This window comes from Bradyrhizobium sp. WSM1743, from assembly GCF_000473065.1.
Taxonomy (GTDB): Bacteria; Pseudomonadota; Alphaproteobacteria; order Rhizobiales; family Xanthobacteraceae; genus Bradyrhizobium.
The window spans coordinates 115,344-172,006 of sequence record NZ_AXAZ01000002.1 but is presented as its reverse complement, the minus strand read 5'-3'; the positions used below and the strand labels follow the sequence as shown (position 1 = coordinate 172,006).

The window sequence follows — 56,663 nt, the reverse complement described above, 5'->3', positions numbered from 1 at the left end:
CAAGCACCTCAACGTTCACCAAGCCGGCAAGTCAGACTGCGGGGTCAAGTCCAACGTTAAATCCATACCTGGCGTGATGACGATCAGAGGCTGCGCCTATGCAGGGTCAAAGGGAGTGGTCTGGGGACCGATCAAGGACATGGTCCATATCAGCCATGGCCCGGTCGGCTGCGGTCAGTATTCGTGGGGCTCGCGACGCAACTACTATGTAGGCACGACGGGCATCGATAGTTTCGTGACCCTACAGTTCACCTCCGACTTCCAGGAAAAGGATATCGTATTCGGTGGCGACAAAAAGCTGGCCAAAATTCTTGACGAAATCCAGGAGCTGTTTCCACTTAACAACGGCATCACGATCCAATCGGAATGCCCGATAGGATTGATCGGTGACGACATCGAAGCCGTGTCAAGAGCAAAATCCAAGGAATATGGCGGCAAGACCATCGTGCCGGTCCGTTGTGAGGGCTTTCGGGGGGTGTCGCAGTCACTAGGCCACCACATTGCCAACGACGCGGTGCGCGATTGGATTTTCGACCAGCCCGAGTCGGATAGCAAACCAAGGTTTGAGCCGACGCCGTACGATGTTGCGATCATCGGAGACTACAATATCGGCGGCGACGCCTGGTCATCGCGAATTCTGCTGGAGGAGATGGGCCTGCGGGTGATCGCGCAGTGGTCCGGCGACGGTTCACTGGCTGAGCTCGAGGCAACGCCGAAGGCAAAGCTCAACATTCTGCATTGCTACCGTTCAATGAACTACATCTCACGCCACATGGAAGAGAAGTTCGGTATCCCGTGGTGCGAGTACAACTTCTTCGGGCCTTCGAAGATCGCCGAGTCTCTGCGCAAGATTGCGGGCTATTTCGACGATAAGATTAAGGAAGGCGCCGAGCGGGTGATTGAAAAGTACCAGCCGCTGGTGAACGCCGTGATCGCAAAGTATCGCCCGCGCCTGGAGGGCAAGACGGTGATGCTGTACGTCGGTGGGCTCCGTCCGCGTCATGTGATTGGTGCATACGAGGACCTCGGGATGGAAGTCATTGGCACCGGATACGAGTTCGGTCACAACGACGACTATCAGCGCACAGCTCAGCATTACGTAAAGGACGGCACGCTCATCTACGATGACGTCAATGGCTATGAGTTCGAACGCTTCGTCGAAAAGCTCCAGCCTGACCTCGTCGGCTCGGGTATCAAGGAAAAGTACGTCTTCCAAAAGATGGGTGTGCCGTTCCGGCAGATGCACTCCTGGGACTATTCGGGCCCATATCACGGCTATGACGGCTTTGCGATCTTTGCGCGCGATATGGACATGGCGATCAACTCGCCGGTGTGGAAGAAAACGAAGGCCCCCTGGAAGGAAGCTTCGAGGACCAAGCTCCTGGCTGCAGAATAAACCAACTCATCTCGCTCTCTGGGAAAGCCGGGGCGACACCAGTCTCGATAGTGAAGGATTTCAACAATGGCGCAGAGTGCCGAACACGTGCTCGATCATCTCGATCTGTTCCGCGGTCCAGAATACCAGCAGATGCTGGCCAAGAAAAAGATATTCGAGAATCCTCGCGATCCCGCCGAGGTAGAACTTATCAAGGAATGGACGAAAACGTCCGAATATCGCGAAAAGAACTTTGCGCGGGAAGCGCTAGCGGTAAATCCGGCCAAGGCATGCCAGCCGCTTGGCGCCGTATTCGCCTCTGTTGGCTTTGAGGGCACGCTGCCCTTCGTCCACGGCTCGCAAGGTTGCGTGGCTTATTACCGCAGCCATCTGTCGCGGCACTTCAAGGAGCCTAGCTCCTGCGTCTCCTCGTCGATGACGGAAGACGCTGCCGTATTCGGCGGCCTGAATAACATGATCGACGGGCTGGCGAACAGCTACAACATGTACAAACCCAAAATGATTGCGGTCTCGACGACCTGCATGGCCGAGGTCATCGGCGACGACCTCAACGCCTTCATCAAGACGTCGAAAGAAAAAGGCTCGGTTCCGGCAGACTTCGACGTGCCATTCGCCCACACGCCGGCGTTCGTCGGCAGCCACGTTACCGGTTATGACAATGCGCTCAAGGGCATTCTAGAGCATTTTTGGGACGGTAAGGCCGGAACAGCGCCGAAGCTGGAGCGCAAGCAGAACGGGGCGATCAACATCATTGGTGGGTTCGATGGCTATACCGTCGGAAACCTTCGCGAGATCAAGCGCATCTTGGCGTTAATGGACATCCAGCACACGATTCTAGCGGACAATTCTGAAGTTTTCGATACTCCGACAGACGGCGAATTCCGGATGTATGACGGAGGCACGACCCTGGAAGATGCGGCCAACGCGGTTCACGCCAAGGCGACAATCTCCATGCAGCAGTGGTGCACCGAAAAAACGCTGCCATTCGTGGCTGAGCATGGACAGGACGTCGTATCCTTCAACTACCCCGTGGGCTTATCCGCAACGGATGATTTTATCCTGGCGCTGTCACGCATCAGCGGCAAGGAGATTCCCGAGCAACTCGCGCGAGAACGTGGCCGCCTGGTCGACGCGATCGCTGACTCCAGCGCGCATATCCATGGCAAGAAGTTCGCGATCTATGGCGATCCGGATCTTTGCTATGGGTTGGCTGCGTTTCTGCTCGAACTCGGCGCCGAACCGACCCATGTGCTATCCACCAACGGCAACAAGGCGTGGCACGAAAAAATGCAGGTACTGCTTGCAAGCTCGCCATTTGGGCAGGGCTGCCAAGCCTATCCGGGCCGAGATCTCTGGCACATGCGCTCACTCCTGTTCACCGAGCCAGTCGATTTTCTGATTGGCAACACCTATGGCAAGTATCTGGAGCGCGATACTGGAACGCCACTGATCCGCATCGGCTTTCCGGTTTTTGATCGGCATCATCATCACCGCTCCCCCCTATGGGGCTATCAGGGCGGCTTGAATGTGCTGGTGAAGATCCTGGACAAGATCTTCGATGAGATCGACAAGAAGACAAACGTTCTTGGCAAAACTGACTACAGTTTCGACATCATTCGTTGATGAGCGACCGTGCGCGTGCCATCGCCCAAGCATTCGACGATGGCACAAGCACGCGAGGGTTGACCACGCAATTTGTTTGCGCTGAGAGGAAAATGGATGAGTTCACTAGCGGCCACGCTCCAGAATATTTTCGATGAGCCGGGCTGTGCCAAGAACGGCAGTAAGTCGGAGGCTGAACGCAAGAACGGCTGCACCAAACAGCTGCAGCCGGGTAGCGCTGCCGGCGGCTGCGCTTTCGATGGCGCCAAGATTGCGTTGCAGCCGTTCACCGACGTCGCTCACTTGGTGCATGGTCCGATAGCGTGCGAAGGCAATTCCTGGGACAATCGCGGCGCGGCGTCGTCCGGCGCGAATCTGTGGCGTACCGCATTCACAACCGATTTGAGCGAAACCGATATTGTATTCGGAGGCGAGAAGCGGCTCTGCAAAGCGATCAAGGAGATCATCGATAAGTGCGACCCGCCCGCCATCTTCGTCTATCAAACCTGCATCCCGGCGATGATTGGCGACGACATCAACGCAGTCTGTAAGGCAGCATCTCAAAGGTTCGCAAAGCCGGTGATCCCGATCAATTCGCCGGGCTTCGTCGGCTCGAAGAACCTCGGTAACAAGCTCGCCGGCGAGGCCTTGCTCGATTATGTGATCGGGACGCAAGAGCCGGACTATACCACGCCGTACGACATCAACCTAATCGGGGAATACAACCTTTCGGGAGAGCTCTGGCAAGTGAAGCCATTGCTAGACGAGCTTGGAGTACGGATTCTCTCCTGCATCTCCGGGGACGGCAAATATCGCGAAGTCGCGTCATCTCATCGCGCGCGGGCGGCGATGTTGGTGTGCTCAAAGTCCATGATCAACGTCGCACGCAAGATGGAGCAACGCTACGGGATCCCGTTCTTCGAGGGGTCGTTCTACGGTATTCAAGATTCGAGCGAATCGCTGCGTCAGCTTGCCCGCTTATTGGTTGAGCGCGGCGCCCCGACAGATCTGCTCGGCCGCACTGAAGCGGTGATCGCGCGCGAGGAAGCGTGGGCATGGGCTGCGATAGAGCCGTACAAGCCACGATTCGAAGGCAAGAAGGCCTTGTTGATTACAGGCGGCGTCAAGTCATGGTCGGTCGTCGCGGCACTCCAAGAAGCGGGGCTTGAGTTAGTCGGAACCAGCGTCAAGAAATCAACCAGGAAGGACAAGGAGCGCATCAAGGAGCTCATGGGGCAGGATGCCCACATGATCGAGGACATGACGCCGCGCGAAATGTATAAGATGTTGAAGGACGCAAAAGCGGACATCATGCTATCGGGCGGCAAGTCGCAGTTCGTCGCGCTGAAAGCGTCGATGCCCTGGCTCGATATCAACCAGGAGCGTTGCCACGCCTATATGGGCTATGTCGGAATGGTCAAGCTGGTGGAGGAGATAGATAAGTCGCTCTCCAGTCCGATGTGGGAGCAGCTACGTCGACCGGCACCATGGGAGGCATTGGCCAAGGCGATGGAGCAGATGCGATCGCCGATGGCCACGATCGCCGACAATCCGGCGCTCGCCGAAACTGAGCGCCGCGCGACGAAGATCTGCGTGTGTAACACGGTCGATCTGGGCACGATTGAGGATGCAATCTACGCGCACGGCCTGAAGAGCGTCGCAGCGGTCAGAGAGCATACCAATGCGGTCGGTGGCTGCTGCCAAAGACGCATCGAAGATATTTTGGTTTCCGAGCCGTCTGCCCTGCGACAGGCCGCAGAATAGCGAGGCGTCATGGCAATCGTCACGGCGCCGACAAAAGCCTGCGCTGTCAACCCGCTGAAGATGAGTCAGCCCATCGGCGGCGCATTCGCCTTCATGGGGCTGCGCGGGGCGATGCCGCTTCTGCACGGCTCCCAGGGGTGCACATCCTTCGGTCTCACGCTCTTTGTCCGGCATTTCAAAGAGGCAGTACCGCTGCAGACCACCGCGATGAGCGAAGTCGCGACCGTACTCGGCGGCTATGACAATCTCGAGCAGGCGATACTGAACATCTATAACCGTACCAAGCCAAAGATCATCGGAATCTGCTCGACCGGCGTCACCGAGACCAACGGCGACGATGTGGATGCCTACCTCAAGCTAATTCGGAGCAGTCATCCGCAACTCGCAAAGTTGCCACTGGTGTATGTCTCGACGCCTGATTTCAAGGGCGCGTTCCAGGACGGCTGGGAGAGGGCTGTGGCGCGCATTGTGGAGGTGCTGGTGGAGCCCAACGCCAACGGCCTGCGGGATCCATCGAAGGTGAATGTTCTGCCGGGATGTCACCTCACGCCCGGCGACCTTGATGAACTCCGTGTAATACTGGAGGATTTCGGGTTGTGCCCGTCGTTCCTCCCTGATCTCGCGGGATCGCTCGATGGACATATCCCCGATGAGTTTACGCCAACGACCATCGGCGGCATCGGCGTCGACGAAATTGCGAGCATGGGCCGCGCCGGGTGGACAATTGCAATCGGTGCGCAGATGCAGCGCGCGGCAGAGGTGATGCAGGGCAAGACCGGCGCGCCTTTTCGTGTCTTCGAGCGGCTGTGTGGTCTGTGTCCGAACGACGAATTCATGACGTTCTTGAGCGAGATCAGCGGCCGCCCCATACCGCTGAAGTATCGGCGCCAGCGCGGTCAGCTCGCCGACGCAATGCTGGACGCGCATTTCCATATTGGTGGTCGCAAAGTTGCGATCGGCGCTGAGCCAGACCTCCTGTTCGATCTGTCCGGCATGCTGCACGACATGGGCGCGCAGGTGACCGCGGCCGTGACGACCACTCAGTCGGGGGTGATCGAGCGGATCAAGACCAAGGAGGTACTCATTGGCGATCTTGAGGATCTGGAAGGGCTTGCCAAAACAAGGCATTGCGACCTGCTGATCACGCATTCGCATGGCAGGCAAGCGGCGGCTCGGCTGAAAGTCCCGTTCTATCGTACGGGTTTTCCGATGTTCGATCGACTTGGTGCGGGACACCAACTATCCGTGGGCTATCGTGGTACCCGCAATCTGATCTTCGACATCGCCAATCTCGTGATCGCGCACCGCGAGGAGAACGATCAGCCTACGCCCGACAAATGGCGGACTGCGGCCGGGCTGCCACCATACTCGGGGTATCGCGGTCCGATCGGCGCAGATGAGGGGGCGATTGCATGAAGGTCGCGTTTGCCACTCAGGACCTGAAACGCGTCGATGCCCATTTTGGTTGGGCAAAGAATATCGCAATCTACGATGTCACGCCTGGCGGTCACGTGTTTCTCAAGGCGATTGAGTTTGAGGGCGATCTTAAGGAGGACGGCAACGATGACAAGTTGGCGCCGAAGATCGAGGCGATCAAGGATTGCGCGATTCTTTATGTCGCCGCCATTGGCGGTGCCGGGGCTGCGCGAGTGGTGGCCAACAAGATCCATCCTATCAAGGTGAACAAGCCAGAAAGTATTCTGCTGTTGCTCGAGAAACTCGAGCGCGTACTGAAGGGCACGCCACCTCCTTGGCTACGCAAGGCTATGGCAAAAGACCGACGCCGAACCTTCGAGTTCGACGAATGAGGTGATATGATTGCAAAAATAGAGCGGCAGGGGAACGCCGTCGACGCGCCGTTCCTCATGGAGTTGATCAAGGTTTGGCGTGCTCAGGACACCAACGGAGCCTGGAAGGCGAAGAGCGATCTCGATCTGCTCGAACTCTATATTCTAGACGAGGAGAAACGGCGCGCATTGCCGATTATCGGTGATCCCGATCCCGATACGCTGTGGCGGCTTAAGCTGTTCTTCGATGCGGTCGCGCTCTCGATCGAGAGGGAGACCGGCGTGATGACCCAGCCGATTCTGGATCTGCATCATGAAGGCTTCGCCCGCATGGTGCTCATCTCAGGCCGTCTGATCGCCGTGAACAAGCAGCTGCGCGATGTGTATCGCTTCGGATTCGATAATTTGGTAAAGCTCGCGCAGCAGGGCGATAAATGTGTCAGCGATGGAATCGAACTGATTCGGAAATTTCCCGACGTGGCGAACTATTGGGGATACTCATGAGCGATCGTGAAGAACTGAAGGTAGAACTAAAGAAACTGTCCGTCAAGGCGACACAAGCCAAGATGGATCTGCACGACCTTTCGGAAGAATTGCCCGTCAACTGGACCTCGATCATGGTAGTGGCGCAGAAGGCGTACAATGCCTATGCCGAACTGGAGCGCAAGAGCCGTGATCTGAAGGCGATGGAAATTACCTGAAGGAGGCCCCGACCCATGTCATTTGCTACGCGAGATGGGCGCGAATGGACGCCAGAATATCTGATCTCGATCAATAGCAAGAAGTGCATCGGCTGCGGCCGATGTTTTAAGGTGTGCGGTCGAGATGTCATGACTTTGAAAGGAGTCAACGAGGAAGGCGAACTTGTCGACCTCGACAATGACGAGGACGATGAGATCGAAAAGAAGGTCATGGTTCTGAATGATCAGGGTGCCTGCATCGGCTGCGGTGCGTGCGCCAGGGTTTGCCCGGCCGACTGCCAGACCCACGTTTCGGCCGCAGCGGCAGCTGCATGAGCCAAAGTGATCTTTCGAAAGCAGCTGACGGCAGTGGTATCGATACCGAGCGAAGGTTCGGGTCGGATTCCTCAGACGATAACGCTTCATTTTACTTGGAGCGCGCCCTTAGTAGGGGGCTGCGCATGGAATAAGGTGGCTGTAACAGAAGCAGCGGGCCAGAAATAACGGACATTTCGCCGTTCCTAGCGCGGGCGTAAAGGTCTTCCCTAAAAGGGGCGCACGCTCGCCGCGTGCGCCCCTCGCTTTAAAGCGATCGTTCATCTTTCGGCGACGGCACCTGCGATGTCGCGATGCGGATACGTCATCGCAGGGCATGTACCGGGCCCTCCGCAGCGTGCGATGAGCGAGCAGGAAAGATCAGCCACCGAGGTTAACCCTCCGGCAAATGGTCCAGAAAGGCTGGAGCGCGAAAGCCAGCCAAGCATCGAAAGGGCAGCAAGGCTCAATGCTCGTGCGAATTGGTCTAACTGTGCACCCCCGCCAATGAGGTGCGCTCCAAAAGTGAAGCTTGCGCGTTGTATTCCGGAAACACGAGCCGTTCCGGCACTTGTACGGTTCTTGCACGGTTGATTGCACGGCGACAATGAAGAACGTCTTGCAATGTACGAGCGATGAATGCAGCCAGATGCGATCTATGCGGTTTGCGGCTTTAACGACATTCCGAGCCGCCAGGCCATGGGATTCCATCTCATGGTCGTCGATGATGGCGGCAATCACCGCCCGTGGTCCATCATTGTGGTGCGCTGGGGAAAAAGGGTGCTTGGCTATGTCAATGAATGCCCCCATAACAGCGTCAATTTGGACTGGGAGCGGAACCAATTCCTCGATCCATACGGTATCCGACTGATGTGCGGCAAACACGGTTCTACCTTCGAACTGGGCACTGGGCGGTGCGTCGAAGGTCCGTGTAAGGGTAGAGCGCTCACGCCGATTGCGTTGACAGTTCTGGATGGTGATATCTGTGTCGTCGGGGTGCGCCTTGTTGAAGACGATGCGGCTCAGAACGAATGAACCGCGCTTAGACTGGCCGGTTCTCGTTACGATTTCTGACCGGTTCCATCCTCTTCAGCCCGTCCTCGTAGGAGATCTCGTTGTAGGCCAGATCGAGTTTCTTTGCCTCATCGAGCAGGTAATCGAGCTTGCCGCCCGCATCCAGCTTCTTGATGTCATTCTTATTGATCCCGACCAGGTCCATCATCTCCTTCCAAACCGTGGATTCATCGCACGGTAGGACGCGGAAGGTAATACCATCGAGCTTGGTTTGGTATTTCGCCAGCAAGTCTATGTTGTTACAGAACATGAAGTAACTGCCATCTGGGCTCAACGCGCCATCGAGCACGGTTGCGACGTCAGCAAGATAGGCGAATGAGTGCAGGTAGCCGGCCAGCACCGGAATGGTGCCTTCTCCCTCCTGCGCGATCGTCAAAACCTGCTCAATCGAATAGTCCGGCGGCCGTTTCTCGTCCGCAACTTGAGCCTGGAATTTTAATGCGATGTCGCCGCGAAAACCGAACCGGCCCGTCTTGGTCGTCCCGCCTTTGAGTACGGCATTGAGCAGGCGGCCCTCGCTCTCAAGTCTGCCGAGTGCGGTGTTCTCGATTGCAGTCATTAATTCGTCCTCGATCTAAGCTCTTCACCGACGCGTTGGCCGGTGCCCGATGCGATGCAAATTGCTTGCCGTCGCATGCGTCGCTGCCCCGAGCGTAGCTTAGAAAGAAAACGCGTTGAGGGGCTGCACCTAGTTCTGTCAGGAACCCAACACCGGTTCCAAAGCCAACAGGCGCGATTCGAAAAAGTGCGCATCATCAAGCGTCTGCGCGCTGGCACGTGACTTGCCCTTAGCAGCTAGATCCAAGCTGATGAGGGAAAGCCGTGATCAACCTGACGGACAGCGCAGTGAATGCAATCAAGAGCGCGATTTCGTCGTCGGCGCGCCCGACCAGCGGTCTGCGCGTCATGATCGAAGCAGGCGGCTGCAACGGATTCAAATACAAGATGGGCCTGGCCGAGGAACCGAAGCCTGACGACACCGTGATCGAATGCGACGGGCTGAAGGTGTTCGTCGATAAAAAGAGCCGTGAGCATCTGGTAGGCACGACCATCGATTTCGTGATGGCACTGGAGAGTTCTGGCTTTACCTTTCACAACCCGAACGCCACCGCGAACTGCTCCTGCGGAAAATCTTTCAGCTGATAAAAAAATCGTTCAGCTGATGAGGATGAGACATCGAAGCATGCCGGCCGAACCAGAACAACTGAGGCAATCGTTATCCACTGCGACAGACCGAAAGCGTCGCATTAGCGGCGTAATCGAAGAGATCCGATCCAATCTGCAACGCGACGGTGTCGACTGCCACCTGATCGGGATCGATGACAGCAGGGTCATGGTTAGGTGGACCGTTGCCTGCACGTTGTGTAAGCTTTCGAGGATAACGCTGAAAGGCATTCAGGCGCGGCTGGTCGATAAACTCGGCGAATTGGTTCGCCTGATCCCCGTTGCTGCTGTAGGCGAGGCAGTGGAGTGAGCGGAAATCGAGTGCCGATTTACCTCGATAACAATGCAACGACGCGGACCGATCCATCCATCGTGCAAGCCATGTTGCCGTTCTTCACCGAGCGATTCGGCAATGCCTCGTCCACGCATGCCTTTGGCAGCGAGGTCGCGGTCGCTGTGAGGCAGGCCCGGCGTAGCTTGCGGGGCCTGCTAGGGAACGCACATGATCATGAAATCGTTTTTACCTCGGGGGGAACCGAGGCCAATAATGCCGCGGTCCTCTCTGCGCTTGCGACGCAGGAAGACCGGGACGAGATCGTCACCACCTCGGTAGAGCACCCTGCCGTTCTTGCGCTAACCGAGCAATTGGCGACAAGAGGAGTCAAGACGCACATCGTACCTGTAGATTCCCGCGGCCGGCTCGACATCGAGGCGTTTCGCCGCGCGCTCGGGCCACGCACAGCGATTGCCTCGGTTATGTGGGCGAACAACGAGACCGGAACGATGTTTCCTGTGGAGTTTCTGGCAGGGTTGAGCCGTGAGGCGGGCGCGCTGTTTCACACAGATGCAGTCCAGGCCATCGGTAAGGTGCGAGTGAACCTAAAGGACAGTGCGATCGACATGCTGTCGCTGTCCGGGCACAAACTGCACGGCCCCAAGGGGATTGGCGCGCTATATTTGCGCAAAGGGACAAAATTCCAGCCGCTGATCTGCGGCGGATCACAGGAACGAGGGCGCCGCGGCGGGACCGAGAATATTCCCGGCATTGTCGGCCTGGGAAAGGCTGCCGAGCTTGCGGCGGAGCGGCTCGAACCGGAGCGCGTTCGCATTGGCGGGTTGCGCGATCGGCTTGAGCAGGGAATTTTACACAATGGCGAGTGCGTTGCGCTCGGCGATATCGGCAATCGATTAGCGAACACGGCCCTCATTGCCTTCGATCATCTTGAAGGCGAAGCCATCGCGCACCATCTCAATTTGGCGGGTATTGCCGTGTCCCTCGGATCAGCCTGCAATTCCGGCTCAATGCAGCCATCGCATGTTCTGCGTGCCATGGACGTGCCGGCGTGCCGGATCCGTGGCGCGGTGCGCTTTTCTCTGTCGCGTGAAACCTCCTTCGCGGAGGTCGATGAGGTCGTGTGCGCAGTGTCCGAAATCGTGGCTCGCCTGCGCGCCACCTCCTGCGTCACAGCCAGGGAGCTGACCTCGTGAAAATCATGATCCGCCGGTCTCCGGACGCGGGCCTGTCGATCTACGTGCCAAAAAAGGATCTCGAAGAGCCAATCGTGGAATCCGAGCACGAAACGCTATGGGGCGGCTGGATCAAAGTAGCTAATGGCTGGGTACTCGATTTGCCCGAGATGGCGAGCGACACACGGCTACCGATTACAATCAACGCTAAAAAACGGGGCGAGAACGGGGACGATCCGTGAAAGGCGCCCCCGCAGATCGACTTTGTCGATGCGGCCGACACAAAGCCACGCTCGTGGAACCGCTGCCGCGCTGAAGGCCGCGAGCATTGTTCCCCACCTCGGTCCTGGCCTCGCCGAATTGTGCAGATCCGATATGCCGACCACACCGGAGGCGTTGGCCGGATTCTTCGAGCGAGGTTGCGCTGCCGCGGCGGGCTAGGGCAATGCGTGGGCGTCGGCGCAACATGTCGAGATCAACAAAGATCGCTCCACCGTGACGGCATTGATGACGCAGGCTTTCGCTCGGCCAGTCGAGCCGACGCTTTTGCACCACTATCTTGGGTCCCTATCGCTGCCAGTCATGGTCGACGTCTGGTATTATGCCGCCACGCTCGCGGCGCTCGGTAGCGCGATCGATGGGGCGAAGTGCAAGGTATCACCGTATCACCCGCGTCGGCATTGGCGAAAATCGCTGGTATCGCTTTTACGATCTACTTGGCCGAGAGGTCGGCAGTGCCGTGACCGTCAGCTGGGCGACGGGGGGTGCTGTACAAGTCGCATGGCAGCGTGCAGCCGGCCAACAACTTCCTTATCTCCAACGCGGACTACGTCGAGGGCGTTGACCGAAATCGACATTCATCATCAAGGAAAGGTGAACCGGAGAGACCTTTCTCTTGATCGGCTGTCGCTTAACGAACAGCTGTTGCCTAGCTATGCGAGGCAGATCATCAAGCGCTCGGCCCACACCCACTATGCCATCGTTGATCCGGACGCGCTCTCTCGCAACGAGCTCCGCTTTTTACTCGAGCAAGGCCTGACACCGCTTGCGATCTGGCTCCGTTGCGCGGTTGAGATACTGCTCACCCATTGGTGGCCTTGCGAAACCGGGATCCCCCAACTCGTATTGGCATGTTGTGAGAGCCGCAACGCGAGAAAACCAGTTCAGATGGGGCCGGGTTCCGGCGAGCTTAGCGCGAGAATGAATACGCAAGCCATGGAGCTCTGCGTGAGAATGACGACGTATCTGTCGCATCGTCGACAAGTGCATCATTGCTGTTCTTTCATGCGCCAGCGACGATCGTTTCCGCTAACTCTTTGGCGTATGGTTGCAATTTCGTCGTCTCCGCCATGGCATGCAAGTTGCTACTCAGCTCCTTGAGGCTCGCTCACGGATGGTCCTCGGTGGCCGATGATGCCTGCAGGGAAAAATTTAAGATGAATGCGGTCGTGGAACGCGGAAAGCATGTCAAAGCTGCAGTGGATAACGGCAGGATGATGCAGTCCGCCGCCTGCCGCGCTTCGGCCAAGTCCGCGCAGGCGAGCTGCGGCTCGGAGGCAGGCCAAGGCGATCTGCCGACCGAAATCTGGGAAAAGGTCAAGAACCATCCCTGCTACAGCGAAGAAGCGCATCATCATTACGCCCGCATGCATGTCGCGGTCGCGCCTGCCTGCAACATCCAGTGCAACTACTGCAACCGAAAATACGACTGCGCCAACGAATCGCGTCCAGGTGTGGTGAGCGAGAAGCTCACCCCTGAGCAGGCGGTTAGAAAAGTGCTTGCGGTCGCGACCACCATTCCGCAGATGACAGTGCTTGGCATCGCTGGTCCCGGCGATCCCTTGGCCAATCCAGCAAAGACGTTCAAGACGTTCGAGCTGGTTGCCGAGGCGGCTCCCGACATCAAGCTGTGTCTGTCAACCAACGGACTGGCCCTGCCGGACCATATTGATACCATCGCCAAGTCGAAAATTGACCACGTCACCATCACCATTAACATGATCGATCCCGAAATCGGCGCCAAGATCTATCCATGGATCTTCTTCAACCACAAGCGCTACACCGGCATTGACGCGGCAAGGATACTCACCGATCGCCAGCTGCAAGGTCTCGAGATGCTTAGCGAACGAGGTATCCTGTGCAAGGTCAACTCGGTGCTGATCCCAAACATCAACGATGACCACCTGATCGAGGTCAATAAGGCGGTGAAGTCGCGCGGTGCCTTCCTTCACAATATCATGCCGCTGATCTCCGCGCCCGAGCACGGCACAGTATTTGGCCTCAACGGTCAGCGCGGACCGACGGCGCAAGAATTGAAGGCGCTGCAAGATGCTTGTGAAGGAGAGATAAAAATGATGCGGCATTGTCGCCAGTGCCGCGCCGATGCGGTCGGGCTACTCGGGGAGGACCGCAGGGCAGAGTTCACCACCGATCAGGTCATGAAAATGGACGTCCAATATGACCTAGAGATGCGCAGGGCATATCAGGTCAGAGTAGAGCATGAGCGCGCCGCTAAAGTCGCGGCCGCCCAAAATGAGCGTGCGGAATTTGCCGGAGAGATGAGCGCGATCACTCTTTTAGTTGCCGTCGCAACCAAGGGCTCGGGGTTGATCAACGAACACTTTGGGCATGCAAAGGAATTCCAGGTCTACGAACTTTCTACATCCGGCGCCAAATTCGTCGGCCACCGCCGCGTGGACGTTTACTGCCAGGGCGGTTATGGCGAGGAGGACAGGCTTTCCGCCATCATGCGCGGCATCCGTGACTGCCATGCGGTCTTCGTCTCCAAGATCGGCGGCTGCCCGAAAAGTAATCTGATCAAGGCGGGAATCGAGCCGGTCGATCAATACGCCCATGAGTTCATTGAGAAGTCCGCGATCGCCTGGTTCAGATCCTATCTGGACAAGGTGAAACGCGGGGAGATCCAGCACGTGCAGCGTGGTGACGCCGCGATCCGGCAAGGATCTCTGATCTCTGCAGGGTAAGGGGGAATATGTGCCATTCAAGATCATCGCCTCGCAGTGTACGAGCTGCTCGGCCTGCGAACCCTTATGCCCGAACGTTGCTATCTCGGAGAAGGGGGGCAGCTTTGTCATTGAAGCTGCGAAATGCACTGAATGTGTTGGTCATTTCGACGAGCCGCAATGTGCCGCCGCCTGTCCGGTCGACAATACCTGCGTGGTTGACACGTCCTTGCCTCGCTACCAGCCGCAGCCTAAAGCGTGCGCCCCATGAACGGCCTCCCAAGAGCTGGTGCTGAGAACGTCGCAGGCGTCGTGCTGCGCGTTGGCGGCGACGGCAGCACGGCCCTGGCGGCATTTCATCCTGCGCGGCTGCCCAAAGGCGCTTCGCGAGTCCGAGAGTGGCCTTCCCACCCAGCGCTGCTATCGTCGATGAGACTGACCACGCTGCTGTGGGCGAGGCGACTCTCTACATCTCTACGAAGAAGCGATGCAGGAGGAGCGGTACATGAACAGCATTGTTCGCGACAGCGACGTCGTCGAGCTCAGCGACCCGCCTGCCTTCAGCTTTGGCCAAAAGCTGCGAGCCAATCGCACCATCCGCAATGATGGCACCTATCGCGGCAAAGAGATTGGCGAGGTCTTAGTCAAGAAGGGGGAGGTGGGTTACGTCGTCTCGATCGGCACGTTCCTGCAGCAATTCTACATCTACGGCGTTGAGTTTCTGGAAAGCGGCTACCGCGTTGGCATGAAGCGCAAGGAACTAGAGCCGGTGCACGCCTGCGAGGAGATTGATGATCTGCCTTTACCGGAGGAGTCATGACTCAGCCCGGCGTTCCGAAATATCGGCGGGGCCAGCGGGTCAAAACCGCAGTCGACCTCATCAACGACAACTCATATCCCGATGCGGAGCCCGAGGGAGTCTTACTTGCTGCAGGAGCGACCGGCGAGATCATCAATGTCGCGATCCATACCGAAGCGAACGTGCCGATCTATATTGTCGATTTTGGTGAGCAGATGCTCATCGGCTGTCTTGAAGAAGAAATCACAGTGCTCTGAACGGAGGCTTCGCCATGAATGCCGCGCTGATGAGAACGGTAAGGGCCGGGCTGGTGCCTCACCCCAACGAGCTCGATCGCAAACGGATCGAGCGCGGCTTGAGCTCACGCAAGCGCTATCTCTACGTCTCGCCGAACGTGACGCCGGTGAGGGGCGGCTACCTCGTCGAGAGCCCCTGTTGCTCGCGCAACATCGACAAGGATGGCGCTCTCATCGATGTCGCACTGATCCATTATGATGCCGTGAGCGGGATATGGAAGCTATTTCGCAAGAACCACGCGCGAGGAATCTGGGAATTCTACAGCCTTTACCATCGGTTGACTTCTGCAATCGACGAATTGAATGCGGATCCGGAGCGTCTGTTCTGGCAATGACACCCGCCTTTGATGAGTCATAGAGGAGCCACGATGGCGCTCACCCCTGAGGAACTGATCGAAATCGAGCGGCTGCTTGCAGCCGATGGCGCCGAGATGCGTCCGTTTGTCGAGCTGCGGCGCCGCTTTCCGCAGCTTGCTTGGGTGCGCTGTGATGCGTCGGACGTGCCGGATCCGCCGTTCCGGCAGTTTCCGCGTTTCGACCTTCATCTGATCGATGGATCGGATCATTGCGTGCAGATTACCGCCGATCCGACGCGGGCGACCGGCATCGTATTGGCCAAAAGGAATGTTGGGTGGTGAGCACTGAACGAGCAGAGTATCCGCTTGATGGCGCGCACACTGTGGAGGAGAATACATCATTTATTCCACTGTCCGATCCCGATATCACCTTCGCCGAGCTCTCTGCCGTGGAAACGCTGCTGTGTTCGCCGCAAATCTCCAACGGACGGATCACTGAGGCGTTTGAGCAAGCTTTCGCCGCCCATCTTGGCCGCAAATATGCTGTTGCGGTCTCGAGTGGTACCAGGCGCGACGCCATTATCGATGATCTGCGCGGCGCAAAGGTTGAATCCGCCGCCTATACCCAACCGCCGCACCTGCAACACCACTACTTTGACTTCGGCTATCGGCGTGGCGATTTCCTGGTTACGGAAAAAATAGCCGATCGTGCTCTGGCGCTTCCGTTTCACCCCCATCTCACGAACAAGCAGATCGAGTTTATCGTCGAGACCGTGAAAGATGCGTCGATCAACGTAGGAGCGGGTGCAGCGAGTTACTGAGATGCTCGTCATCCACGACACGGAAGAACGAGGATTGAATGGCGAATCGTAATTGTTGTCATCGCTACACATGAGCAAACGGACCGAGCATACGTCGTTTGTGGCAGCTTTGCCTGGCGCGATCGTGATCCACACAACTGCGGGAGCACGCCGGATGCCCTGGAGGCATGCACTCGTCTTAAGTCCGCAAGAGAAATGTTCCAAGCGAGCGCGAAGAAGACCTGCTCGATGGTAAAAAAGCCGCCGCGTCTAAGGCGCGGCTTGAGGCCCACGCGCCAAGGTGCCCGAGTCGAGATCGTCTGGTGTCAGCTCGGGATCTTTGGAGTTACCAAAACAGGGGAGCGGTATGAACTCGCAAGAAGTCATCATCCACGTCCGCTTCGGTACGAACGGGAGGGTGATCCAGATCAGTGAGCGTCCGGCGAAGCTCACGCCGAACCAATGGTTTGATGTTCTCAACGTCCGTGCCAGCTCGGCTTATCGGCCGCTCGCTTGTGGCCGCGGGATTTTTCGGCTGAGCCGGACTGCAATCGAAGCCTTCAAGCAGGAAACTGCGACGCCGGGATTAGCGAACCGAGAATCGGCGACCTGATGAGCGATCAGATCGAGGTTTTTGTCGTCTGTCCGGCCGATGCCATCGAGCGGAGTGGGGCCATGGGCTTTAGCCTGTCGCGGATCGACGAAAGGGGCGAGAGCCGGCCGTTTCCAATTATTGTGGTGCGAACCTTCGGCAACGACTATTTTGGTTACGTCAATCGTTGTCCGCATGAGAGCGTCTGGCTCAACATCGGCTCCGGTGTGTTTTTCTCGGCGGACCGCTCCTTTCTCAGATGCGGCCGGCACGGTGAAAAATTCGAGATCGACACTGGGATGTGCATCGACGGTCCCTGCGATGGACAATCCCTTGCGCCTGTAGCGCTCGCCGTGATCGAAGATGGCGTCTGCCTGTGCGGCGTCAAGCTGCTCGAGGACGATCCGTTTGCCGACCCCTTTGGGGACAGCGACGAAACCATGGATATCACGATCCATCCGGACTAACGGTCCTATCGCATTGTTGTGCTCCAGTTCCTGAGGCGCTTTGCCCTCGGATGAGGCCATTGTACTCGTGAGCGTTGGCAGATGCGTGTCACAGCTTTTGATTTGTGAGACAGAACGGGCACCTCGTCGCATTGCGGCCTTGCACTCCGCGACCTCCGCAGCACCAACAAGCTGCTCTTGCGCTGGCTCATCAAGCGAGCCGGCAGGCGGGGCATGCTTCCTACGACCGGCGGCATGTTTTAGCGGGAAATGCCCTCGGCGGCTGGAAATTCGCCGAGGGCATCGTCTGGGCTTGAGGGATGGAGGGACCCAGACTGACAGGATCGTTTGGGGAGGAGGAATGACGATCCTGTGTCAGAAGTCTCTGGCCGGCCGCCGCAGCTGGCGTTAATGCCTGCGTAGCAACTGCCATGCCAAGCCTCCGTTCGTGCGACGCCCTTAGCTGATTGCGCCACTATCGTCAGCTGGGCTTAGGAGCAAATGCATATGAGCAGGTGCTCGTTGTTCCTCCCCTAGTTGCCGCTGCAAGCGCGTCTTGTATCGTGTGAAGCGTGGGCCCATTCTGGGACCGCTGTGTTGTCGGTTTACCTTCCTGCGAATCGGGGTTGCGGCCGGCTTGGTCTGCAGCCTCAAAACTGGCTTAGCGATCATCGCTGGCTCGTTGGGCTCTTGCGACAGGCGCTATCTGTTGAGCAAATGATAGATCGGCAGCGACGGAACGCTGCGTCCGCTTCAGCGCTAACAAAATGCTGTGGGCTCGGCGCGGTCAATGCGCCCAGCCCTCGCCCCCTTGGCAGAACAGAGCGCCCGATTCACTGCGCGTTCGTCGAGCCCTCGCTAGGCGGCTTGAGGGGTATGAAGATCGCTGCTCATTCCAAGATATGCCATGCGAGGTTTGTCGTGTCCGAAACAGAAGCGAACGACGTTGTCGTAACCTCGGCAATAATTGTGAGTCGCGCCGGGCAAAGCAAGAGATCGTTGCACAAACGAACGTTACGCATCTGGTGTGCAACTTGCTTTAGAGAATTTGGATGGTGAGCAAGTGATGCAGGAATAGAAAGATCGCCATGAGGGCAGAAGAGGTTGGAATTGATCAAGGAGGCTGCTCCGGACGTGAAAGTATCTATCGCTGATCTTCAGCGACGACAATCACTATGGCGCCCGCTCATTTCATCTGCTTTGGCAAGCGCGAGTGGGAATCAGTAGCATCAATTGTTCGATGCGGCGTTTAATCGTAAGAGATTGTGGGGGGATGTGCTCGCACCTTGTCTCTTCTCAGATGAAGCCCATTGATCACAGGATAGGCGCATGAACCTAGAAACCAAATCCGAGCTTCCTCAACTTTATAGGCATCATGTCTTTGCCTGCAACACGCAGCGTCCGCCAACTCATCCGCACGGCAGCTGTGGAGCCTCCGGCGCGCAAGCCCTGTGGGATCGAATGGGCAAGGCAGTCGAAGCGCAAGGCCTCAACGATATTGGCTTGACGATGGCAGGCTGCCTTGGCTTTTGTAACTCTGGTCCCTTGATGGTCGTCTATCCCGATGGAGTGTGGTATCGCGCGACCACGCCTGAGGACGTTGAGGAAATCGTAAACTCCCACCTCAAGCGGGGCAAACGTGTCGAGCGCCTTGTGATGGTGCTAAAGCGAAGCTAGAGAGTTCGCTTACGGGCCACGTGCACGGGCTAGCAAGCATTGATGGCTTGTCCGCCCATGAGCTGGCCGCTCGGAGCTCGGATCGTCTGAGGGGAGCGGATGCCTCATGCTCAGGGTCTGCGAACAGCAGTCATTGACCTTGGCGCGGCGTCCCGCCTTTTTCTCCGGCTCAATCGACAATGGCGCCTTTTTCAAAGCGGACTAAACAAAATGTGAACACATGCTGGGTCGGTCTGTTTGTGTACCGTCACTCCGTGCCGCGCGATCCGTAGCTCACAACGAGAGCAATGCTGCGAATGTCTCTCCGCGTCTCGTGAGATGACGCGTCCTTCGCGTCATCTCGCTCCCTGCTTGCACTGCGGAGGTTAAGGGAAGCGCTCGATGAACTCGCCGCGTCCGGAATGATCAAACGGATTCCCCTCTCTGGTCCTGTTCTCGTGTCAGAACTTGTAAGTGACGCCGCCGCTGACGAGCCATGGATCGATATTGGCGCGCCCGGTGACGGCAATTGCATTGTTTACGGTCGCGGAGTACTCCGGCCGCAGCCACAGCTTCTTCACGTCAAAGTTGAGGCCCCAGTGGCGATCAAGCATGTAATCGAATCCGAATTGGACCGCCGCGCCGAATTGGTTACTGATGTGCAAATCCGTCACGGCAAGACCGGCGAGCGACGTATTGGCTGCCGATTGGTTGAAGAATGCGGTGTAGTTGATGCCCGCGCCGATATACGGCTTGAGCGCGCCGAAATCGGTGAAGTGATATTGCAGGGTCAGTGTTGGCGGCAACAGCCAGGCTTTGCCGATATCGAGCCCAGTGAGCGCGCCATTGCCGCTGATATGATGGCGGGTCACGCCGAGAATGAGTTCGGCGGCAACGTTTTTTGTAAAGAAATAGGTGATGTCGAGCTCGGGTACGGCTTGATCGCTGATCGAAAGCCCAGAACTTGGTGACGACAGCGAGGGTGCCCCAGCGACGCTGACTGAGCTGCCTGCGGTATCCGGCAAAACGCCAAGCACGCGCAGGCGGATCATCCATGGATTGAAGGGTTCGATCGGAGGCGCTTTATAGTAGACCGGCGCCCGACCCAGATCCGCAGCCTGTACCGAGATGCTGGCCAACGAGGTCGCGAGCGCGAGGAGCGATGCGCTCGTCAGAACTGTCCTTTGTCTCATCGAATTCTCCATTCCAAAATTCGCGCGAAGAGCCGCGAGATCTTTGTCACACACTGGGTATGGCGGAGGATTTGATGCCGATCAAAATGGGAGCGGTCAGAACGCAATTATGCCGCTAAGTTGCATAAGGATCACGGTCGTGAATCCTGGTGTCTGTTCTGATCGTTATTCAATTCAAGAGAGCCGTGTCTCTTCAAGAAACCGCCTCTCGGCCTGGTGCTCTCTGATCGAAATCTAGGCCGCGGATGTCATGCGCGATAAAGGCGGCAGCTGTCGCGGCCTCTCGCAAGCGCGACAAGCGCGGCATTCGAGCGCAATATAGGCGATGCCCCTCACATCCGGAGCAGCCACTCGCGCGGGCCATTTCACCGGAGGTACGTATTGCCCGTTGAAGGAAGCCGGAAGTAGGAAACGTCATCTTTGGCTTTTTTGATGGAGTGGGGGACGCTCCTTCGGTTCCTCACGTCTGCGGACAACGCGTGCGGTTTGCTTCGTGCAAGCATCCATCGAGATCGTCTTGCGTGTTGCCGCCAAGCAGCGACAGCACGGGCTCATGATCGAATCCGGAACATCGTGCCCCGTCTACGTCGAGCAGCGGTCGTCGTATCAGGAGCGGATCGCTCACCATCAATGCGAGTGCGCTTGCCGCGTCGATAGTATCGGCATTGACTTCGCCTGACTTGATACGCGCCGCAGCTCGGTTGAACCAGGTGGCGACGGGCATATTGCCGAAGAAGCCGCGTAATTCCTCCGCATCCCATGGCTCCTTCAAGATGTCTTGGGCGATCACGTCGTGGCCGGCGGACTGCAGCGCTTGAATCTGACGCGCGTTAGTGGCGCAGCCGGGCTTCTGATAGAAGATGATTGTCGCCACCACATACCTATGTAGGCGCGCTGAGCTGAACGATTGGCACGGCGCGGATGCTTCGGGAGCCTGTTCAATTTCTTGCCGATCATCTCGCCGCTGGTGCGCCAGGTTTCGGGCCCGACCGGCATATTCACTGTAGTCACATCGGAGCAAGTTCCGTTCCGCACCTCAAGGCATCGGAACAGGTCCCGCCGAATCGGCTTTTCGCGTTGATGGGTGTGCCCCTTGTCGGTTTTCTGACAGCCACGCCGATCCTGTTAGATCCAAAACAGCCAGGGTTTTACTCACCGGCTAGTTGGTTTTCAGAAACGTAATCAGAAGCTTAAGGAGCGCGGTCAAGCGTTGGCACGGCGGTTGCTAATAAGCGACAGCAACACTGAGTGAGGGCTGAGTGCACGCCGACGCGTAAGACGAGCGATGTGCTCCTTCCCTTGAACCCGTGTGCCCCCGTTTCTGAGAAAGAAACAAGCTCGCGCGCAAGAAGCGCAACTTTTGGCAAATCGGTTGATGGAGAGCAACATGTCTTCACTGAGACAAATCGCGTTCTACGGGAAGGGCGGCATCGGCAAGTCGACCACTTCGCAGAACACGCTGGCGGCGCTGGCCGAGATGGGTCAGAAAATTCTGATTGTAGGGTGCGACCCGAAAGCGGACTCGACCCGCTTGATTCTGCACGCCAAGGCACAAGACACGATTTTGAGCCTTGCAGCGAGCGCCGGCAGCGTTGAAGACCTCGAGCTCGAGGACGTAATGAAGGTGGGCTACAAGGACATTCGCTGCGTGGAGTCCGGTGGTCCTGAGCCGGGTGTCGGCTGCGCCGGCCGCGGCGTCATCACCTCGATCAATTTCCTGGAGGAGAACGGCGCCTACGAGAACATTGACTATGTCTCATACGACGTGCTCGGCGACGTCGTTTGCGGTGGCTTTGCGATGCCAATCCGCGAGAACAAGGCGCAGGAAATCTATATCGTGATGTCCGGTGAGATGATGGCGATGTATGCCGCGAACAACATTTCCAAGGGCATCTTGAAATACGCGAACTCTGGCGGCGTACGGCTGGGCGGTCTGATCTGCAACGAGCGGCAGACCGACAAGGAGCTGGAACTGGCGGAAGCGCTGGCCAAAAAGCTAGGCACTCAGCTGATCTACTTCGTGCCCCGCGACAACGTGGTGCAGCATGCCGAGTTGCGCCGCATGACGGTGCTCGAATATGCACCCGATTCCAAGCAGGCCGATCACTATCGCAATCTTGCGACCAAGGTGCACAACAATGGCGGCAAAGGCATCATCCCGACCCCGATCTCCATGGACGAGCTCGAGGACATGCTGATGGAGCATGGCATTATGAAGCCTGTGGACGAATCCATCATCGGCAAGACCGCCGCCGAACTCGCGGCCTCGTAAGGGTCGCGAGTCGCGGCCTTGTGAAGGCGCGCGACGGATGCCGGTCTCCCTCACCGCCCATCCCGGGGAGGCCGGCATTCTGATAATCGACCCTGACCAAAACCCGGATGTGGCGGGGGCAAACCTGACTATTGTGGAAACCCGCAGAATTATGTCCGAAGCGAACTTCCTTCAGTTGATGGCTGCTTGTGCCGATGATGCCAACAGCCGCATGCATAGGGGAATTGCAACCTACCGTCTACTCACCGGTGTGTCTCCTGCAGATGCCGATATTACCATTGACAGCAATCTGGATCGCCATGTCCTGGCGTCTATCCTGGCGGCTGCAACAATGGATGGTGGCTCCCTTCCCGAAAAGGCCGGCCTATCCGCCCTTGAACTGGCGGCCTTGCTGGAGCAGTACTTTCCCTCGCTTGAGATCAAGCTCGCGGAGCAGCTCTCGGTTTTCAAGTGCGAAGAGGACGAAGAGATTGCAATGCTGCGCGATCTCTTGCTCAAGCAGCGCTCGACGGAAGGGGATATCGGCCACTGGCTGGCTGCGATGATAGCGCGGCGCGCCATGGAGCCGGGCCATCTGTGGGAAGCTCTCGGCTTGCGCAATCGCGGCGAACTCTCTCGGCTGCTGAGCCGCCATTTCGCTCCGCTCGCCGCGCGCAATTTCAACAATATGCGCTGGAAGCGCTTCTTCTACCGCATGCTTTGTGAGAATGAAGGCCTCGTGATGTGCACAACACCCGTGTGCACGCAATGTGTCGACTTCAACCTCTGCTTCGGCGAAGAAAGCGGTGAGAGCCGGATGGCCGAGCGCCGGCGCGATTTTCTGTTGCAGGCGGCTCGGCCGCTCGTTGCTGGCGACTGGCCATCTGAACCGCCACATGGGTCCGCGATCGCCCCGTCATCCGAGAAAGCCTCGCCGGATTTGGTAAGCCGCGCGGGAGGTTGCGGGCGCGGCTGACGCCGTTTCGATGCGAGCGAGTGACCATGTGTGCAAGGCGGCGGCGGGCCCCAAGTGTTCCGCGACAATTCTCGATATCCCGGCGCGCCGCAATGGCATTTGCGTTCGAACTCGGCGTGGCAACAGGCAAGGCGTCCGCTTCATGAGCCTGTCGCATTTGCGACAATCCATTTGCTGAAGAAGGTCGAGGACCGAAGCGTTAGCTTCGTCAGTGGGTTGCCTGGGACGACGGGCTGGCATGCTGGTTGCTGAAGCTTAGCTACGTTAAACAATGAGGAGCTCTCGCGTGATTGCCGCCAGCACCGCCAAATCGTCTTGGTCCGACCAGGTGCGCGCCAAGCCTATCGTGCTCAACGACACGACATTACGCGACGGCGAGCAGGCACCTGGCGTTGCGTTCACCACAGAGGAAAAGCTGGCGATCGCGCAGGCGCTGGCGCTGGCCGGAGTCACGGAGATCGAGGCGGGAACGCCGGCGATGGGCAGCGAGGAGATCGCCGCCATCCGCGCCATTGTCGAAGCAGATCTTCCGCTGACCACCATAGGCTGGTGCCGGATGCGGGAATCGGATGTCGACGCGGCGATCGAAGCAAAGGTGTCCATGATCAATATGTCGATCCCGACCTCCGACGTTCAGATCGCGGCCAAGCTAGGTGGACATCGCGACCTGGCGCTGGAACGGGTGAAGCGAGAGGTAGGCTATGCCTGTGAGCACGGACTTGAGGTCGCCGTCGGTGGTGAGGACTCCTCCCGCGCCGACATCGATTTTCTCATCAGACTGATGGCAACCGCAAAAGCCGCGGGCGCGCGTCGCTTTCGTATTGCAGATACGCTCAGCGTGCTCGATCCCGACGCAACCTACGCGCTGGTCAGGAGTTTGCGTGCGACCACCGATCTCGAACTCGAATTTCACGGTCACAATGATCTCGGACTCGCAACCGCCAACACGCTCTCCGCCATCAAGGCTGGCGCGAGCCACGCCTCAGTGACCGTCATCGGGCTGGGCGAGCGGGCCGGGAACGCACCCCTAGAGGAAATCGCGGTCGCACTCAAGCAGCTCTATGGGCGCGAAACCGGCGTCATACTCCCGCAGCTCGAGAACGTCGCCGCGGTGGTAGCAGCCGCGGCCGCACGTGCGATTCCTATGAACAAGGCGATCGTCGGAGAGCATGTATTTACGCACGAATCCGGCATTCATGTCGATGGCCTTTTGAAGGATCAACGCACCTATCAATCGCTTGATCCCATTTTGCTTGGCCGCTGCAACCGCTTTGTGATCGGCAAGCATTCCGGACTTGCGGCGATCACCGCGTTACTCGATGAACTGAAGCTCGTCGCCAGCGCCGATCAAGCCAGACAGATCCTGTCGCAAGTCCGCAAATATGCCATCGAGCACAAGCTGCCGGTCGAGCGCGAAACGGTGGCGGCGATCTGGCGCGACGTGTGCGGATGCCTGGCAACCCACCCCGCGTGAAAAAGCCGTGTCGAGCAGCGTCTGGGTCGGCCAGTCGCAACAGACGCGCCGCAAGGACGGCGTCCGAGGTCGCTGATGGGTACGAACGGCGTCCAGCTTTCGCACGTCAGATTCCCTGGCGCGAACTCACCTCCAGATCTTACTTCCCATTCCGCCATACATGCTGTGATCTCCTACCCAATGGCGAGCCGTCTCCGGACTGCCAATCGGCGTCTTCTCGCGCGGCTGATCTCCGGTCCGGCGACCGTCCTGACGAGCGTCAACCTCGATCGTGGTTTGGCCATTGTTCCCGGATCTTCATCGGGGCTGACGTCGTCACCGGTGGACCTGTCGATCTGGGCTCTAGGCAGCGAAGTTGAGGGTACCGCTTTCCTGGGTCTGGCTTTGGCGATGCGCACCCGCTGTGCGAGGCGTGACGGCGGCAGTCAACAGGCGCCACCCCATCTCATTGTCCGAAGGAGAATTTTCGATGATCAACCCATCCCCGGCAGCCGGTATCCTGGATCGGCTCAGCAAGGCCTCGTCGGCAGAGGAGTTTTTTTCGCTGCTTGGCGTCGATTACGACCCTAAAATCGTGAATGTCGCGCGCCTTCACATCTTAAAGCGCATGGGACAATATTTTGCCAAAGAGCAATTTACTGGTGCCGCAGAGCCGGAAATCAGAGCTCGATGCAAGGCGATGCTGGAGCAGGCCTATGCCGATTTCGTGGCATCGTCACCGATCGACCAGCGAGTGTTCAAGGTTTTGAAGGATGCCGTCGCAGACTCTAACAAGGCCGCGGCCTTTGTCCCGTTGAGCGAGCTGAAGTGATCTCGCGCTCCACTGCAAGCAAGGTTTGCCCGACGGGGCGCGGTGGCAACCCGATGTGGTGCCGTCGTCGTTATCAGGGTCAACTCTCTGCAGCGATCACCCGAGCGGCGCCTGTCGTATTCCCGACCCATGTCTGGACTGGTCGTGTCCGCGGTATCAGCGGCTATTTCAAGTGTCTGCCAAACCATTACTTTCGACAGACTTTCAATGGTTTTTGCAACTGGTACGACACTTGCTGTTGTCCTGCCGATCCGATCATCGATGCCGACCGATGGTAGTCGTCCAGTGATGAGAGTGAAGGAAGACCCATGATGCTGCTTTTAGTGCCTGCCGAGCGCTGCGCCATCATCTCGTGGCCTACGATCGCGCCAAGTCCGTTCGAAACGGTCTTTGACGCGATCGAAGCTCCGTATCGACGGTGAGATGGTGGTCAATGGATAAGTCGTCCGTTCGCGCTACACCTGGAGAGGGTATGCACAGCACTGTCCACATCAAACCGACTCCCGATTCCGCTCAGAGTTGTATCCATCTCATGGCGGATAGCAACATGCGTCAGGAAGAGGGCCAGCGTCGGCCCATACGGGTCGTCGGCACTGGAGGCTCGGCATGGATTGCGTGACAGGTGCGCTGACAAGATCGACCTCGTCGTCACAGTCAATGTGGAGCCGCTGGGCCGAAAGTGAGGCGCAGGTATTGCGCAGCGAACGGACTAGCCAACTCAGGCATGAAAGCGACCGGTCAGAATCACCGCGGCGCCTTGGCCGCCGCGGTGGCGCTCGTCGAACCCGGCGCGCAAGAGAGTCCAGTGTGGAAGACCTCTCCAAATTCGGCCGGACCGGTACGTCTATCGCGACGACGCGTCTTGTTGGGCCGCCGGGTCGGACCAAGAAGACGAGGCAGAGCAGCCGGCCACTTGCTGACCAAAAGTGATCTTCAGTAAACGAAGCTAAAAAGCAAACCTGTGGCGCGGGGCGCGCCTACCTTTGAGGGAAATTTAGAGTATGAGCAATGTCACCAAAACGGCCCTGCCGGCGGCGGCCGGCCGTGCAGCAGCCAAAAAAGAACTGCCGGAGCACTTCAAGGCGTACAAGCACGTCTGGGTCTTCGTCGAGCTGGAGCGCAGCCAGGTTCATCCGGTTTCCTGGGAGCTCATGGGTGCGGGGCGCAGGCTTGCCGATAGGCTAAAGGTGAATCTTGCCGCTGTCGTTATCGGTCCGGAGGGGCAGCACACACGTAACGCCGCGCTTGAAGCTTTTTGCTATGGCGCCGATTTGGCCTATCTCGTGAGCGACAATGTTTTGTCAGATTACCGCAACGAATCCTATACCAAAGCGCTAACCGAACTCGTCAACACCTACAAGCCCGAGATCCTACTGTTGGGGGCGACGACGCTCGGTCGCGATCTCGCAGGTTCCGTGGCGACGACCCTGTCGACGGGGCTCACTGCCGACTGCACCGCGCTGGACGTCGACGCCGATGGTTCGCTTGCGGCAACGCGTCCGACCTTTGGCGGCTCGCTGCTCTGCACGATCTATACCTTGAATTATCGACCGCAAATGGCAACCGTCCGCCCGCGGGTCATGCCGATGCCTGAGCGTGTCGTACGCGATGCTGCTCGTATCTTCGTCCATCCGCTCGGCCTTGTCGAAGACGATATTGTCACAAAAGTATTGTCGTTCCTACCCGACCGCGATGCAGAAACGTCCAATCTGGCCTATGCCGATGTCGTGGTTGCGGGCGGTCTGGGACTGGGATCGCCTGAGAACTTTGGGTTGGTGCGCGAGCTCGCAACTCTGCTTGGCGCCGAATATGGCTGCTCGCGTCCTCTGGTACAAAAAGGGTGGGTGACGTCTGACCGGCAAATCGGCCAGACGGGGAAAACCATCCGGCCAAAGCTCTATATTGCCGCCGGCATTTCCGGTGCGATCCAGCACCGGGTTGGCGTGGAGGGGGCGGATCTGATCGTCGCCGTCAATACTGACAAGAACGCTCCGATCTTCGACTTCGCCCATCTCGCGATCGTCAGTGACGCCATCCAATTGCTACCGGCGCTGACGGCCGCATTTCGCGCCCGGCTTTTGCCGAACTCGCGCGCCCGGATCGCGGTCTAGAGGAGATGATGATGATTGAAGAGAGATTCGATGCGATCGTGGTCGGAGCCGGTATGGCCGGCAACGCGGCGGCATTGACCATGGCCAAACGCGGCATGAAAGTGCTGCAGCTCGAGCGGGGCGAATATCCTGGATCGAAGAATGTGCAGGGCGCCATCCTCTATGCCGACATGATGGAAAAGCTGGTCCCCGAGTTTCGAGAGGAGGCGCCGCTCGAGCGTCACCTGATTGAACAGCGGTTCTGGATGATGGACGATCGCTCCCATGTCGGCATGCATTACCGCTCAGAAGACTTCAACGAGGAACGACCGAACCGGTACACGATTATACGGGCCCAGTTTGACAAATGGTTCTCTTCCAAGGTGCGGGAGGCTGGCGCGACCGTGCTGTGCGAGACGACCGTCACCGAGCTCGTTCGGGACGAGCGCGAAAGGATCGTCGGTGTTCGTACAGATCGCCGAGACGGCGAAATACATGCCGATGTCGTCGTGCTGGCCGAGGGGGTCAATGGCCTGCTCGGGACGCGCGCGGGCCTGCGCGCGCGGCCGAGACCCGACAACGTTGCGCTCGCGGTGAAGGAGATGCACTTCTTGCCTCGCGAGACTATCGAGGCGCGCTTCAATCTCAAGGGCGATGAAGGCGTCGTGATCGAGGCGGCCGGTACCATTTCCCGCGGCATGACCGGGATGGGCTTCATCTATGCCAACAAAGAGTGCATTTCGCTCGGCATCGGTTGTCTCGTTGCCGACTTCCAGCGCACGGGCCAGACGCCCTACGGCCTTCTCGATCAATTCAAGAGGCATCCCTCTGTGGCGCCCCTGATAGCAGGGTCCGAAGTCAAGGAATATTCGGCGCATCTCATCCCTGAAGGCGGGTACAAGTCGATCCCGCAGCTTTATGGCGAAGGCTGGGTCGTAGTGGGCGATGCGGCTCAACTCAACAATGCCATTCATCGAGAGGGCTCTAATCTCGCGATGACTTCCGGCCGCATCGCCGCCGAAGCGATAGATCTGGTGAAATCGCGCGGCGAGCCGATGAGTGCAACAAATCTGGCGATATACAAGAAGATGCTGGACGATTCCTTCGTCATCAAAGATCTAAAGAAGTACAAGGATTTGCCGCCCCTGATGCATACGCACTCACAAAACTTCTTTCTCACCTATCCGCAGCTCATCTCCAAGGCGATGCAAAACTTTGTGCGCGTCGATGGCACGCCCAAGGCTGAGAAGGAAAAGGCGACCCTGAAATCCTTTGCCAAGGCGAGGTCATGGACGGGTCTGTTCGGCGATGCTTATCGTTTTGCACGGGCCTGGCGCTGACCGCGACAGCGTGAAGGTCAACAATGGAAGGTCAAAGCATGAATGTCGAACCCCCAGTGCGCGTCGAAGACAAGCTGTATTACAACCGCTATCTTGTCGACATCGGTCATCCTCACGTCAAGGTCCGTGCGCACACGACGCCATCACCGCAACTACTTGCACTTTTGAAAGCCTGCCCCGCGCGATGTTACGAGCTCAATGACGACGGCCAGGTCGAGATAACAGTTGACGGCTGCATCGAGTGCGGCACCTGCCGCGTGATCGCCGAGCCCACCGGCGACATCGAATGGAGCCATCCGCGCGGCGGATATGGAGTGCTGTTCAAGTTTGGGTGATAGTGGAACAAAGGGCCGTGGTGCGACCGCGGTTAGGCGACAGGATCTCACCGCATTTGTGGCGTATTCCGCGTCAGTTGCACTGCGCCTGGAACTGGAGCAAGACGCTCTTCATGCGGACGCTGCGCAAGACATGATTTGCAGATGTGCCGGTCGTTCGGGAGCCGCAAAGGACCGTTTGTCGCGCCACTGAGTGGCGCCACAACGCTGTCAATCGGATGGCAGAAGAAGGATCAGCCCCTCGCCTGAGAGGGGTTGGGCCCAGCGGCCTCGATTGCGATCGCCACTGACTGCATAATCGCGGCAAAGCGCACGGCGGCCTGGATCGCCTCGGAACTGACGCCCGAGGCTCTCAGTGTCTTCTCATGGGCATCGATGCAAGCACCGCAGCCGTTTATGGCGGAGACCGCAAGCGACCACAGCTCGAAATCCGATTTGTCGACGCCGGGATTGCCGATCACGTTCATACGCAGCCGTGGCGGCATCGTCTTGTATTGCGGGTTGGAAGCGAGGTGAGCGAAGCGGTAGTAGACGTTGTTCATTGCCATCACGGAGGCTGCGGCTTTTGCTGCGGCGATCTCCACAGATGTCATCACGGCGGCGGCAGCCGATTCGATCGCGGCAATCAGGTCTGCATTGCGGGTAGCAATCGCGCTCGCCAGCAGAAGCCCATATTTTCGTTGTGGCGAAAGCGTCTCATCGGCCGCCAAGGAGGTCAAGTTAAGCCTGACATCCTTCGCGAAATCGGGAATCCTATCGCTTAGTTGTTCGATCGAGGACATGCTGCCTCAAGCAACCTTCAAGGTTTCGCCGCCAATTTCGCGATTGCAGGGACAGAGCTCGTCGGTTTGCAGCGCGTCCAAAACGCGGAGCGTGTCCTTAGGATTGCGCCCGACACTGAGATTGGTCGCATAGACGTGCTGGATCGTATTTTGGGGGTCAACAATAAAGGTGTAACGATAAGCAACCCCTTCGGGTGAACGCACGCCAAGACCATCGACGAGCGTTCCCTTTGTGTCGGCAAACTGCCAGATTGACAGATTGTGCAGGTCAACATGTGAGCGCCGCCAAGCGAGCTTGCAGAACTCGTTGTCAGTCGAACCACCGAGTACAACCGCATCGCGGTCGGCGAATTCCTTGGAAAGCCGGGCAAACTCAGCGATCTCTGTCGGGCAGACGAAGGTAAAATCCTTGGGATAGAAGAAGATGATCTTCCATTTTTCTGGAAAGCTCGCTTCGGTCAGCGTCTCGAATGCACTCTGTCCTCCTTCTTCCTGCGCTTGAAAACCGGGCTTCACGCCTGTGATTTCGAACGGCGGCAACTGACTTCCAATTCCGAGCATGCTGTCCTCACAAATTTGTAGATCGTGACTTCACTGTTGAAGCAAACTATATGCCATCGGTTCTCGGGAGTGGATTCCAGCGGCTTTGATATGAACATGCTCGCGCGCTTGGAGAGTCGATCGGCGCTAATGAAAAATCAGTAGCCAAGCGCTTCGCTCCAACGATTCACGATCGCAAGGCAGCAGCGTGCCAACGCCCGCGCTGAAGCGTCGCCAGTCGGTAAGCTATTTCTTCGGAACGGCTGTCAGGACTGGTACGCCCTGGGGTGATCGCGTCAACGAATTAGGGGCGCAGGCCCCAGCTGCTTCTTGTTTGGCGAATTTGGTGATCATGAGGAGGTCGATCTTGTCGCGAAGTGCCCGGGAAAGGACAGCTGCGGCCCTGGCAAGCGCATTTGTTTCGAGATTACAGGAGCTCCGCTGCTGAGTGGCTGGGAAATCGAGATCTCTTGTCCCGTCGCAACGTCGATTGTGAGCATAACGTGCGTGACATTTGCGCGCCTCGAGTGTCGCTGCACGATGCCGCCGATGCGTAGGCCTTGCTGTGCGATATCCTGAGCGAACTCGGCGAGTAGCCTATCGGCACCGTCTTTTGGACGGTAGAGAATTGCCCACACTATTCGGATCTATCTCATCCAGATCATCGGTCACGGCTGGGATCCTGTTGATGTGTTTCTCGTGTCAGGGCATAGTGTCGAACGTTCTCATGCGGGTCGTGGCGGGCGTTGCAAGCACCGCTCGGCAGCCGCGGCGGAACGGCGCGAGCGACCTCGGCGAATACGTCCGCTCCATGCGGAGCCGTAGCGCATCAAAGGACCCGCGCGTGATGCGCGCCAAAAGCGGCACGCCAGAACGGCCACTTTCAACAGTCAGAACCAAGGTGACCTCAGCCTCGTCGAACGGCAGAGACGCTTTGATGCGTGCTGGAAGTACGTTGAGGATAGAGCTTGCACGCGGGCGCTCACACGCAATGCTGACGTCGCCCGCTGCGATGCGGAGCCGCAGCTGCGCGCCCGGTCTAAGCGGCACTCCAGGTATCAGAAGGCGTGCCTCCTTGAGGCGGAGCATGATCAGCCCATAGCGTCCGTCATAGCCGCCGACCACGGTATCAATACAGACTGCCGCTTCGCCGCGCCTGGCAAGCGCCGCATCGTTCTGAACGACATTGAGCGGCCCTGCCGCAGTCACGACGCCATCTTTCATCATTACAAGATGATCGGAAAAACGCTCGATATCGGCGATGTCTTGGCTGATGTAGATCATCGGCAGTGGGAGCTTTTCCGGCAGACGCTCGAGAAATGGCAGGATCTCGCATTTGGCGGAGCGGTCGAGCACAATGAGTGAATCGTCCAGAAAAAGCAGCATAGGCTGGCCTAAGAGCGCGCTGCCAAGCGCAAGTCGCTGTCGCGCAGCCGCGGAAAGATGCGATGGGGAACGCTCGAGCAGTGGCGCCAAGGCGAGCAATTCGACCACACCATCAAAATCGATCAGTGTCGGTGTCGATTTTGACACGTTATAAAGAAGGGTGCGCCGTACAGACCAATGAGAAAAAAGAGTCGGTGGCTGGAATACATATGCGACGGGACGCAGATGAGGCGGTCGAAATGTCTTCTCATCCTGCCAAATCTCTCCATCGACCGCACAAAATGCGTTCGGCAGACGCTGCACGCCAGCGATGCAGCGCGCCAGTGTGGTCTTGCCGCACCCGGGGGGACCAAAAATCGCTGGCCGAGGGCTTCTGCTGAATGTCCAATGGCGCGGCTGGATAGGTTTGACGGTAAAGATGTCGGCTCACGCCAGAGCTGGATATTGGTTCGGGACCGGAAATCCGCATCAACCGTCCCACAGCATTGGTAGCCGATTTGAAGTTTGCGCCGGGCCATAGTTGTGGCCTGCATTCTCGGGTGCGAGCAGCATCAAAGCCAAATCGATGAGGATGAATCGGATAAGCCCCATTGGAACTCCGGCTCCGCCGTCGCAACTGGTTGATCGCTACCCAGCAATCCGCGTGCCGTTTCAATGAATATTTGCGCGTCTAGCGGCGAGGGAGGTTTTGTATCGGTCTCCACCCGGCGTAAATCGCCGCATGTTATTGTAGGGCTTTGGACGCTCTCGTCACCAACCGCACATGCAGAAGCTACGAGATGGAAGCTGAGGATGATCGATGGCCTCTTGCATTGGAGATGGTGCGTTGGCGAACATGCGGCTGTAAAACTCGTCAATGATGCACAAGTCCATGCCATCCCATTTGGCGAACCTTCCGGTGTGTGCGGAGGAGAAGGCCGGCTGCGCGGCGCTTGGAAAAAAAAGATGATGTGAGATGATATGCTGTGGCCGCGAGCTGCGGGAGAACGTCTTCCTGGCAGCACCGATTGCGGGCGTATCTCAGAGCGCGTGAGCCTTTGTTGCAGCGCGAGATGACCCGGGATTGAGCTGCCGAAGATGGATAATTTTACAGGTCCCCAAGGAATTCTTGCGTCAGCGAACGAACGGGTTGGGGCTCGAGGCTCGCAATTGCGGCCTGCTGAATGCTCCAGCTTGGACCGCGATATCGCCTGATTCCGCTGCGGCAGCGCTATCTTCCTAGCTAATCACAACGTAGCGTGTTGCTATCGTGAAGGCCTATTTGTCTAAGGAGGGCTTTGGGGTTGCAATGGTCCGCGTTGGCAGTCTCGGGTAATCGATCTTTGGCAGCTGCCCCGTGAGCGAATTCAGAAACGCTACAATCTCGTCAGCTTCTTCATCATTCAGCTTTGAGCCAAGCTGAACCTCACTCATCACTCCAACTGCTTGCTTAAGACATGGAAGTAAGGAGGGCGCAATCCGACGTTACGCAACGGCGCCGAGCGGAAAACATACTCGTCCCCGAGATCCTTGGTGACGGCAAAACGACCCTTGTCCTCCCTCGGAAGCAGGCTTTCGGCGGGCTTTTCAATGATGCCGAACGGGAAGTATTCTTGTTCACCGGCGGGAGTAATCAAGGTCGCCTCGAAAGCCTCAATGGCCTTTGGCGAAATTTTCAAACGTAATTGGCGCCGCATCCTTGGGAAAAGCCTTACCGACCATAGCGACATAATCGGTCATCGAATTCAATGTTCTGAGCACGCGATCGGGCGTCGCATTCATTTCGACGCTCGCCTGGACAGGGCCTGCGGCCTGCGCCTTAAGATCCGCCGCGCGCCCATCCCAGAACTGCGCCACATTGAAGACTGCGTTATAGACTGTTGGCGCACGACGTGACCCCAGCTGCCAGCGATGACCAATCGACGTCGGGCCGGCATCTACCCCACCCGTCCCAAGGTCATGACACGTGTTGCAGCTAATAACCCCGCTCGCCGATAGCCTCGGATCGAAAAACAAGGATTTGCCGAGTGTGACCTTTTCATGGGTGATAAGATTGTCTTTCACCGCTGGAACGATTGAGGGAATCGGCTTGAAAATCCGCTTGGCGGCGCTCGTCAAATCCTCATTGGCGCCTGCTGGTGGCGAAACCAGAATGGCCGCGGCCACAACCACTTAATCTGCCGACCCTGGAAAACTCGCGTACCGCTAATTTCCTCATGTAAAGTCTCACTGTTCTTCTAGATCGTGGAATCGCGAACATAGCGCTCGGTCTCAGAAAGACCTGTCGCGGTCAACCGCGAATGGTCTCTTCCGTGTTCCGGCTAGGCTGCGGCCAGGCTGACGCTCTGCCGGTGTTAGTAGCAACCGGCGTGCCAGCGTTGCCCCCACTCGGCTCAATGTCGAAGCTGCTGAGCCGGTTTCAAGCAATTGCGCACCGTAAATAGCAGCAGGCCGCTTGAGCCTGTCATTGAGGGTACGTGACAGTTGCGACAATCACCATTCCAGGCACGGTATCCTGGCCTGTCGGTCCAAACCTCTGAGCTTCTCGGAAACCCATCGTAACGAACTCTTTGACTCTGCAAATCGGATCGCGAACAAAACGAGCTGCGTCGACGCAGCTTGTTGCTGATCGTCTCGAGCGTGCCCTTTGCGGCTTCAACCGCTTCAAGGCTAAGCGTCATCCATCAACATCGGTGACGTTCCCACCCCGGGGGCAGCCGGTCAGGCGTGCAGTTGTCGGGAGTTCGTCCTACTGCGCCCAACGAAGGCATGCCCGTCTCAGAACGATTCACACATGACGGACGCTCAAAGTGCTTGAATCGACCGTAGCGTCAGGTTGTAGGCCTTGCGAATGCAGAACGCCGTATTGGGAGCCAGCATCGCCACACATGCTAAACAGCCGATCTATGTTGGACCTCCATCTACGCAATGAGCGTGTTATGCGCGGCGGGACGATGATTCGGGAAGCCGTAACCATTGCGGCTGCCCCGCAACAGCGCGACCATGGCTGCCGAGGCGCCGGTAAACAGATTACGCTCGCGGAGGAAAGAATAACAGTTAATGACATGCGGCTTAAGGCAGATTTGGTGGGTCAAGAGCGACGAATGAGCTGGATTCCCAATGTGCATCGCCGTGCAGCCGCCCTCATTGCGATCGTGATCGCGATCGCGGCGACGTCGTGCACAGGCTACGCTCGCGCGCGAGATCGGCGGGCCGAGAAAGTCTTGACCTCGTGCAGACCAGACGTGATGCGCTTCTGTGACCGCTTTACAGGGCGTGGCGATGTGGACGTGGCCATGTTTTGTCTTAGGGACAATTTCAAGAACTTGCGCGGCGAATGCCGCCGCATGATGCCAATCGCGGCGGAGAGAAACGACCGACCGAGACGGCGTCTCCACAGGCGTCCGGTCGTCCTCCATCGAGAGTGAGGCGTCCGAGCGGCAGTCGCAGAAATCGAACGACAGTGAGGTGTTCCAGACTGACGGGATTCGGAGTTTGGCCCGCTTGGTGGCCGAAAGTCGATCGGGCTGAAGCATCAGCCCGCCGAGCCGCAGTTCATCTATCAGGAGGACTAAGCTCTGTGAATCGATTCGCCTCGATCAGCGATCGATGTGCGCCCACACGTGTTACGAGTTGTAATGTGCTCTGAACTTCGATTTCGTACTGCAGCAGTTGCGCGTTATTCTGAGCCGCCATTCGCTGACTTTGAGGCCGTCGTGAGATTGCCATCGGCTTGCTGTAACTGGTCGGAAGAGAATCTGCGTAAACTGTGGTTGTTGCCGCCGGACATTTGCAGAAGTCCGTGCTGCTCATCAATCTATGGCGTTGTGCTCGGCAACCAAGTATTTTCCGGCAGGTGGCTAAATCGGCTACAACTGGCAACAGATCGCCGGAATCCTGGCGTTGGATATTTCTTCAATAGCGGTCTTCTTCAGATTTCTCAGCTGGGAATTAGCCTGGTCTTGCCTGGCAGGCTCAAGGTACAGATACAGCTAGGAAGCCTCTTAGCCGCCCATCGACTTCCCGAAGGAACCGCTTGATGCCATTGCGGCGTTCTCGATGGGCGCTTCAGGGGAGTCGCTTCGCCCGATTGTAGTGCGTTTGGCCGAATACACTTTAGGGCTCAAGGTCAAAGGAAACGACGTCGACAAGAGCCGTTCAAAGGCAGAAAGCTGTTCAAGCAGACGCCTCTCAATGGCCTTGCGCTCCGCGTCAGGTAGGTCCCTTTTAAGGAATCGACGGCAGCGCCAGATTTCGTTCCGCAGCCATCTGATCTCACTTAATGTATCATCAATTGAAGTCATCACAGATCTAGTGCACTTCGTCCCTGGGGTATCAAGCATGTCTATTGTGACCGAGCGGTCCTTGGCTCCGCATTCCTGCCGAATAGTTGATCCGAGAACTTGCGACCTCCCGCCTGTTCTTCGCGGGAGTCGGCGAGCAGTTGGATGTATGCAGCTCTTATCAATCAATATCACCCTACACCGCGCGTGTGACGAGAAATCGAGGCAGATCCTCGCGTTTTCACGGCGCCGTGGTCGTGTGCCTTGCACAATTCCAGCGCTCCACAGGATTGATTGGTGCGCGAACACCGGAGAGTAGTTAAGTCCATGCCCGACACTCAGATGGCTCAAGCAGGAGCTGGTAATACACAACGCATGTCCCATGGTCGATGGCAGCGGAATATGCAAGCGTTTGACCGCTTTGTTGCCTGTCCGGGCGCTGGGCGCGACCTGATTTAGGCCAGCAGCTCGCGACCCGAACATAGCGATGTCGACCTCTAGCGGCCCAAGCGGCGTCAAGCGATGGCGGCTTCACTGCGAGCTCTGATCGTGGTCGGTCCCGCGCTGCTACGGCCATTCGCAGTCGCTTACGCCCGAAGTCCCCTGCCACATGACCGGGGCCAATTACCGATCCGTAGCCCGAACCAGCGGCGTCGCTGGATCTGCTGCCACTAAGCGCTCCTGTCAGCTGACAGCCCTGCCGAGGCGGCACTCTCCGCGTCAGGCGCGTCATCTTCGGGCACCGGTTGAGAGTAGTGCTTTCGACTTGCGGCCCTCGGCCACAAGCACTTGCTGCCCAATTCCAGGTGACGCTTCAGTTCAGCGTCGGACGTCTCTGGTCTACACTCAGGCTGCCAAAACGAATAGGTGACGGCCCGTGTTGCTTGCCGCAGACTGCTTTGCGAACGTTTGCTTAACAATGGCACGCTAGAGCGCTCGCACCGCGATTAGGGGGCACTCAGATGACTACGCCCATTCGGCGGAACTGGAGTCCAAAAGAACTATTCAATTCTCTTACGCCAGCGATGTTTAACGCCGCGCCGTCCGATGTACGTGCACGCTGGGATAAATTGTGGCCTGATCTGTACACGGAATATGACGCCCGGCACCTGAAAAAAGAATTAGCCGACAGAAACCTAATCGTTAGCGATGAGGCTACGGCATTCTTCAGCGCCTGGGCGATCGACGAAGAGCGCCACACCGATGGCTTCATCCGCATCATTGAACTCGTCGCTAATGGATCCGAAAAGGATCTTCGAGAGAGATTGGACGCTCGATCGCATGATTTTGGTCCGATCATTGAACAACTGTAGGACGAATTCTCCTTAATGGTTATGATCGCATTTGATGAGATGTGCACTTGCCGCGCCTATGCAGCAGAAAAGCCATTTTATGACGCCCTTGGAAACAACACGTTCCATCATTGGCTGCGGGAGGTAATTGCCGACGAGGCGGTCCACTCGATGAACGCCGTTAACGTTATCCGCGCCCGCTATCGCGACCGCATTGGTCAAGTCGGCACAATTCTCGATAATCTAATCCGCGCGGCCGATAATCTACGCTACTCAGGCACCTTCGTCCTGGACTACTTCGGCGCAGTGTACTCCAAAGAGCTGCTCGCCGACTCCCGCCTCGCGACCATGAGAAATATTGCCAAGCCACTCATCGTGTAGAGCGAGATGTGTAACAGCGAGCCTGCCGAAAATTGCACCGGCATCATATCGCCGCTCACTCCACGTTTTCTTCAGGTTTTCCATTCTGTCAGTTGACGTTGTCCTGAGCCGTTGTGCGCACGACGATCTGATCCAGCAGACCTTGATGATCTGCCAAGCCATAGTCGGACCGCGTAGCACCGCCTCGATTGCGCTTTCCACCGAGCTCGCAACCTGACGCTACGTAGGATTCGGTCGCTTCATGCCAATCTAGATAGCGGCAGCGATAGATAACCTATGGCAATCTCCGATCACCACAGGCAGACCGCTGATTTTTGGCGGCGCGCATTCCAGCCACCCACAAACCTCACGCAGATCACCAGCACAAGTGATTTAGTCCCCATTCTCGACCTGCATCGTCGTTGCGATCCAAGGACCTCACTCGCTTGATGTTGAAAACGCTCATCGCTTACAGAGCTCTCGCATCGAAGAGTCATTGGCCCTTCTTTCTGCCATGTTCGCACCCAAAGCAGAGATGCGCCGGTTGCGCACTTTGCGCGCGGCAATAGCGAGTGTCTCAGGAGATTTCCATGGTGAAGCCAGTTGTAATTGTGGTCGGCGCGGACAAGGGAGGAGTAGGCAAGACGACCGTATCGCGAACGCTACTGGACTACTTCAGCGTCAACAACGTGCAAACACGCGCATTCGACACGGAGTCGCCTCGGGGGACGCTGAAGCGCTTTTATCCCGAGATCACCGAGATCGTCGACATGACGACGACGGCGGACCAAATGAAGATCTTCGATACCCTAAACTCAGGGCTGTCCGTCACTGTCATCGATGCTCGCGCAGGCTTACTGTCCTCTGCGCTGGCTTCCTTGCGCGACATCGGATTTCTGGACTCGGCGCGGTCTGGCCAGATCACGTTTGCCGTGTTCCATATCCTGGGATCATCCATCGCTTCGCTAGACGAGATCGCTGAAACCGCGACCTTCATGAGCGGCGCAAAGTACTACCTAGTCAAGAACTTCATCAACGACACTCAATTCTTCCAGTGGGATCAAGCGACATATCATTCCTATTTTCACCGCATCAAACATGCGACTGAGTTGGTCATACCGAAGCTTAACGAGATGGCCTATGAGCAGGTGGAAGTCGCGTCCGTCCCATTCGTAGACTTCGTCGCAAATAAGGGGCGGAACGATGAACCCGCGAACAACTCCTTCGTGCTGCGCGGCTATGTCCGGCACTGGCTCGCAAATGTCTGGAGCGAATTTGATCGCATCAACTTGACGGAATTGGCAGGCGCCAAGTCCGCCACCCGGGCCGGCGAGAAGTAGTCGCATATTCGGCGAGCTCAGGTCGGACCCACGTACGAAACGAAATTGATCTGCTGGCTATGTTAGCGACCCCCATCTACATCATCTGCTCTCCTAGCCCGCAGGTCGGCAAAACTCTCATCGCTCGGGTCATGAGCGAGTTCTTGCTGCTGAAGAACGGCACAGCACTTTCGTTTGATGTCAACTTGAAAGAGCCGTCATTGCTCGACTACCTCCCCAACATCACGGAGACCGCAGATGTGATCGACACTTACGGCAAGATGCAGCTGATGGACCCTCTTGTCATCCACGATCGGGTACCCAAGGTAATCGATCTCGGCTTTCACGCCTTCGACGAATTCTTCAAGATGTGCGAGGAGATCGGCTTCATGAGGGAGGCGGCGCGCTGCTATGTCGCGCCTACCATCCTCTTCGTCGCGGGCGCTGACCGCATCTCCTTTCGCGGCTATGAGATGCTGCAGCGGCGAATTCCGCCGGCGTCGCTGGTCACCGTCCACAATGAATTCGTGCTGCGCAGCGGACTACCTGAAGCGATGGATGGCGAGCGGATGCTTCGGATTCCCGCACTTCCGCTGTTCCTCAAGAGATATATAGATCGGCTTAGCTTTTCCTTCACTGGATATCTGCGCAACGAGAAGGACTGGTCCACCGAGCTGCATCAATGGATCCGACGGAATTACAGTATGTTTCGAGATCTGGATTCGAGTGTGATTCTGCGAAAGTCCTATCGATCTCGGGGAACGGATATCGACAGCCTACGTTGCACAAGGGCTACTTGAGCTTCCGATCTGCTCGCCATCAATTCGTCCGGCCCATGAGTAGTCTTCAATCGCGTTGTCAACGGGACACAAACGAACGAATTCCGGTATACGAATCTTCAGTGGATCGCCGCATCCTTTGACCGATAAGTGTTGGACTGAAAGATCGAACAGCTGCATCTGCACTGGTGCGACACAGAGGTTCTGTATGTCTCGCTCAATGTAGCCGATCCACGTCGCGAAAAATGAGCTCGAGCATCGACTGCGCCTCGTTGATCGCGCGTGAAACACGTTCCAATATCCGTATTGCGATCTCTTCCGTCGCGATCAGTCCCGCTCTCTCGCAGGCTAACCCAAAATGATGCATCACCTGCTCGTCGGAGGGCGCGATCCGATTCTGCAACACTCTAGTCGTCAATGACGAGAGCATGTGCTCGACGACGTCATTCTCCGCCTGGCTCAAGACCTAGTCCTTTTGATTTTGTTCAGTTCTGTAATCTTTGGCCACCACATCGCGAGAAGTGTCGCCGAAGGATAGTCGTCGTCGACATTGCAGCTTCATGCCTGAACGCTGCTATCGAGAGATTCATTCTGTCGGTTACCTCACTGCTCGGACCATTTTTCCTCGGCACAGGCGCACGGCTTCAGATAGCGTGAGTTGCAGGATTCTGCGGCATTCCGCTCTTGTCGAGTGCCGACCGGATGATGCTGAAAATATGGAAAGCGCCCCTAATCCTGACCTTCCCAATCAGAACGTCATCAAGTTGCGACCCGCGAGAAGCTATTCTCTCACAAGCATTCCGGCCGGCCTGACCTTCGGCCTTTCGGCTCAACGCGTTGCATGTCGTGGCGTAGCTCCGCGATCTTCCGGCGCGGATGCTTTCCTCGAACCTCGGCAGAAATCTAGATTGAAACTCAAACCGCTGCCTTTTGCTGGAACACGGAATGATCGACGTTGCGTAGTTGATTGCCGCGCGTGACCACCACTCTTGAGAATTCAACGATGTCGCCGGCGCGAACGATTTCGCCTAGCGCCCTCGTGAGCCTGGTTTGAAAGGACATAAGACCTTCCGAGCTTTCACCGCAGCGCTCTGTGCGGCCATCAGTGCTGTCGGTCATCGCCTCTGACCGCTGGAGTATTTGCTTGCGAGCGCGGACTGTTCACCCAGCGCGCTTTCGCTGGACCGCTAAAAACGCGATTGCGGCTGAGGTCAGCCATATTCTGCTGCCTGCATCATTCCATCATCCATGCCACCTCGCGACTTACAACTGGTCAGTGTACTTGACAATGGCTGGCCCGGCGCCCGTGCCGACGATGCAAATGGCTTTCCTGGCCATCGCCCGCAAGCGAGAAAACTGGCAATCAGCAGCCCCCCGATCTCCATTTACAATGCGCCATCAACGCCTGCCACGCGGGCCTTTTTCTTTTACGCCTCAGGAAGCCTACAACCTGTCGCAACGTGAGAGTCAAGCTATCAAATCGGTCTTCTGAGGCCGACTCTGAACAGCGGATCTCGATAGCAATGATTGTCTGTGGAATGCTCACTTGGCTCGACACTGCGTCTAGCCGACATTTTACCTTGGATAACCAAGATCCAATCCCGGCGCGTGCGGTTCTTTGATTGGCTGGCGCGCCCCGTGGATCGCAGTCAGGCTGGCTCGCCTTCCTCAAAATCGCACCCCCGTGGCTTTCCCATTATGTTGACGAGAGAGTACTTCTGCGGATTCGCCGCAATATGCTCTATGTCGTCGCCATAATACTCCGCCAGCTTGTTCTCGAATAACGATCTTGAGATCTCAACCAGCGGCGGATCGGAAATGACGGAGTACGGGCGGGTTGCCGTCGAGGACCGGCCAGGGAGGGTAGGGATAGATCATTGATCAGCTGAAACATGATAGTTGGTTTTGCTCTATAGAGGGCGTCACTTCGGTGGCACCCTTCCAGATCCCGCTGATTATCGGCCGTCGGCAACCTGGCGGCTGTGCCGCGAGCATTTGCGATTCGCTCTTGCTCGCCACGCTATCTCGATCGGATCAAGGCGTTCCGGCTGTCAGCCACTGCTGCTGGGTTGGCGTTCTCAGTCTGCGTCTTGCCTTCAAGGACGAGCGACAGTTTGAGATTGTTGCGTTTGTGGGTTCAGCTGCGAGAGCTTGCTTATAGAGCTCCTGGGCCTTCCGATGGCGACCTTCGTAATCAAGAACCACAGCTTTGGCGTTTAATGTGCGCAGATCGCCGGGAGCGTCCAATAGGACGGTATCGAGCACCTCTAGCGCCTCGTTCGGGTGGCTGCGCTTCAGCAGGGCTCGCGCAAGAGCGATCGCTGCATCGATGTTGTTCGGTTGTTCCTTCAATGCATCGCGCAGCGTCGCTTCGTCAGCATCGCGACCGAGCGCCTGTGAAACGCCCTCGCGCATGGCAGGGTCGACCTCTTTGGCATCTGCTAAATCTGATGTGGACGGCTGTTGCGGTGAAAGGCCATGCCTATCCCGGCTAGCGCAGCCGGCCAGCAGCACAATAGCGAGCATCGCAAGCAGAGCCGGTCTCGGGCCTGAACTGGCAGAGCACAAGTATCGCCGGCACCTGGTTTCATTTGAATTCATAGGCCACTCACGAGGAACTGCTGCACACTCTTAGCTCGCAGCTGTTAGGAGCCCTCCCGAGGAAGGCGCCTTGGGAAGCTTAACGGATCCGATCGGTTGGACCGTGAAGTCCGCGGCGAGGTCTTGATAGGACAGAACAGGCAGGTCGATCCCGTTGCGCGTGAGAAAGCCGCGTACGAAACGCCGGATATCCATCGAACCGAGAACGACAGGCTGGCTCTTACTTTGCGCGATGGTCGCGTGGATTTGACGGAATTGTGCAAGCAGCTTCTCGCTCTGCCAATCATCCAAGACGAGGTATGGGCCGACGGCCGTTTCACGTACCGCGCTGCGGATGATTTCCTCGCTCTCGCGCTCTATGATAAAAGCAACCACGACGCGATGGGCATTCGCATACCGAAAGCAGATTTGCCGCTTTAAAGTAGCACGAACATATTCGGTGAGCAGGACGGCGTTTTGCTCGCGTTCGCTCCACTCTGCTAATGCCTCCAGGAGCAAGCGGGTGTTGCGGATCGGAATGCCTTCATCGAGCAAGCGGCGCAGGACCTCAGCGATCCGAGGGACCGTCGCCGTACGCAGCACCTCCTTTACCAGGTCAGGGTATTCCTGCTCCATCCGGGCGAGCAATTGGCGAGTTTCCTGGATACCCACCAGGCGCTGTGCATAGCGTGTCAATGTGGAATGGAGACGCAAGGCAAGAACTTCGCTTAGCCGATGATATCCGATTCCGGCGGCTTTGAGAGCGGCTGCATGCCGTTCTTCGATCCAGACCCGATTCGTCTCCGGGTCTTGCCGAAAGGGGATGCCGCTCAATTCGATGTTCGCCACATCGTCGTTGAGGGCCAGGTGCCCCGGATTGATCACATCGCGTTCAACTGGCACACTGTCGACGTCCACCCTGAATTGCGAGGTGGACAAGTTCTGGCCGATCTGGGCCGGGATGCGCGGAATGGTGATGCCAAGGTCTGCCGACACCATTGTTGAAACACGCGCAATGCTCTCTTCCAGCTCGTCTTTGTCGATCGAATCCGTCAGGTTCGGTGCAAGGAACAACGCAATCGGGAGTGCTTCCGCATGTACGGGTTGCTTCTGAGCCGCTGTGGGAGCCGGCGCCGAAGCCGCGCCGCCAGCTCCTGTTTTGGGAGCAGCCGTGTCACCTTTGGCGCCCACCTTGACGTAGCTTGCCGCAGCGAACAGGACGGCCAAGACGACAAACGGGGGCAAAGGAAAGCCGGGAACGAGCCCCATGAATGCCAAGACGCAGGCGGCTAGCCTAAGTGCCTGCGTGCTTGCGGTAAGTTGGTGAACGATATCGGCGCCCAGTTTCAGCTTGGAGGGCCCGTTGACGCGGGTGACAATGGTTGCGGCGGTAATTGACAGCAACAACGCCGGAATCTGCGAGATGAGTGCATCACCAATCGTCAGAAGCGTATATTGATGCAGCGCGTCATCGAGCGACATACCCTTAGAAAGTAGGCCGATGCTGATTCCGCCCAGCATATTAATGCAGATCACGATCAGCCCGGCGACGGCGTCGCCCTTAACGAACTTCATGGCACCATCCATCGCGCCATGAAGTTGACTCTCTTGCTCCAACGCGGCACGCCTGCGACGTGCTTCATGTTGATCAATGTGGCTGTTGCGCAGTTCGGCGTCGATCGCCATCTGCTTGCCAGGTAGCGCGTCAAGCGTGAATCGCGCCGACACCTCTGCGACGCGTTCGGCACCCTTAGCAAGAACCATGAATTGGACCATGGTCACGATCAAGAATATGACGATACCGACCGCAATATTGCCTGAAATGACGAAGTCGCCGAAGGTGTGGATGATGCTGCCGGCATCGCCCTCGGCAAGGATCAGCCGCGTTGTTGCGATCGTCAGCGCCAGACGAAATACAGTGGAGATCAGGATGACGCCTGGCAAGGATGAAAAATCAAGCGGTGTGCTGAGATAGAGGGCAACCATCAGCAGCAATATAGCAAAGCCAAGATTGAAGCCGATCAGCATATCGATCACGATGATTGGGATCGGCATGATCATCATTCCGATCGCCAGAAGCAGCATCAAGGCGACCATGAAATCTGGGTGGGCCGGCGCGCGCACGATGAAGCTACGCAAGACGTTGGCCATAAAAGATTCCCATTACTGTTTGATAAGGGCTGTGCTCGAGCGCAATGACACATAGCGCTGGAAAACCTCGCGAGCCTCGGCCATGCGGCCAGCTTGCCGCAGGGCGTGACTGCGCAACAGCGTCATCGGTATGCGGGAAGAGGGTTGCGTATCAAGTGCGTCCAGCCGGTCCAACACATCGAGCGCTTCGTCGCCTAGGCGCTCGGAGATAAGCGTGTAGGCTAGAATGCGGAGTAGACCGACGTCGTTGGAATGCTCGCGAGCCGCGATTCGCAACAGAGCCAGGCTCTGTGCGCTCTGCCCGCACGCGAGGTGGACATAGGAGAGGGCGCAGAGCAGGTCGCGCTCCGGCCCGGAGATCGACAGAATATCGCCGGATTTGGGGACTTCTGGAACTGCGGGCGCGGGGACATGCTGCAATCCATCAGGATCGGCCATCGCTAGCCCTTGATTAAGCTGTTTTGATTCTGCCGAAGCATCAATAAGCGCTGAAGTTCCTGCTGCAGGATCGCCAAACACTCACGCGCCGTCTTGTCATCCGGCGTCGCCTCCAACGTGCGGGTCAAGCGCTCCAGAAGAACACCATGCTTGTCGGCGCGCAGCACGTCCGGATGACGGAGGCGTGGAACGACGAAGGAGAGTAGGCCGCGTGACAGATTGGGGCCATAAAGCGAAGCCAATACCGTGCGTGGATCAACCTCATTTGCCCCTGCGTCGCTTTCGAACAAAGCGACGCGCGAGATGGCACCGACGGAGTTGACCTCGAGCGCCGCTTCGGTCGCACCATCAATTGGCAAATGATACGAATACGTATCGCGCCACGACGCGCGTTTCGTGCCGCCATCCGCATGAACGCCTCCGACTTCGATTTGGTCACCATGTGACGGAGGCGAGCCGATGACCGGCGCGTGCTGGCCCACATCTAATCCCTGCGACGAGGTGCCGGGCCCTACGGCGTGCTGGGGCAGCCTAGCCATTGCCTTCTCCTTCTTTCTTGCAGGGTAGAGATCTTAATATGGCAAAGCGGCAGATCGGCCATTGCGACTGAGCAGAACTCGTCCATCCTCAATTCGATCAACGGTCCATCCATTACTCAAGAGCGCGCCGACGAAATACTTCTGGCCGGCAATAAGCAGATAAGGTTCGCTTCCGCGCCAGACAGCTTGGACAGCAATCGAAGACGGCATCTTCTCCTCTTTCATCGTGACAGCATTCACAAGGGTAGGAGTGCCGTTGGTTTGATGATCAAACCATTGCTGGATTTCGTTCCATTTTGCGGCGAGGCTCGGCGCAATTGTGCCTTCCGCGGTCACAACGCCGAGCCCCGCCCCGATCTTGACATCAAGAAGGCCCGCTCGTTCGACCTGCTGCCGCAGCGATTCGGCTATTCGATCAGCAGCCCTTGCATCAAAAAGGTCGACTGTTGGTTTGGCGGCAATCTCGACCGCGCGCGATGACTCAGTGCTTAGCGCCACCGCGCTATCGCTGGGGGCGAACATAGTTGAGACGGTGCCGATCACCACAGGGATGAGCAAAATCAGGCTGAGTGCCGCGATCGAGCTGCGCGAGCGCTTGCTCGAAGCAACTGGCTGGAAATCCAATTTCGACCAGCGGATGGACATCGCGCCAACATGAACGACCGCAGGAAGGGGCACACTGACGCGCTCGCCCGAAGTGATGCTCTCGTGACCGTCTATGCGGATATCGGCAGCGAGTGCCTCGACCTCAATCGAATCGCGCTGCGGGATGATGCGGAGGTGATGCGGTTCGAGCCCTTGTTCAACGAAGATAATGTCGGCATCGAGGCCGCTGCCGACAATGCTGCCGTCGCCCGCCTTGCCCTTGAGGCCGGTATAGAGCCCCGAAAGCACCTCGAACTCGAGGGAAATCGATTCGTTCACGGACAATCTCCTGAATAACGAGAGAAGCCGTACGGCAGTGCCGTACGGCTCATCCAGATTTCGTCATTCACAGCGCGGCGACGGTAGCAACGCGGTGAGCCAGCCGTCTTGCAGAATTACTGGACACGCTCGTCGGCGACCTTCTTCTCGGACGAGAGTTCGGTCGTGATTCTGCGCATCGCCACGGCCTGGGCCTGAACCTTCTGGCTAACACGCTCGAATTCAGCCATCTGATTCTGGAAGCCCGCATCACCGGTCTGCTGGGCACCAGCAGCGCCGCCATTGCCGCCAACATTGTCAACCGCCATGTCTATTCACCTTTCTTTTCGGATATCGTTGGGGTCTGATTTGTTACGAGACTCGGGCCGGCGAAACGATCGCAGGAATGGAAAGAAACATGGGCGTACCGCCGAGGGTGCTGAGACCAAGGTTGAGCTCCGGGCTTTTGCCGAGAGTGTCGGGCTTGGCCTGTACCTCGCTCTTTTCGCCGGCGTCTTTGTGGACTGCGGCCTTATCGTGGTCACCCTGCTCGGGCACCAAGGTGTGGACCACCCTGTCGAAGACCTTGTCCACGGTCCCGCCCAGTGCCGAACCAATGGCGGCTCCGGCGGGACCGCCAAGGTATCCGCCGGCAGCGCTTCCGATCATTTCTCCGATCATCGCATTCTCCTATGCTCGTCTTGTTGCGTTCAATAGACGACTGCTCGCCTAGATTTCAGCGGTCTCATGCTAGGGGCGCGACCTTTCGAGAAGCTGACGAGTCTCACGTTGAGGCGCTTGAGTTGGTCTTTTGCGGCAGCCTTGCATCTGCTCGCAATCATTCGGCTCGCCCGGGCGTTCCCTGCCGTGCGTGTAGTCGGCTTGGACGAGGCGGGCTGAGTGGTGCTTACCTGCGCGTTCAGCAATGATTTTACCTCACGGAGCCTGCTGCGGAGCATGTGGCTTGCGTGCAGCGAAAGGGCGAGGCGGAAGCGGACGACAGGGTCATCGAGTTGGGCAGGTGTCGGTCTGCGCTTCACTCGTCCGTTCGCCTAACATGGGCGGCTGGCGAAAGCAGGTCTGGTTTCTGGAAGTCTTGATGCTGGGGAAACTGACCGTGTCGCCTCGGGCGTTCACAAATCATCTCTGTAGGCGTTCCATCGCTGCTCGCCGATAGTGTGCAGGACCGGCGGAGGCGCTGATTGCGTGGTGCTATGGGATGATTGGCCGATTACCGGCAGCCGTCGCGTCACTCATCGTGAACACATGTGCGGGCGCCTTTGCTCCAGACGATTGTTGCCAAAGGGGAGGAGGCCTGAAGCTTGCGATACAGTTCAGCAGAGGTCATCGGACATCCGATCGATGTCAAAGTGGGGTGCGACTTCGGTCCCTCATCGTCGTCAGCTTTTCGACAGATATTGGGGCTAAAGTTTCTGTGAGTTGAATGTGCGGCATGTGCTCGTGCCGTTACTGCGGCGGGATGAGTGGAAGGATCTCATTAGGGCTGCTGGTTCTGGCAAGGAGGAGCAGCCATTCGCTCCGATGGGCAAAATGGTGCGTTCTCATGCAGATCTGAAGCGGCGTGCCTTGGTTGACTATGCGCGTAACGCTCGCAGTTATACAGCTTTCTTCTATGCAACAGGAGTGAACTAAATGCAGTATCTTCCCGTGGCCGGTCTCCCCGTGGTCAGCGCGCTCGATTCGATGAACGGAGTGGCGCCAGAAGGTGCGGTTGTCACTCCCGCTTTCAACGCCTTGCTGGGGCCCAGTGCGGTAGTTCCGAGTGTCGTTCCCGTCGCCGTGACCCCAGTCATCGTTACGACCCAGGCGTACATGATGGCGCCTCCTCCTCCCACCATGCTGATGAGCCAGTTGAATCAGAATTCTCAGCCTGCTGTGGATCCAGTGTGGACGCATGAGGTCAAGGATGGCAAGGCCACGATCAACCTTGGCGATAAGTATACCGTTACGGCCAATGAGAAGGATGGCACCTGGACAGTTCGCAATAACCAGACCGGCCATGTCACAGTGATTCATGGCGACCCCCACGTCGATGCCGACGGAGACGGCAAGGATGACTTCGATTTCAAGAAGGACATGACGTTCGAGCTCGACGACGGCACGAAAATTACTGTCAATAATGTCGACTACGGTAATGGTCAGGCCATCTCCTCAAGGCTTACCATTACGAACGGCCATAACGCGATGGTTGTCGAGGGGCTCGGGGACGACAAGGATGGCAAAAACAATCTGAGGGTGACGCAGTCCAATGCTGGCATGACCCTCGACGAGCTGACGTCCGATGGTGCCCAGACGATCCATGAGAGTGGCCAAGGCTGGGTCGATGGCGCCGGACGCGCGGTGAATCAGGCGAGTATCGATGCTGGCGAAGAAGGGCGCGGGCCGGGCAACTACCAATATGCGAGCGCAGCGCCTGCCTCTACGGCCCCCGTCTTCTTCGTTCCTCCGCCGCCGCCGCCTCTCGCGATGGTGCCCGTTGCGGTCGCTCAGGCACCCGCGCAGTCATCTCAGCGGTCGTCTCTGCCGGCGCCGGTGTGGTCGCATGAGGTCAGGGACGGCGTGGCTGAGATCAAGCTTGGTGATAAGTATTCGATCTTGGTCGCCGAAAATGACGGGACGGTGCTCATTCGTAACAATCAAACCGGTAAGGTCACGGCGGTTAAAGGCGATCCCCACGTCGATGCTGACGGTGACGGCAAGATCGATTTTGACTTCAAGAAGAATATGACTTTCCAGCTCGACGACGGCACGAAGATTACCGTCGACACCGTCGATATCGGCAACGGCAAAACCATGGCCTCGAAGCTGACTATTACCAACGGCGACAATGCCATGGTTGTCGAAGGGCTGGGAGACCGCTTCGACGGTAAGAACAATCTGAGGGTGACGCAGTCGAATGCGGGGCGTGCGCTTGATCAGCTGACATCGGATGGAGCGCAAACGATTTATGAACAACCAGGCTCGGGCTGGGTTGATCGGTCTGGACGCCAAGTGAACCAGGCGATCATCGATAGCAATGAGAACCCAGGCGCATCGTCGGAAGCTTGACTTGGTCGCATGCCTGACTGGTACTGGGCAGTGTTCCAGCTTATCGGGTAAGTCACTGAAGCGGGCGCTAGCGCCCGCTTTTCGTGTTGGGCGAGAGATGAGGATATTAGGTGCGGCGGCGTATCGATCCAGGATCGCCGCTCTCGTCGCGCGATCCGGGCGGTCTGAGCTTTGGCGCCAATCGTACCGACAAACAGGCTGTGACTTAGGATCAGGTACCCGCAACAACCTTCAATGCTGGTGCCAGCGATCGAGCAGTTGCGCAGGTATGAGCGCCCCGAGCGCCAAAGCTGCCGATTTAAAGGAAAACTTAGAAGGCGGACGAGTTCGCGGGCGGCTGCAGATCTAATCGAGAACATCCTAGCTCGCGCAATTTATCATCAGAATGAAGCGGTCCGTGAGCGCTCCGCGTGAACCCGCATCGGAGAATATGGGGTAGGTCGCTGGACTTGGGGTGCCCTTAAGCTTGGGCCACCGTTAACCCTCCTGAGTTGCAGTGCAGCTTTGCCACTGCGGAAGCCAAAAGAAAGTCGCTGCGGCGCTTTCCGATAGATCCGAGTGCGATCGGATTTGCGGACCCGCTCGCGCCGCCGACCTGGAGGATCACCTAAGACGCGTCCAGCTGCTGTTATTGCCAGGTCTGGCTTGCTTCGCCCGATCGTTCTCGATTTGACCGTGCGTCCGACATCCTTTCCCGTGCGCGTCCGAGAATCCGGGGGGCTACCCATCATCTAGCTCGCTCATGGCGTCATCCATATCCGACTGGAAATCGCTTATGACTTGGGTAGCGACGGAAACCAGAGCTTTTTCGAAGGCTCGCTGCAACAATGCTGCGGGCGAGTTGTCGCCGCCGTTCCCGGCGTTATCGGTGTTTGGACCAGCCTCTGGCCCCGTTGCTGCGATATCGGCTACGCCTGCGTCCATGTCGTAACACCCAGATAGCGGCGTTGCCGCGAGATGACCTATTCTCGTCATGCTAGCAGGGACAGCTTGCGAGAAGCTGACAAAGAGTGAGGCCCTGCCGATGCGATGATTCCTGCGCGCAGTGATGACAGGTTTGGTTCCGCGTCGGCGAGTTTTGATGCGCAAGGACTGTGCTGGCTCGAAGCTTTTGGCAGCCGCGTGTCCGCCGAACATCGGCGCGCATCGGTTCGGCTCGAGGCGCACCTAAGAGTACGGATCGGATGGGCATCTGCGTTCCACTACTGTGCAATAGAGAGCTTGGGTCTCTGTCTCACGATGCGAGCCGAAAAAAAAGCACGATGAAGGTGCACCTCGCCCAACTTCTGAGATAGGTCATCGAGTACTTGGAAGCAGCAGCCTTTGGTTGGGCTGCAAAATGAGATGGGAGACAGTGGGTGCGAACAGATTTTTCGCGGATCAATCGGTCTAAGGCTATCTTCGACGATATTTATGCTTTGGATGATCCGAGGGCATACTTCACTGTTCTCGGAGGCTTGGATTATATGATCCCTGACGTGGCTGAGCCGGTGGTGCGGCAAATTCTAGCAGCGAAAGCTTCGGCAACCGGCCTTAAGCCGGTCGTGCTTGACGTCGGCTGTTCATACGGCATCAACGCGGCGGTGCATCGCTTTCCCCTGACCTTCGGGGGCCTGCGTCACCGCTACGCTCGGCGCGAAATGAGGGCGATTAGTTCTGAGACACTGGTGCGTCTTGATCGCCATTTTTATGCAGCTTGGCCTGATGTCGGTTTGGCGCGGTTTATCGGCCTCGACGTCTCGGCACCGGCAATCAGCTACGCAACAAATGTCGGTCTGCTGGAGCAGGGCATTGTCGCTGACCTTGAACAGGAGCCGCTATGGACAGACAGCGCGCACATTCTCCGCTCTGTGGATGTTGTCATGTCGACGGGGTGCATCGGCTACATCACGGAGAAGACGTTCAGCAAAATTCTCGATGCGACACACAAATGCCCATGGATCATCTCCTTCGTGCTGCGCATGTTTCCATTTGAGTCTTTTGCCTCGACGTTCGCCAGTCGTGGCCTTGTGACAGAACGTCTTTCCGGCGCGACCTTTGTCCAGCGTCGCTTTCGCGATGCTGAAGAGTTTGAAGGGTGTTTGGCCAGCTTGGCGGCTCTTGGCCTTGATGCTACCGGTCTTGAATCAGAAGGGCTATTTCACGCCGATCTGATGTTGTCCCGTCCTGAGGCGGACGCGCGCGCCACTCCTCTGCAAAGCATTGTCACCGTCGCCAGCGGCAGGGGGCGGCCGATTGGGCCGCGTTACGTCCATGTTGAAGGGGCCGAGGGCTTGCAGGTCGCGCTTGAGCCGTAATAGGTCAGGAGCCGCTCCCCTGCGACAGTCCGTTCGGCGCTGATCAAGAACTCTAACTTAGCGGACAGGGATTACCAAGTTTCCGTTCGGCGACTCACAGCATCAGATCAGTTTTCTGGCGGCGCGAAGTGCGCAATTCTTGTTCAAATTCCGACAGCGGCACAAAGCCCGTCGGGTTCAAAACACTGGTCGCCGTGAAGTGTCGTTGAGCTATTCGTGCGCAATTAGGCACTTAATGCGCGCAGACGATGCTGGCACGGACGTTGCTAGTAAGGTGCAGCAGTACTGAAAGTGCTGAGCACACCCAGACGCGACTCGAGCGATGCTCTCCTTCCTTGAACCGATGTGGCCCGCTTGTGAGAGGACGAGCTTGTTCTCTGTGACTTTGTGTGTCGTCGCGCTTAGCGCGGCGACACCGACATTCGCTACGGATCTCGTTCGGCAGCCCGTCTACACCAAAGCACTACCCCTCTCGGTCGCGGTCGACATCGGAGATCGGTAGCACAAAACGTCGCGCAGCCTACGACAATAACTTTGGAGAGTAACATGGCGCTGGGCTTAGAATCCCCGGCTCCCCCGATCAAGGTGGAGAACTGGCTGCGTGGTCAGTCCCTCACGAGCTTCCAGCCCGGGAAAGTGTACATCGTCGAATTTTGGGCAACTTGGTGCGCACCGTGTGTGGCGGCGGTCTCCGGTCTGGTACAGCTGCAAGAGAAATACAGAGATAGCGGAGTTGAGGTCCTCGGAATAGCAGCTAGTGAGCGCGCTCAAACAGCGGAAGAGGCCCGAAGCAAGTTGGACGCATGGTTAACAGAAAAGTTGCCGAATCTCAACTATCGGGTCGGGTTCGACTACACACGCGAAATGAACAAGCTTTGGATGGAGTCCAGCTTTTCTGTTGGGATTCCCACCTCGTTCGTCGTCGACCGCGATGGCCACATCGCCTTTATCGGTTCCCCGACGCAACTCGAAGACGTCTTGCCGAAGATTCTGACCGGCAGCTGGTGCATCAGCGATGAGGCGAAAGCCGCCGATGCAGAGCGGATCGCCAACGGCGAACGCACAATGCCGATCTTCGCCAAACTGACGCCGGCGGTAAAGGCGCAGGATTGGGCGAAGGCGCTTTCGGTGGTCGAGGAAGCCGTCGCTGTTCTGCCGGATGACTTGACCTTCCGCGTGCTCCATGCGGATCTGTTGCTTCACAAAATGCGCGACTTGCAGGCCGGCCTGCCGGTGATGCGCCAATTGGTTCGTGACGCGATCAACAAAAAATCCGCGGCTTGGATGGCGCAGGCGATGCACCAACTCTTTGATCCGGCGAATGACAACTCTCATTTGCCGCGGGCCGAGCGCTTTGCGATGGGCAATGAGTTATCCGAACACATTCTTGCAGTAAATCCTCCGCAACGCGGCGAGGCCCCTAAGTTCGTGTCCTATCCGGCGGTCGCCCAGTACTATTACGAGAGCGGCAACAAGGATCGCGCGATCGAGTTGATCGAGGTGACGCTGAAGTCGCTGGACGGCCCAGCACCTATCCCGGACAACCTGAAACAGGAGGTTATGCCGGAATTGATCCAAACGCTGGCCAACTACAAGGGTCAGAAGGCTTGCTATGGGTCTCTTTGTGCGACTCCGCAACCCGGAGTTTCGCAGAGTACCAAAGCGCAAGCGCCGGAGGAGAGAAGATGAAAAAGAATAACGATCTGAGCTGCTCGCTGGTTAATTCGTCCATTTATCCGATGGGCCATTGCCAATTAACGATCAGCGAGCACGGCGGTGGATCGTTTGTGGCACGTTGGAAGGTCGGATTGCTATGACCTCCATCCGGATCGACGGCGAGGTGATCTTCCAGGTGAAGTCGCGCCGCGATCCCATAACGCAAAGTCTCTGGCGGTCATATGCTGAAAAGTTCCTTCATCAAAATGCACCTTTGCGTACAGCCATCGCCGGCCGGAGCGACTTGGACATCCCCACGCTTCTGCAGACGGGCCAAGATGAGTGACGCCGATCCCGCCTACCTGGCTCACGCAAGCTCGGATCGCGCAAGGCTGGCCGATATCTCACATCGATGCTCTCAGCCCGAGGAGCTCGCAAAGCGTGAGGCGCTTCAGCTAAGCGTTTACGCGAAGAGTGGGTGAAATGGGTAAGAACATTTCGGCCGCAGCCCCGGACCCCGGGCATTTATCGCATCCCTCGCACGGCGCGCCAAGCATTGGGCACATCGGGTCTGGATCGAACGGCTTTTACACCGCGTGTGCCACAACCCCATAGCGCCATGACCAGTCAAGATGACAAACGACCCGCCGCAATCGGCTTGGTTCTCCCGTTTGCGTTAGAGCACTGGCTGAAGCAGCCAGTTCGTGCCACGATTATCCTCGTCGGCTTCTTAGGTGCGACGGTCGCCGACCTGTTCATGCCGGTCTATTCCGGCCGTCTGGTGGATGCATTGACGTCGGGCCCCTCCGACCAAGCTGCGCGACATGCGGCACTGATTGCGCTCGCTGGTACCCTCGCGCTTGGTCTGCTCTCAATTATATTGCGGTTTACGGGCTTGCAGGCGATCGTGCCGTTCACGCTGAAGACCATGTCGGATGTGGCCTGCGGGGCCTTCATGCGCGTGCAGCGCTTCTCAACCGACTGGCACGCTAACTCGTTCGCCGGCTCGACCGTGCGCAAGATCACCCGCGGCATGTGGGCGCTCGACCTGCTCAACAATACGATCCTGATGGCATTGTTGCCGTCGCTCGCGGTGCTCGTGGGCTCAACGATCCTGCTCGGCCTGCATTGGCCCGAGCTCGGCGCCGTGATCGGCCTCGGCGCAGTGATCTATGTCGCCATCACGACGGCATTCACGATCGGCTACATCGCGCCGGCGGCGCGCGTCTCCAACGCTTGGGACAGCAAAGTCAGCGGCACGCTAGCGGACGCGCTCACTTGCAATACTGTGGTGAAATCCTTCGGTGCTGAGGCGCGTGAGGATGCGCGGCTTGACGGTGTCGTCAGACGCTGGCGGGCGCGGGTGCAGCGCACCTGGCTGCGGTCCAACGGCACGAGTACGGTGCAGCTCGTGATGCTCTTGTGCTTTCGTGCTTCGGTGATCGGCGGCGCCATCCTGCTGTGGATAGCGGGGCGCACCTCTCCGGGCGAGGTCGCCTATGTGTTGACAAGCTATTACATCATCCACGCCTATTTGCGTGACGTCGGGATGCACATCAACAATCTGCAGCGCTCGGTGAACGATATGGAGGAACTGGTTACCATCTATGGCGAGCCGATCGGCGTTGTCGATGCCCCCGACGCCAAGCCGATCGACATTCACGGTGGGAGAATCACGTTCGAGGACGTCACCTTCCTCTATGGCGGCGATCGCGTGCCGCTCTACGACGGATTATCGATCAACATCCGCGCCGGCGAGCGGATCGGTCTGGTCGGGCGCTCCGGCTCCGGCAAGACCACGTTCGTCAAGCTGCTTCAGCGGCTCTACGACGTCTCCGGCGGACGGATCCTGATCGACGGGCAGGACATCGCGCTGGCCACGCAGCAATCGTTGCGCAGCCAGATCGTGATCGTGGAGCAGGAGCCGATCCTGTTTCACCGCTCGCTGGCTGAAAACATCGCCTATGGCCGACCCGGCGCCAGCATGGCGGCGATCAAACAGGCAGCGAGGCTCGCCAATGCGCATGACTTCATCATGCGATCGCCGAAGGGCTACGGCACACTGGTGGGTGAGCGCGGCGTAAATCTGTCGGGCGGCGAGCGGCAGCGCGTTGCGCTGGCGCGCGCGTTCCTTGCCGATGCGCCAGTGTTGATCCTGGACGAGGCGACGTCGAGCTTGGATTCGGAATCGGAAGCGCTGATCCAAGAGGCGATGGAACGGCTGATGAAGGACCGCACCTCGATCGTAATCGCGCACCGCCTGTCGACGGTGCGCGGCCTCGACCGCATCCTGGTGTTCGATCGCGGCGAGATAGTCGAGCAGGGCACGCATCCGGCACTGATCGTGCAACCCGGCGGCATCTATCGCAGTTTGTTCGAGCGGCAGGCCGTCGAGTTCGGTCCGCTCTCGGCGGGAGGCCAGCCTAAAACATGGCTGGCCGCATCTCCGTAGCCCTAGTGCCATTTGGCCGTACTGGAGGGACATGAGCATGGCCTGATAGTCCCACATCGCTTTTGCAATCTGGTGACGGGGCGCGCGTGAGCGTTGATGCAAAGGCGCATGAAGAGTTCTTCCGGACGTGGCTCGCAGACAGGTTGTTGAGCCGGGCCGGCCGTTCCGCTTAAGCGAGGTCCGCGGCGACGGCAGCGGGATTACGGAGGCACGGCGGACGCTGCCGCAGGATGCGCGGGTACGCGGCGGCTTGGTGTGACCCTGGCGAGCCTCTGCCATCTCGTTTGGGGT

The 56,663-nt window shown here is 57.8% G+C and carries 57 protein-coding genes and 2 pseudogenes (1 of these 59 only partly in view); 40 read left to right on the top strand and 19 right to left on the bottom strand.

The features are described 5' to 3' along the window. The 9 genes from nifD to YU9_RS0102985 all read left to right on the top strand — a co-directional run. Positions 1-1,396, top strand: partial view of a nitrogenase molybdenum-iron protein alpha chain gene (gene nifD, locus YU9_RS0103025; RefSeq protein WP_027571434.1) — the 3' portion only. Its footprint begins 107 nt before the window's first position; only the last 1,396 of its 1,503 coding nucleotides appear in the window; the start codon falls outside the window, past its left edge; it ends in the stop codon at positions 1,394-1,396. Between the two features lie 66 nt (positions 1,397-1,462). Next, positions 1,463-3,019 carry a nitrogenase molybdenum-iron protein subunit beta gene (gene nifK, locus YU9_RS0103020; protein WP_027571433.1) on the top strand — a complete coding sequence of 519 codons (1,557 nt, stop codon included), beginning with the start codon at positions 1,463-1,465 and terminating at the stop codon, positions 3,017-3,019. 96 nt (positions 3,020-3,115) lie between these two features. Next, positions 3,116-4,762: a nitrogenase iron-molybdenum cofactor biosynthesis protein NifE gene (gene nifE, locus YU9_RS0103015; protein ID WP_027571432.1), complete on the top strand. Its 1,647-nt coding sequence runs from the start codon at positions 3,116-3,118 to the stop codon at positions 4,760-4,762. A gap of 9 nt (positions 4,763-4,771) precedes the next feature. After that, positions 4,772-6,178 carry a nitrogenase iron-molybdenum cofactor biosynthesis protein NifN gene (nifN, locus tag YU9_RS0103010; RefSeq protein WP_027571431.1) on the top strand — a complete coding sequence of 469 codons (1,407 nt, stop codon included), beginning with the start codon at positions 4,772-4,774 and terminating at the stop codon, positions 6,176-6,178. Then, positions 6,175-6,570 carry a nitrogen fixation protein NifX gene (nifX, locus tag YU9_RS0103005; RefSeq protein WP_027571430.1) on the top strand — a complete coding sequence of 132 codons (396 nt, stop codon included), beginning with the start codon at positions 6,175-6,177 and terminating at the stop codon, positions 6,568-6,570. The genes nifN and nifX overlap by 4 nt, the downstream gene beginning before the upstream one ends. A 6-nt stretch (positions 6,571-6,576) precedes the next feature. Then, complete coding sequence (locus tag YU9_RS0103000; RefSeq protein ID WP_027571429.1) at positions 6,577-7,053, top strand: NifX-associated nitrogen fixation protein; 477 nt, start codon at positions 6,577-6,579, stop codon at positions 7,051-7,053. Beyond that, positions 7,050-7,250 (top strand): CCE_0567 family metalloprotein, encoded by a 201-nt coding sequence (locus YU9_RS0102995; protein WP_027571428.1) that lies wholly within the window; start codon positions 7,050-7,052, stop codon positions 7,248-7,250. Before YU9_RS0103000 ends, YU9_RS0102995 begins: the two co-directional genes overlap by 4 nt. Before the next feature lie 15 nt (positions 7,251-7,265). Further along, positions 7,266-7,565, top strand: a complete 300-nt coding sequence (fdxB, locus tag YU9_RS0102990) for a ferredoxin III, nif-specific (protein ID WP_027571427.1) — start codon at positions 7,266-7,268, stop codon at positions 7,563-7,565. A gap of 618 nt (positions 7,566-8,183) precedes the next feature. Then, entirely contained in the window at positions 8,184-8,579 is a 396-nt protein-coding gene (locus tag YU9_RS0102985) for a Rieske 2Fe-2S domain-containing protein (protein WP_027571426.1), read from the top strand. A 7-nt stretch (positions 8,580-8,586) separates the two neighbouring features. On the opposite strand, the gene YU9_RS0102980 is transcribed toward YU9_RS0102985, so the two are convergent. After that, positions 8,587-9,177 (bottom strand): hypothetical protein, encoded by a 591-nt coding sequence (locus YU9_RS0102980; RefSeq protein WP_027571425.1) that lies wholly within the window; start codon positions 9,175-9,177, stop codon positions 8,587-8,589. A 263-nt stretch (positions 9,178-9,440) separates the two neighbouring features. On the opposite strand from YU9_RS0102980, the gene YU9_RS0102975 reads away from it, so the two are divergent. The 14 genes from YU9_RS0102975 to YU9_RS0102915 all read left to right on the top strand — a co-directional run bounded on the left by YU9_RS0102975 (position 9,441) and on the right by YU9_RS0102915 (position 19,118). Continuing rightward, positions 9,441-9,761 (top strand): iron-sulfur cluster assembly accessory protein, encoded by a 321-nt coding sequence (locus tag YU9_RS0102975; protein ID WP_027571424.1) that lies wholly within the window; start codon positions 9,441-9,443, stop codon positions 9,759-9,761. A gap of 40 nt (positions 9,762-9,801) precedes the next feature. Next, positions 9,802-10,092 (top strand): NifU family protein, encoded by a 291-nt coding sequence (locus YU9_RS0102970; protein ID WP_027571423.1) that lies wholly within the window; start codon positions 9,802-9,804, stop codon positions 10,090-10,092. Beyond that, positions 10,089-11,270 (top strand): cysteine desulfurase NifS, encoded by a 1,182-nt coding sequence (gene nifS / locus YU9_RS0102965; RefSeq protein ID WP_027571422.1) that lies wholly within the window; start codon positions 10,089-10,091, stop codon positions 11,268-11,270. Before YU9_RS0102970 ends, nifS begins: the two co-directional genes overlap by 4 nt. Continuing rightward, a complete protein-coding gene (gene nifT / locus YU9_RS0102960) occupies positions 11,267-11,491 on the top strand; it encodes a putative nitrogen fixation protein NifT (RefSeq protein WP_027571421.1) in 225 nt (74 codons plus the stop codon). Before nifS ends, nifT begins: the two co-directional genes overlap by 4 nt. Positions 11,492-12,685: 1,194 nt before the next feature. Beyond that, positions 12,686-14,233, top strand: a complete 1,548-nt coding sequence (gene nifB / locus YU9_RS0102955; RefSeq protein ID WP_027571420.1) for a nitrogenase cofactor biosynthesis protein NifB — start codon at positions 12,686-12,688, stop codon at positions 14,231-14,233. Positions 14,234-14,243: 10 nt separating this feature from the next. Further along, positions 14,244-14,483: a 4Fe-4S binding protein gene (locus tag YU9_RS40800; RefSeq protein ID WP_036016866.1), complete on the top strand. Its 240-nt coding sequence runs from the start codon at positions 14,244-14,246 to the stop codon at positions 14,481-14,483. A gap of 234 nt (positions 14,484-14,717) precedes the next feature. Then, entirely contained in the window at positions 14,718-15,032 is a 315-nt protein-coding gene (locus YU9_RS0102950) for a nitrogen fixation protein NifZ (protein WP_027571419.1), read from the top strand. After that, positions 15,029-15,268 carry a nitrogen fixation protein NifZ gene (locus tag YU9_RS0102945; protein WP_027571418.1) on the top strand — a complete coding sequence of 80 codons (240 nt, stop codon included), beginning with the start codon at positions 15,029-15,031 and terminating at the stop codon, positions 15,266-15,268. Before YU9_RS0102950 ends, YU9_RS0102945 begins: the two co-directional genes overlap by 4 nt. Positions 15,269-15,282: 14 nt before the next feature. After that, positions 15,283-15,642: a DUF3024 domain-containing protein gene (locus YU9_RS0102940; protein ID WP_027571417.1), complete on the top strand. Its 360-nt coding sequence runs from the start codon at positions 15,283-15,285 to the stop codon at positions 15,640-15,642. Between the two features lie 33 nt (positions 15,643-15,675). Next, positions 15,676-15,945: a hypothetical protein gene (locus YU9_RS0102935; protein ID WP_027571416.1), complete on the top strand. Its 270-nt coding sequence runs from the start codon at positions 15,676-15,678 to the stop codon at positions 15,943-15,945. After that, positions 15,939-16,424 (top strand): DegT/DnrJ/EryC1/StrS family aminotransferase, encoded by a 486-nt coding sequence (locus tag YU9_RS50980; protein WP_027571415.1) that lies wholly within the window; start codon positions 15,939-15,941, stop codon positions 16,422-16,424. The genes YU9_RS0102935 and YU9_RS50980 overlap by 7 nt, the downstream gene beginning before the upstream one ends. 346 nt (positions 16,425-16,770) lie before the next feature. Then, positions 16,771-17,016, top strand: a complete 246-nt coding sequence (locus tag YU9_RS0102925) for a hypothetical protein (RefSeq protein ID WP_027571414.1) — start codon at positions 16,771-16,773, stop codon at positions 17,014-17,016. Next, complete coding sequence (locus tag YU9_RS0102920; protein WP_036016863.1) at positions 17,016-17,462, top strand: Rieske (2Fe-2S) protein; 447 nt, start codon at positions 17,016-17,018, stop codon at positions 17,460-17,462. The genes YU9_RS0102925 and YU9_RS0102920 overlap by 1 nt, the downstream gene beginning before the upstream one ends. 1,308 nt (positions 17,463-18,770) lie before the next feature. Then, on the top strand, positions 18,771-19,118 hold the full coding sequence (locus YU9_RS0102915) for a ferredoxin (protein ID WP_027571412.1): 348 nt from the start codon (positions 18,771-18,773) through the stop codon (positions 19,116-19,118). Between the two features lie 440 nt (positions 19,119-19,558). Here YU9_RS0102915 and YU9_RS0102910 read toward each other — a convergent pair whose 3' ends face one another. Both YU9_RS0102910 and YU9_RS0102905 read right to left on the bottom strand, forming a co-directional pair. Further along, positions 19,559-20,290, bottom strand: a complete 732-nt coding sequence (locus YU9_RS0102910) for an OmpW family protein (protein ID WP_036016956.1) — start codon at positions 20,288-20,290, stop codon at positions 19,559-19,561. 460 nt (positions 20,291-20,750) lie between these two features. Continuing rightward, positions 20,751-21,164 (bottom strand): ArsC/Spx/MgsR family protein, encoded by a 414-nt coding sequence (locus tag YU9_RS0102905; protein WP_027571410.1) that lies wholly within the window; start codon positions 21,162-21,164, stop codon positions 20,751-20,753. Between the two features lie 513 nt (positions 21,165-21,677). Here YU9_RS0102905 and nifH point away from each other — a divergent pair. From nifH to YU9_RS0102870, 7 genes are all read left to right on the top strand, one after another. Then, positions 21,678-22,562, top strand: a complete 885-nt coding sequence (gene nifH / locus YU9_RS0102900) for a nitrogenase iron protein (RefSeq protein WP_027571409.1) — start codon at positions 21,678-21,680, stop codon at positions 22,560-22,562. A 151-nt stretch (positions 22,563-22,713) separates the two neighbouring features. Further along, positions 22,714-23,517 (top strand): nitrogen fixation protein NifQ, encoded by an 804-nt coding sequence (locus YU9_RS0102895; protein WP_027571408.1) that lies wholly within the window; start codon positions 22,714-22,716, stop codon positions 23,515-23,517. A gap of 286 nt (positions 23,518-23,803) precedes the next feature. Continuing rightward, entirely contained in the window at positions 23,804-24,991 is a 1,188-nt protein-coding gene (gene nifV, locus YU9_RS0102890) for a homocitrate synthase (protein ID WP_027571407.1), read from the top strand. 469 nt (positions 24,992-25,460) lie between these two features. After that, on the top strand, positions 25,461-25,802 hold the full coding sequence (gene nifW / locus YU9_RS0102885) for a nitrogenase stabilizing/protective protein NifW (RefSeq protein ID WP_027571406.1): 342 nt from the start codon (positions 25,461-25,463) through the stop codon (positions 25,800-25,802). 1,001 nt (positions 25,803-26,803) lie between these two features. Next, positions 26,804-27,913 carry an electron transfer flavoprotein subunit alpha/FixB family protein gene (locus tag YU9_RS0102880; protein ID WP_027571405.1) on the top strand — a complete coding sequence of 370 codons (1,110 nt, stop codon included), beginning with the start codon at positions 26,804-26,806 and terminating at the stop codon, positions 27,911-27,913. Positions 27,914-27,924: 11 nt separating this feature from the next. Next, positions 27,925-29,232 carry an FAD-dependent oxidoreductase gene (locus YU9_RS0102875; protein WP_027571404.1) on the top strand — a complete coding sequence of 436 codons (1,308 nt, stop codon included), beginning with the start codon at positions 27,925-27,927 and terminating at the stop codon, positions 29,230-29,232. A 38-nt stretch (positions 29,233-29,270) separates the two neighbouring features. Further along, entirely contained in the window at positions 29,271-29,567 is a 297-nt protein-coding gene (locus YU9_RS0102870) for a ferredoxin family protein (protein WP_027571403.1), read from the top strand. Positions 29,568-29,800: 233 nt separating this feature from the next. On the opposite strand, the gene YU9_RS0102865 is transcribed toward YU9_RS0102870, so the two are convergent. The 4 genes and pseudogenes from YU9_RS0102865 to YU9_RS40795 form a co-directional block, all read right to left on the bottom strand. After that, the gene (locus tag YU9_RS0102865; RefSeq protein ID WP_027571402.1) at positions 29,801-30,349 is read right to left on the bottom strand and encodes a carboxymuconolactone decarboxylase family protein; all 549 of its coding nucleotides are present in this window, start codon (positions 30,347-30,349) and stop codon (positions 29,801-29,803) included. 6 nt (positions 30,350-30,355) lie between these two features. After that, complete coding sequence (locus tag YU9_RS0102860) at positions 30,356-30,910, bottom strand: peroxiredoxin (RefSeq protein WP_027571401.1); 555 nt, start codon at positions 30,908-30,910, stop codon at positions 30,356-30,358. A gap of 225 nt (positions 30,911-31,135) precedes the next feature. Further along, a pseudogene (locus YU9_RS50975) lies at positions 31,136-31,527 on the bottom strand (DUF2478 domain-containing protein). A 64-nt stretch (positions 31,528-31,591) separates the two neighbouring features. Then, entirely contained in the window at positions 31,592-32,632 is a 1,041-nt protein-coding gene (locus YU9_RS40795) for a molybdenum ABC transporter ATP-binding protein (protein ID WP_245266296.1), read from the bottom strand. Between the two features lie 435 nt (positions 32,633-33,067). Between YU9_RS40795 and YU9_RS47365 the strand changes: the two genes are divergently transcribed. After that, on the top strand, positions 33,068-33,229 hold the full coding sequence (locus YU9_RS47365) for a hypothetical protein (protein ID WP_156951641.1): 162 nt from the start codon (positions 33,068-33,070) through the stop codon (positions 33,227-33,229). A 303-nt stretch (positions 33,230-33,532) separates the two neighbouring features. On the opposite strand, the pseudogene YU9_RS40790 reads toward YU9_RS47365, so the two are convergent. Together YU9_RS40790 and YU9_RS47360 are read right to left on the bottom strand one after the other, a co-directional pair. Beyond that, positions 33,533-34,420 (bottom strand): annotated as a pseudogene (locus YU9_RS40790) (cytochrome-c peroxidase). A gap of 755 nt (positions 34,421-35,175) precedes the next feature. Beyond that, positions 35,176-35,790 carry a hypothetical protein gene (locus YU9_RS47360; RefSeq protein WP_156951640.1) on the bottom strand — a complete coding sequence of 205 codons (615 nt, stop codon included), beginning with the start codon at positions 35,788-35,790 and terminating at the stop codon, positions 35,176-35,178. Between the two features lie 1,709 nt (positions 35,791-37,499). On the opposite strand from YU9_RS47360, the gene YU9_RS49715 reads away from it, so the two are divergent. From YU9_RS49715 to YU9_RS0102830, 4 genes are all read left to right on the top strand, one after another. After that, a complete protein-coding gene (locus YU9_RS49715) occupies positions 37,500-37,850 on the top strand; it encodes a hypothetical protein (RefSeq protein WP_245266290.1) in 351 nt (116 codons plus the stop codon). A 15-nt stretch (positions 37,851-37,865) separates the two neighbouring features. Beyond that, a complete protein-coding gene (locus YU9_RS49710; protein WP_245266289.1) occupies positions 37,866-38,210 on the top strand; it encodes a hypothetical protein in 345 nt (114 codons plus the stop codon). A gap of 569 nt (positions 38,211-38,779) precedes the next feature. Further along, positions 38,780-39,529, top strand: coding sequence for a hypothetical protein (locus YU9_RS0102835; protein ID WP_027571400.1), 750 nt, complete (start codon positions 38,780-38,782; stop codon positions 39,527-39,529). 59 nt (positions 39,530-39,588) lie between these two features. After that, positions 39,589-40,308 carry a hypothetical protein gene (locus YU9_RS0102830; RefSeq protein ID WP_027571399.1) on the top strand — a complete coding sequence of 240 codons (720 nt, stop codon included), beginning with the start codon at positions 39,589-39,591 and terminating at the stop codon, positions 40,306-40,308. A 196-nt stretch (positions 40,309-40,504) separates the two neighbouring features. Here the strand turns inward: YU9_RS0102830 and YU9_RS0102825 are convergent, their stop codons facing one another. From YU9_RS0102825 to YU9_RS0102785, 9 genes are all read right to left on the bottom strand, one after another. Beyond that, a complete protein-coding gene (locus tag YU9_RS0102825; protein WP_027571398.1) occupies positions 40,505-40,750 on the bottom strand; it encodes a hypothetical protein in 246 nt (81 codons plus the stop codon). Positions 40,751-41,202: 452 nt separating this feature from the next. Next, the gene (locus YU9_RS0102820; protein WP_027571397.1) at positions 41,203-41,406 is read right to left on the bottom strand and encodes a hypothetical protein; all 204 of its coding nucleotides are present in this window, start codon (positions 41,404-41,406) and stop codon (positions 41,203-41,205) included. A gap of 915 nt (positions 41,407-42,321) precedes the next feature. Beyond that, positions 42,322-42,702, bottom strand: coding sequence for a tetratricopeptide repeat protein (locus tag YU9_RS40770; protein ID WP_245266288.1), 381 nt, complete (start codon positions 42,700-42,702; stop codon positions 42,322-42,324). Positions 42,703-42,918: 216 nt separating this feature from the next. After that, positions 42,919-45,018: a type III secretion system export apparatus subunit SctV gene (gene sctV / locus YU9_RS0102810; protein WP_027571396.1), complete on the bottom strand. Its 2,100-nt coding sequence runs from the start codon at positions 45,016-45,018 to the stop codon at positions 42,919-42,921. A 12-nt stretch (positions 45,019-45,030) separates the two neighbouring features. After that, positions 45,031-45,456: a M48 family metallopeptidase gene (locus YU9_RS0102805; protein WP_027571395.1), complete on the bottom strand. Its 426-nt coding sequence runs from the start codon at positions 45,454-45,456 to the stop codon at positions 45,031-45,033. 2 nt (positions 45,457-45,458) lie between these two features. Next, positions 45,459-45,995, bottom strand: a complete 537-nt coding sequence (locus YU9_RS0102800) for a hypothetical protein (RefSeq protein WP_027571394.1) — start codon at positions 45,993-45,995, stop codon at positions 45,459-45,461. 33 nt (positions 45,996-46,028) lie between these two features. Further along, a complete protein-coding gene (locus YU9_RS0102795) occupies positions 46,029-46,919 on the bottom strand; it encodes a hypothetical protein (protein WP_027571393.1) in 891 nt (296 codons plus the stop codon). Between the two features lie 116 nt (positions 46,920-47,035). Further along, positions 47,036-47,227 carry a hypothetical protein gene (locus tag YU9_RS0102790; RefSeq protein ID WP_027571392.1) on the bottom strand — a complete coding sequence of 64 codons (192 nt, stop codon included), beginning with the start codon at positions 47,225-47,227 and terminating at the stop codon, positions 47,036-47,038. 43 nt (positions 47,228-47,270) lie between these two features. Further along, positions 47,271-47,579, bottom strand: a complete 309-nt coding sequence (locus tag YU9_RS0102785) for a hypothetical protein (protein WP_027571391.1) — start codon at positions 47,577-47,579, stop codon at positions 47,271-47,273. Between the two features lie 972 nt (positions 47,580-48,551). Between YU9_RS0102785 and YU9_RS0102775 the strand changes: the two genes are divergently transcribed. Beyond that, positions 48,552-49,967 (top strand): DUF1521 domain-containing protein, encoded by a 1,416-nt coding sequence (locus YU9_RS0102775; RefSeq protein WP_027571390.1) that lies wholly within the window; start codon positions 48,552-48,554, stop codon positions 49,965-49,967. A 720-nt stretch (positions 49,968-50,687) separates the two neighbouring features. On the opposite strand, the gene YU9_RS0102770 is transcribed toward YU9_RS0102775, so the two are convergent. Next, positions 50,688-50,891: a hypothetical protein gene (locus tag YU9_RS0102770; protein ID WP_027571389.1), complete on the bottom strand. Its 204-nt coding sequence runs from the start codon at positions 50,889-50,891 to the stop codon at positions 50,688-50,690. Between the two features lie 434 nt (positions 50,892-51,325). Between YU9_RS0102770 and YU9_RS0102765 the strand changes: the two genes are divergently transcribed. The 4 genes from YU9_RS0102765 to YU9_RS0102750 all read left to right on the top strand — a co-directional run bounded on the left by YU9_RS0102765 (position 51,326) and on the right by YU9_RS0102750 (position 56,372). Further along, positions 51,326-52,264 carry a hypothetical protein gene (locus YU9_RS0102765; protein ID WP_027571388.1) on the top strand — a complete coding sequence of 313 codons (939 nt, stop codon included), beginning with the start codon at positions 51,326-51,328 and terminating at the stop codon, positions 52,262-52,264. 546 nt (positions 52,265-52,810) lie between these two features. Then, on the top strand, positions 52,811-53,953 hold the full coding sequence (locus YU9_RS0102760; RefSeq protein WP_027571387.1) for a TlpA disulfide reductase family protein: 1,143 nt from the start codon (positions 52,811-52,813) through the stop codon (positions 53,951-53,953). Further along, positions 53,950-54,081, top strand: a complete 132-nt coding sequence (locus YU9_RS50735; RefSeq protein ID WP_256375853.1) for a hypothetical protein — start codon at positions 53,950-53,952, stop codon at positions 54,079-54,081. Before YU9_RS0102760 ends, YU9_RS50735 begins: the two co-directional genes overlap by 4 nt. Before the next feature lie 458 nt (positions 54,082-54,539). After that, entirely contained in the window at positions 54,540-56,372 is a 1,833-nt protein-coding gene (locus YU9_RS0102750; protein ID WP_027571385.1) for an ABC transporter ATP-binding protein, read from the top strand. The last annotated feature ends 291 nt before the right edge of the window (positions 56,373-56,663 follow it).

What these genes read in the sequence shown, in the direction of transcription:
- fdxB (WP_027571427.1), top strand. Translation starts at nt 7,266, where the DNA reads ATGTCATTTGCTACGCGAGATGGGCGCGAATGGACGCCAGAATATCTG.
- YU9_RS0102790 (WP_027571392.1), bottom strand. Translation starts at nt 47,227, where the DNA reads ATGGCGGTTGACAATGTTGGCGGCAATGGCGGCGCTGCTGGTGCCCAG.
- YU9_RS0102950 (WP_027571419.1), top strand. Translation starts at nt 14,718, where the DNA reads ATGAACAGCATTGTTCGCGACAGCGACGTCGTCGAGCTCAGCGACCCG.
- YU9_RS0102925 (WP_027571414.1), top strand. Translation starts at nt 16,771, where the DNA reads ATGAACTCGCAAGAAGTCATCATCCACGTCCGCTTCGGTACGAACGGG.
- YU9_RS0102835 (WP_027571400.1), top strand. Translation starts at nt 38,780, where the DNA reads ATGGTGAAGCCAGTTGTAATTGTGGTCGGCGCGGACAAGGGAGGAGTA.
- YU9_RS0102940 (WP_027571417.1), top strand. Translation starts at nt 15,283, where the DNA reads ATGAATGCCGCGCTGATGAGAACGGTAAGGGCCGGGCTGGTGCCTCAC.
- YU9_RS0102775 (WP_027571390.1), top strand. Translation starts at nt 48,552, where the DNA reads ATGCAGTATCTTCCCGTGGCCGGTCTCCCCGTGGTCAGCGCGCTCGAT.
- YU9_RS0102870 (WP_027571403.1), top strand. Translation starts at nt 29,271, where the DNA reads ATGAATGTCGAACCCCCAGTGCGCGTCGAAGACAAGCTGTATTACAAC.
- YU9_RS0102895 (WP_027571408.1), top strand. Translation starts at nt 22,714, where the DNA reads ATGTCCGAAGCGAACTTCCTTCAGTTGATGGCTGCTTGTGCCGATGAT.
- YU9_RS0102920 (WP_036016863.1), top strand. Translation starts at nt 17,016, where the DNA reads ATGAGCGATCAGATCGAGGTTTTTGTCGTCTGTCCGGCCGATGCCATC.
- nifH (WP_027571409.1), top strand. Translation starts at nt 21,678, where the DNA reads ATGTCTTCACTGAGACAAATCGCGTTCTACGGGAAGGGCGGCATCGGC.
- YU9_RS0102935 (WP_027571416.1), top strand. Translation starts at nt 15,676, where the DNA reads ATGGCGCTCACCCCTGAGGAACTGATCGAAATCGAGCGGCTGCTTGCA.
- YU9_RS47360 (WP_156951640.1), bottom strand. Translation starts at nt 35,790, where the DNA reads ATGCTTCAGCCCGATCGACTTTCGGCCACCAAGCGGGCCAAACTCCGA.
- nifW (WP_027571406.1), top strand. Translation starts at nt 25,461, where the DNA reads ATGATCAACCCATCCCCGGCAGCCGGTATCCTGGATCGGCTCAGCAAG.
- YU9_RS0102800 (WP_027571394.1), bottom strand. Translation starts at nt 45,995, where the DNA reads ATGGCTAGGCTGCCCCAGCACGCCGTAGGGCCCGGCACCTCGTCGCAG.
- nifX (WP_027571430.1), top strand. Translation starts at nt 6,175, where the DNA reads ATGAAGGTCGCGTTTGCCACTCAGGACCTGAAACGCGTCGATGCCCAT.
- YU9_RS0102970 (WP_027571423.1), top strand. Translation starts at nt 9,802, where the DNA reads ATGCCGGCCGAACCAGAACAACTGAGGCAATCGTTATCCACTGCGACA.
- nifK (WP_027571433.1), top strand. Translation starts at nt 1,463, where the DNA reads ATGGCGCAGAGTGCCGAACACGTGCTCGATCATCTCGATCTGTTCCGC.
- YU9_RS0102805 (WP_027571395.1), bottom strand. Translation starts at nt 45,456, where the DNA reads ATGGCCGATCCTGATGGATTGCAGCATGTCCCCGCGCCCGCAGTTCCA.
- YU9_RS0102865 (WP_027571402.1), bottom strand. Translation starts at nt 30,349, where the DNA reads ATGTCCTCGATCGAACAACTAAGCGATAGGATTCCCGATTTCGCGAAG.
- YU9_RS47365 (WP_156951641.1), top strand. Translation starts at nt 33,068, where the DNA reads ATGATCGATGGCCTCTTGCATTGGAGATGGTGCGTTGGCGAACATGCG.
- nifE (WP_027571432.1), top strand. Translation starts at nt 3,116, where the DNA reads ATGAGTTCACTAGCGGCCACGCTCCAGAATATTTTCGATGAGCCGGGC.
- YU9_RS0102750 (WP_027571385.1), top strand. Translation starts at nt 54,540, where the DNA reads ATGACCAGTCAAGATGACAAACGACCCGCCGCAATCGGCTTGGTTCTC.
- YU9_RS0102785 (WP_027571391.1), bottom strand. Translation starts at nt 47,579, where the DNA reads ATGATCGGAGAAATGATCGGAAGCGCTGCCGGCGGATACCTTGGCGGT.
- YU9_RS0102985 (WP_027571426.1), top strand. Translation starts at nt 8,184, where the DNA reads ATGCAGCCAGATGCGATCTATGCGGTTTGCGGCTTTAACGACATTCCG.
- YU9_RS0102995 (WP_027571428.1), top strand. Translation starts at nt 7,050, where the DNA reads ATGAGCGATCGTGAAGAACTGAAGGTAGAACTAAAGAAACTGTCCGTC.
- YU9_RS40770 (WP_245266288.1), bottom strand. Translation starts at nt 42,702, where the DNA reads ATGCGCGAGGGCGTTTCACAGGCGCTCGGTCGCGATGCTGACGAAGCG.
- YU9_RS0102880 (WP_027571405.1), top strand. Translation starts at nt 26,804, where the DNA reads ATGAGCAATGTCACCAAAACGGCCCTGCCGGCGGCGGCCGGCCGTGCA.
- YU9_RS0102860 (WP_027571401.1), bottom strand. Translation starts at nt 30,910, where the DNA reads ATGCTCGGAATTGGAAGTCAGTTGCCGCCGTTCGAAATCACAGGCGTG.
- YU9_RS0102770 (WP_027571389.1), bottom strand. Translation starts at nt 50,891, where the DNA reads ATGGACGCAGGCGTAGCCGATATCGCAGCAACGGGGCCAGAGGCTGGT.
- YU9_RS0102820 (WP_027571397.1), bottom strand. Translation starts at nt 41,406, where the DNA reads ATGACCGACAGCACTGATGGCCGCACAGAGCGCTGCGGTGAAAGCTCG.
- nifN (WP_027571431.1), top strand. Translation starts at nt 4,772, where the DNA reads ATGGCAATCGTCACGGCGCCGACAAAAGCCTGCGCTGTCAACCCGCTG.
- YU9_RS49715 (WP_245266290.1), top strand. Translation starts at nt 37,500, where the DNA reads ATGACTACGCCCATTCGGCGGAACTGGAGTCCAAAAGAACTATTCAAT.
- nifB (WP_027571420.1), top strand. Translation starts at nt 12,686, where the DNA reads ATGAATGCGGTCGTGGAACGCGGAAAGCATGTCAAAGCTGCAGTGGAT.
- YU9_RS0102875 (WP_027571404.1), top strand. Translation starts at nt 27,925, where the DNA reads ATGATTGAAGAGAGATTCGATGCGATCGTGGTCGGAGCCGGTATGGCC.
- YU9_RS50735 (WP_256375853.1), top strand. Translation starts at nt 53,950, where the DNA reads ATGAAAAAGAATAACGATCTGAGCTGCTCGCTGGTTAATTCGTCCATT.
- YU9_RS0102910 (WP_036016956.1), bottom strand. Translation starts at nt 20,290, where the DNA reads ATGAGACAAAGGACAGTTCTGACGAGCGCATCGCTCCTCGCGCTCGCG.
- YU9_RS0102945 (WP_027571418.1), top strand. Translation starts at nt 15,029, where the DNA reads ATGACTCAGCCCGGCGTTCCGAAATATCGGCGGGGCCAGCGGGTCAAA.
- YU9_RS0102830 (WP_027571399.1), top strand. Translation starts at nt 39,589, where the DNA reads ATGTTAGCGACCCCCATCTACATCATCTGCTCTCCTAGCCCGCAGGTC.
- YU9_RS49710 (WP_245266289.1), top strand. Translation starts at nt 37,866, where the DNA reads ATGGTTATGATCGCATTTGATGAGATGTGCACTTGCCGCGCCTATGCA.
- YU9_RS0102760 (WP_027571387.1), top strand. Translation starts at nt 52,811, where the DNA reads ATGGCGCTGGGCTTAGAATCCCCGGCTCCCCCGATCAAGGTGGAGAAC.
- YU9_RS0102915 (WP_027571412.1), top strand. Translation starts at nt 18,771, where the DNA reads ATGAACCTAGAAACCAAATCCGAGCTTCCTCAACTTTATAGGCATCAT.
- sctV (WP_027571396.1), bottom strand. Translation starts at nt 45,018, where the DNA reads ATGGCCAACGTCTTGCGTAGCTTCATCGTGCGCGCGCCGGCCCACCCA.
- YU9_RS0102980 (WP_027571425.1), bottom strand. Translation starts at nt 9,177, where the DNA reads ATGACTGCAATCGAGAACACCGCACTCGGCAGACTTGAGAGCGAGGGC.
- YU9_RS0103000 (WP_027571429.1), top strand. Translation starts at nt 6,577, where the DNA reads ATGATTGCAAAAATAGAGCGGCAGGGGAACGCCGTCGACGCGCCGTTC.